The sequence below is a fragment of the Pedobacter hiemivivus genome, from assembly GCF_005144565.1.
Taxonomy (GTDB): Bacteria; Bacteroidota; Bacteroidia; order Sphingobacteriales; family Sphingobacteriaceae; genus Pedobacter; species Pedobacter hiemivivus.
Genome location: NZ_SWDX01000001.1, coordinates 922,745 through 980,415 on the forward strand (window position 1 = coordinate 922,745; position 57,671 = coordinate 980,415).

The window sequence follows — 57,671 nt, forward strand, 5'->3', positions numbered from 1 at the left end:
TTGGTTGATTCAACGCCTTTGGTTACTTTATCGTCCAGCTGGAAAAAGGCAGTCTATTTAATGGATAATTTTCCTAACGGAATACAGATTTATGTAAATACTACCCCAATTAATGCGAAGTCAATTTCTGCTTACGCTGTTATTTTTGATCCGAAGGCTGATTTAGAGTTGAAGCCGGTAATGGCTGCTGCGGAGAAAACAGTAACAGGTTTTTATAATGATGAAGTTGGAACTAAGTATGCTTCTATAAACGGTGGTTTTTTTGGGAGCGCAAATGCTTCTTATAGTTTGGCGATGTATAATAATGTGGTGAGCGCTATTAATATTAAATCTCTGTCGCGATCTTACAATTCAGTTAATACAACTTACTATCCGACCAGAGCCGCATTTGGTATCTCGGCTGCGGGTGTGCCTGATGTAACCTGGATTTATCACGTTGGGACAGGAAATGGAACAATATTTTCTTATCCTTCCCCTGCTTTAAATTTATTAAATACTGCACCTTTACCTGTGCCTACGGCAATATTGCCTGCTGTTGGAAAAGTATGGGATGTTAAATCTGCCATTGGTGGATCTCCAATGCTGATTAAAGATGATAAAATAAATATAACGGATGCTGAAGAGTTGATTGTTATAGATAATACTTCTTCGCGCGCAAGGTCGGCTATAGGTTATACTAAAAATAACAAGATTATTATATTAGCAGTTGAAGGTGGGAATACTGCTGCTGGTATTCCGGGGGTAAACCTGGCAGAACTTGCACAGATGATGAAAGATATGGGATGTGTAGGTGCGATAAACCTTGATGGTGGTGGCTCTACTGCTTTAACTGTAAATGGAAAACAGACCGTTAAACCTTCTGATGGATCGGAAAGAAAAGTTGTGACTGCATTGATCGTTAAAGAAAAAATCTAATTGCTTAAATTTTTATAAAACAAATTACTTACTGTTAAAATGATTGGATCAGGATTTATGAGGGGATTTTTATTTGCTTTTTTATTCTTTTTTGCGACTATTTCCGTTTCGGCTAAAGAATATGAGACGCAGTTACTGGTGATAGGTGGTGGTGCAAGTGGGACTACTGCTGCAGTACAGGCATCAAGAATGGGTGTAAAAACTTTAGTTATTGAAGAAACCGAGTGGTTAGGCGGAATGTTAACTGCTGCAGGGGTAGCTGCTATAGATGGTAATCATCAAATGCCTTCGGGTTTATGGGGAGAGTTTAGGCAGAAGCTATATGACTATTACGGTGGACCAAAGGCTGTAGAGACTGGATGGGTAAGCAACACCTTATTTGAACCCTCAATAGGAAATAAAAAACTCAAAGAATTAGCTGTAAATCCTAATCTAACCATTTGGTATAAAACAGAATGGAAGAATATTACCCGCAAAGGAAATAAATGGACTGTAGAAACCTATGTGAAAGGAAAGCGTACGGTAGTAACTGCTGATTTAATTATTGATGCAACCGAATTGGGGGACGTAATGGGTTTTCTTAAAATCCCTTATCGTGTAGGTATGGATAGTAGGTTTGATACTGGTGAGTCTTTTGCTCCAGAAAAGGCCAACAACATTATTCAGGATTTAACCTATGTAGTGGTGCTTAAGGATTATGGTAAAGATGCTGATAAGACAATCGCTAAGCCCATTGGATATGATCCAAAGGAATTTGACTGTTGCTGCGACGTTACTGATCCTTCGGCTGATGCCAGTCATAAACGATCTATAGATTGTAACCAGATGATCACTTATGGGAAGCTTCCGAATAATAAATACATGATCAACTGGCCTAAATGTGGAAATGATATTTATTTGAATATCATTGAACTGAGTAAAAAGGACAGAGAAGCTGCACTTAGAGAAGCTAAGTTGCATAGTCTGAGGTTTATTTATCACCTGCAAACAAAACTTGGCTTTAAGCATTTGGGGATTGCCAATGATGAATTTCCTACAGCCGACAATTTGCCGATGATCGCTTACCACAGGGAAGCAAGAAGATTAGATGGTAAAGTTACTTTAACTGTTAATGATATTGCTGCACCTTATCAGCAAAAAACTAACCTATACCGCACCGGGATTGCAATTGGTGATTATCCGATAGATCACCATCACTTAAAGAATCCTGAAGCTCCCCAAATTGATTTTATAAATATCAAAGTACCTGCTTATAATATACCACTTGGCTCATTGATTCCTAAAAATGCAGATGGAATTATTGTTGCTGAAAAAAGTGTTAGTGTAACCAATATTGTTGCTGGCGCAAGCAGGTTGCAGCCAGTGGTATTAACTATTGGTCAGGCCGCAGGTGCATTGGCAGCTGTAGCTATTAAGAACAATCTGCAGCCTGCTCAGGTGAATATCCGTGAGGTGCAGGCCGCTTTGTTGGAAAGTAAAGCTTACATCATGCCTTTTATAGATGTGAAACCCGAGGATAAGAATTTTGTAGCGATGCAAAAGATTGGTGCTACGGGGATTTTAAAAGGAACAGGTATTCCTTATAAATGGGCTAACCAAACCTGGTTTTATCCGGAGCAGCCCATTAATGAATATACCTTGGTAGAAGGTGTTAAATCTTTTTACCCAATAATCGCTGATCAGTCTCCTTCGGGGAAACTGGTAAATCCAGCTTTCGCTGCAAAGTTATTGTCGTCGGTTTCTAAAAAGAAAATAGACCTTTCTGAGATTTCGAAAGTAGTAAATGAACGTATTGCTAAACAAGAAGTAAACGGGGAAACTGTTTTATCAAGAAGGATGCTTTCTGTTCTGATAGATCACTTCTTAAATCCATTTGCTCAGGAAATTGATTTTAACGGATTAACGAAACTCAAATAAACTTAACGTATTATAAATCTAACCAATTAACAGTATGCAACAAATTTTTACTAAAAAGAAGGAATGGCTCTTCAGTGGGATAAGCCTAATCCTTTTCATGTGCATTTCTATGACGTCGTTGGCGCAGACCCGAACGGTTACCGGTGTGGTGACCGATTTGAAAGGTGATCCACTTGTTGGAGTGATCATTCAATTAAAAGGAACTAAAACAACGGCCAACAGTTCTGCAACTGGTAGCTTTTCGATAAAAGTACCAGAAGGCAGCCAAACACTTGTATTCAGGTATATTGGTTATGAAGACAAAGAAGCTGTCGTTAACCAGAATACAACGGTTAAAGTCGCACTAAGAGAGTCCGTGTCCCAGTTAAATGACGTGGTGGTGATAGGGTATGGTACAGCCACAAGGAAAGATTTAACAGGATCTGTTGGAACGGTAAGTATTGCCGATTTGCAAAAAGCTCCGGTTAAATCATTCGATGAGGCTTTGGCTGGCCGGGTTGCGGGGGTTCAGGTTACTTCAAGTGAAGGCCAACCAGGATCGCCAATTGAGATTACCATCAGGGGTAATAACTCTATTACACAACTCAATTATCCATTGGTAGTTATAGATGGTTTTCCTATGGAGGATCCAAACAATAGCGTGGTTAATCCTTTGAATACACTTGATCCGAATGAAATTGAGTCAATCGACATCCTTAAAGATGCATCTGCTACTGCGATTTATGGTGCCAGAGGATCTAATGGGGTAGTTATTGTGACTACTAAAAGAGGGAAGTTGGGTGCTCCTGTAATTACTTATAATGGATACTATGGCCTTCAGGAAAATAACAAAAGAATGCCGGTGTTGAGTCCCTACGAGTTTGTTAAATTACAAGATGAGATTGATCCAGTAAAAACAAAAGCGCTTTATTTTAAAGAAGGTAGAAACCTGGATAGCTATAAAGATGTTACGGGTATAAATTGGGAAGATGAAGTGACACGTGTTGCACCTATGCAAAATCATTACCTCTCCTTAGCTGGTGGTACGGCTAAAACAAAATATAGTGTTTCTTTATCACATGTTGGACAAGATGGTATTATTCTGAATTCAGGATTTAAACGCACGCAGGGTAAAGTTAGCTTAGATCAGGAAGTATCTGATAAACTTAAAGTTGGTATCAATGCCACTTACGCGGATATTTTAACCTATGGTAGCCCAACTTCTACGGGTAATTATAGCAATGAGTTGAATATGCTATTTAGTGTATGGGCTTTCAGACCGGTTGCGGTTAATCCTAACGTTGATCTTTTAGACCTTGCAACTGACCCTGAGGTGGAGCAGGCAAGTAATTTTACGTTTAATCCAGTGCTAACAGCAAAAAATGAACTTCGCGAAAATTATGGTACTAATATTACTGCCAATGGTTACCTGGAATATACCATTCTGAAAGAGTTGAAGTTTAAATCAACCGGCTCTTTCAATAGAGGGATAAGAAGGGCAGATGTATTTAACGGACCACAATCCAGAAGTGCTGCAATAGGTAACTACTTTATTAATGGAAGTCAAACTCATTACAATTCACGTACCTGGCAAAATGCGAATACCTTAACTTATGCTAAAAGGCTAAACAAATCTCATTATTTTGATGTAATGGCGGGTTTATCTTTTGAAGCAGGAGAAAATTCGGGTTTCGGAGCTTCGGCAATGCTTGTGCCTAGTGAAAGTTTAGGTTTAAGTGGCCTGGATGAAGGAACCCCATTGGGAATTAGTTCTGTTAGTTCTAAGTATACGATGGCTTCTTTTTTAAGTCGCGCCAACTATAAATTATTAGATCGCTATGTATTTACAGCGACGTTTAGAGCAGATGGATCTTCAAGGTTTATTGGTGATAATAAATGGGGATATTTCCCATCAGCAGGTTTTGCATGGCAAATTAATAATGAATCTTTTGCAAAAAATATTAAATACCTATCTAATGCCAAGTTAAGAACATCATGGGGTAGAACCGGAAATAATCAGGTATCGAATTTTTCTGTTTATCCAGGTTTAACTTATGTAAATACTGATGCTTCTAATCCGCTCAATAACAATTCTGGTTATATGTTTAATAACAATGACGGCAGGGGGGTAGTTTATACAAGTCTTGGGAATCCAATTTTAAAGTGGGAAACAACGGAGCAAACGAACATAGGGTTAGACTTAGGTTTTTTTAACGAACGTTTAACTTTTGTATTTGATTTGTATCGTAAAAGGACTTACGATCTGTTGTTGAATGCTAACTTACCACCGGTAACAGGATATAGTAGAGCCATAAAAAATATCGGTTCTACAGAAAATAAAGGATTAGAAATTACGATTGGCGTTACTCCGGTTCAAAATAAAGATTTTACATGGAACTCTTCATTTAACATCGCCTTTAACAGGAATAAAATACTTGGTTTAAGTGAAAACCAACTTCAGTTAACTACAAGCCAAAGCTGGGGAGATGACTGGAAGAACATTCCTGGTTATGTAGCAAAAATAGGTAGTCCAATTGCGCAGTTCTACGGATTAATTTTTGATGGGGTATATAATTATGATGATTTTATTAAAGTAGGGGAAGCATATACCTTAAAAGAAAATATTACCGCACATGGAGGAGCAAGATCCAGCATAAAACCCGGTGATGTAAAGTATAAAGACTTGGATGGCGATCTTCAGATTACTGAAAAAGATAAAACCGTAATTGGAAGTCCTTATGCTAAGTACACAGGTGGTTTAAGTAATAACTTTACTTATAAAGGCTTTGATTTGAATGTGTTTTTCCAATGGTCATATGGTAATGATATTATCAATGCGAATAGAATATTGTTCGAATCTTCTTATAAATATGGATACAATCAGTATGCAACTTATGCTGATAGGTGGACTCCTGAAAATCCTACTTCTGATATTCCTGGAGTTGCTATGGGACGCGGAGGTTCTTTAAAAGCTTATTCGACAAGAACGATAGAAGATGGATCATTCATTAGGCTAAAGACTGTTGCATTAGGCTATAAAGTGCCGACAGATCTTTTGAAAAAATCAAAAGTATTTAAAACTGCAAGAGTTTATGTATCTGCACAGAATTTGTACACCTGGACAAATTACTCGGGTTACGATCCTGAAGTTTCTGTTCGGAATAGTGCTTTGACCCCAGGGTTTGATTACTCTGCTTATCCTAGAGCACGTACAATTACTTTTGGAATCAATACTACTTTTTAACAACGAAATTATAAGTTATGAAACGTATTTTATATAGCATAATGATAGCGGGATTGGTCTTAACTTCTTCGTCTTGCAAGAAGTTTTTAAGTCCTGCACCAACAGATTTTTTAGCACCAGAGGGCTTTTTTAGAAATGAAACAGATGTTAATGCAGCTGTAACAGGTATTTATGACATTCTTGGTAAATCATCTACATATGGCAGAAACCTCTTTTTTGAGATGGATGTAGCAGATGAAGGTTTTATTGCATTGTCGACCTGGACCCAAGACATAGGTTTATACAATTATAATCCATCTGATACTAAATTAACAGATACATGGACGGCCCTTTATAATGGAATCAATAGGGCAAATATGTTGATTGAAAATATTGACAAGGCTGATATGGATAAGAAGAAAAAAGACGTAGCGCTTGGTGAAGCTATTTTCTTAAGGGCTTACTATTATTTTCTATTGACCAATAATTATGGTAACGTGCCTTTGAAATTAAAATCAACAAAAACTGTGTTTGAAGTTAACTTTGCCAATACGCCTTATAAAACCATTTACCAATACATTGTTAGTGATATGGAAAAAGCAGCGGAGTTGGTAAATCCAATAGGTGCTTATACTTATGGAAGTAGGGTAACAAAATCAGTTGTTTATGGTATGTTGGCCAGGGTAAATCTGAAAATGGCTGGTGCGCCGCTTAATGATGTTTCGCGTTATGCTGAAGTCGTAAAGTGGGCCCAGAAAGTGCAACTAGAAGGACATTCACTTAATCCAGACTACAAACAAGTTTTCATCAATATGTGTCAGGATAAATATGATACTAAAGAAGTGATTTGGGAAGTAGAGTTCGGTAAAAGAAATCGTACACAAGAAGAAGAAGGTTCTGTTGGTTCGATAAATGGTATTGCGGCAAACGCAGAAATTGGCTATAGCTATGGTGCGCGACACACGACAAATAGCTATTTTAAATCATTTGATGCCGATGACTTGAGAAGAGATTGGAGCATTGCGCCTTTTGGGTATAACGCTACTGTTCCAGGTGGAAAGGTGGCTTTTGCACCGACGTTAATCTATAATCGTTGTGATGGTAAATGGAGACGAGAGTACGAAACTGCATTACCAAAATTTGTTGGAACATCTTCGATAAACTTTCCGTTGTTACGTTATTCCGATGTACTCTTAATGCTTGCAGAGGCTGAAAATGAGTTGAATGGCCCGACGCAGATTGCTGTAGATGCAGTAAATGAAGTTAAACGTCGTGCACATGGGAAATCACTTGTTGGTGAGGTGGTTAAATCAGTAACGATAACCAATGGTGGAGCTTATACTGTTGCTCCAGCTGTTGTTTTCACAGGTGGTGGTGGTTCAGGTGCTGCAGCAACAGCAGTTGTTGCAGCTGGAAAGATTTCGGCAATATATATGATTAGCGCTGGTTCAGGTTATACCAGTGCACCAACAATAACCTTAGATGGAGCAGGGACAGGAGCAGTTTTAACCGCTGTTTTGAGTAAAAATGCAATTACTAATTATGATGTAACCACTGCGGAGAAAGCTTCTAAGGATGATTTAAGGCCGGTAATCAGAAAAGAAAGATCATTAGAGTTGGGCTTTGAAGGACTTCGACGTTTTGATTTGGTTCGTTGGGGACAGTTTTACTCGGCTATGAAAGCCAGTGAGAATGACATCAAAACGACAGCGCCGTCTGACTATCTTACTTATGCTGCTAAATCAGCTCAGAATGTTTCGCTGAGGGATACTTTATTCGCTATTCCTGCAGCAGAGATTAGCGTCAACGGCGCGATTATTCAAAATAAAGGATGGTAATTGGACTTATAATTTTAATTTATAAAAGCAAATAAGATGAATAAGCTAAAATATATACTAGGCGTTTTAATATTGCCTATCATGGTAGCCTGTCAAAAAACTGAACCGGTAAAACCAACATTTGATGTAAGCATTGCAAAACAAGATTATAAAGTAGGTGATACGGTCCTATTCTCGATAAGAGGGTATGCCGATCTTATCTCTTTCTACTCTGGAGAGCAGGGAAAGGAATATCGTTTCAAAGATAGAATTGAGGCAGGGGATACAAAGTTGAAACTTAATATAAGTACACAGACACTTTATGCAACTCAAAGAAATAACCTGAGTTTGATGTACTCTACAGATTTTAATAGTTCTTACACAACTGCAGGTGTCAGAGCGGCTACATGGACAGATATCACAAGTCGATTTACCTTAGCTTCGGATGCAGTTCCACTTGCAAATTCTGTAGTTACTGTTTCTGGCGAGGTGGATCTTTCTGATCTTCCTGTTTCAAATACTCCAATCTATTTTGCATTTAGATTTTTAGGGCAGCCAAGTGCAACGCCAGGACTAGGTGCAAGAACATGGCGTATTCCTGTTTTTGATCTTTATAATGTAGATGCAAAAACAAGTGTAAGAAGGGCTACTATTGCAAGTGTTACAACTGCAGGTTGGTTAGGTGTGGATATTGAGAATCCGGTAAATAAATGGACGATACAAAGTGGTACACCATTCTTGTTTTTTGCTCCGGCAAGTACACTTTTGGCTACTGAGGATTGGGCTGTGAGCGCTGCTCTATTCCCAAATGCAGCAGTTCCTGATGTTGGCGTTGGTATTAAGGATTACCTAAAGCCGATGAGTGATTACAAGTATGCATTCACGAAAGAAGGTACATATACGATCACATTTGTCGGTAAAAATGTGAATAACCGTGGTGAAGAGGCTGTAGTTAAAACATTAACTATTGTAGTTTCAAAATAGAATGTACACAAATGAGCGCGCTTTAATAGTATGAAAAAAAGAGAAGAAGCTTTAGATGCGCTTAGGGGCTTGGCGATATTGCTGATGGTTTTATCGAGTAGTATCTCCTTTGGAGTTTTACCTGCCTGGATGTACCATGCGCAGGTGCCACCACCTTATCATGTTTTTAAGCCAGAACTCCCAGGGATAACCTGGGTAGATTTGGTATTTCCGTTTTTCCTGTTTACCATGGGAGCTGCTATCCCACTGGCGCTACAAAAAAAGCTGGGGGAGCAATCTGTTTTTAAAACTGCGGGACAATTGGTTCAGCGTTACCTCTTATTGGTTGTATTTGCTTTGTTCACCTTTTATGCACGTGCCTGGGTAATGAGCGCTACAGCAGGATGGAAGGAATATTTACTGTCTATCGGCTGTTTCTTTGTGCTTTTCCTGATGTACGCCCGTTTTAACAATTTAAACAATAAGGCGATTTCATGGGGTATTAAAATTGTTGGTTTCGCTTTGGCTGCCGCGTTTTTAATGTTTTATCCCTTTAAAAATGGATTTAGCTTAAGCTCCAGCGATATCATCATTGTTGTATTGGCCAATATGGCATTTTTTGGAACATTGATCTGGTGGCTTACCCGCAATCAACCCTTGTTGAGAATTGGTATTCTACCCTTGTTAATGGCGATACTATTAACGGCTAAGGATGCCGGAACATGGAATAGTGCCTTTTTTAACTGGTCGCCCTTACCTTGGATGTATAAAGTGTATTACCTTAAATATTTGTTTATTGTATTGCCAGGTACATTTGCAGGGGAGTGGTTGCTGAATAGAAGTGCTTCGCCAATTCAGGATTTGATGGCAGGCGCTAAAGCAAAGCTATTAAGCGCAGGTGCCTTATGCTGGGTGTTGCTGATCTGTAATGTAGTGTGCTTATATATGCGCTGGTTAGTACCCAATTTATTAATTACGGGAGCTGTATCACTGTTATTGCTGCAACAATTAAAAACGTTAAATGAAGGAAGCGATAAAACCTTGTTCACTAAGTTTGCAAATGTTGGTATTTACCTGCTCATTTTAGGTTTGTTTTTCGAAGCATTTGAAGGTGGGATTAAAAAGGATATCTCCACTTTTAGTTATTATTTTGTGAATACTGGCTTGGCTTTTTTGGTATTGCTGTCATTCACCATTTTTGAAAGACTGGGTTATTTCTCTGCTATCATTACTTTTTTAGGTAATAATGGTAAAAATCCAATGGTTGCTTATACGGCTGGAAACTTATTACTGATCCCTTTATTAAAGCTTACTGGTACTGAGGTATATTTGGATAGCGTAGCTAATTTACCTGCAGGAGGATTCTTGAGAGGCTTAATATTTACCGGAGTGGTATCCTTAGTTACCTTGTATTGCACACGTGCTAAATTATTCTGGAAAACATAATCGACCAAAAACAATCATATAAAACCAACAATATTGTGTCAAAATTGAATAAGAAAACGATAAACCCCATCTTTTGGATACCAACAACCTGGTTTGCCATGGGATTGCCATTTGTTGCATTATCAGGAGCAAGCTCCATCATGTATAAAAACATGGGGATATCTGATACGCAAATTGCCTTCTGGACCTCGCTAATTATGTTTCCATGGACGATAAAACCGCTTTGGGGACCATTTTTAGAGATGTATAAAACAAAGAAGTTTTTCGTTTATACCACTCAAATTTTTACGGGTTTACTGTTTGGCCTTTTGGCGCTAACCTTACAGATGGACCATTTTTTCAGTTTCTCTATTGCTGTTTTAACGATCATTGCCATTAGTGGTTCTACTCATGATACGGCCGCGGATGGGGTGTATTTAAATGAATTGACTCCAAAGCTTCAAGCTAAATTTGTAGGTTGGCAAGGTGCTTTTTACAACATTGCTAAGGTTTTATCTGGTGGTGTTTTGGTGTACATGGCGGGGCAGTTGGAAAAGGAAATCGGTATTCATAATGCCTGGATGGTGGTGATGTTTGCCTACGGGATTATTATGGTGTTGCTCGGTCTATACAATATGAGGGTGCTTCCTTCAGGAAATGAAGCAAAGCAGGTAAGCTCCGTTAAAGAAGGCTTTGCTACTTTGAAAGATGTAATCATTACCTTTTTTCAGAAAAAGAACATATGGTTTAGCTTGTGTTTCATTGTCTTCTATCGTTTCGCCGAAGGACAGGCCATTAAGATTGTTCCTCTATTTTTTAAAGCATCCCGGGAATCCGGTGGATTAGGTTTAACGACCTCAGAAATTGGTTTGCTCTATGGTGTTTTTGGATCAATAGCTTTCGTGTTGGGCTCCATCGTTGCCGGTTACTATGTTTCAAATAAAGGTTTGACTAAAAAAACGCTACTTATTTTATGTGCCTTTTTTAACCTGCCATTTGCAGCATATGCTTTCCTGGCAGTAGCGATGCCTCAGGAATTATACATCATCGCATCTGCGGTGGCGATAGAGTATTTTGGTTACGGTTACGGCTTTGTTGGTTTGATCTTGTTTATGATGCAGAATATTGCCCCTGGTAAATATAAAATGGCGCATTATGCTTTTGGAAGTGGTTTAATGAATTTAGGTTTTATGATCCCTTCGATGATCAGTGGTTTGCTAAGTGATTATTTAGGTTATAAGGAGTTTTTTATCTGGGTATTGATTGCTACAATTCCAGCCTTTCTGGTGACCTGGTTAGTACCACTGATGCCAGCACAAAGTGAATCTGAAGAAGAAGAAAGTAAAATTATAGAAGAAGCTATCACTTAAAATAGCGGCATAATTAATTTAAAGATGTTTATAATGAAGAGACTTTTGATTGGAACATTACTCGCATTGCCCTTTTATGGTACTGCACAAGTGCAAGCTGTAGTAGACAGCAGTTATGCCAATGGCCATTATTTACAAAGACTGGAGTTTTTTAAAAAGATGCCTAATCAAAAAAATGAAATTGTTTTTCTAGGCAACAGCATTACCGAAGGGGGGAAATGGCAGGAGCTTATTCCGAATAAGCATGTGGTGAATAGAGGGATTAGTGGTGATGTTACTTATGGTGTAATCGCCAGGATGGATGAGGTGCTGGCGGCCAAACCTGCCAGGATTTTCATCCTGATCGGTATCAATGATATGAAGCGTGGAACGCCACAGGAGGTTATCTTAAACAATTACAGGAAGATCATCCGTATGGTTAAAACACAATCGCCGGCTACAAAAATTTATGTAGAAAGTATATTGCCAGTAAATAAGGCGATGCTGCCTGCAACTTATGCTAAATTATCTAATCCAGCTATCCTGGAAATGAACAATCAGCTAAAGGCCATCTGTGGAGCGGAAAAACTGAATTATGTAAATCTACATGAGGTATTTGCAGGGCCTGATGGCGAATTGAAAAAGGAACTGAGCTTAGATGGTCTCCATTTAAGGTCGGCCGCCTATATCTTATGGGCTGATTATTTAAAGAAAATTCAAGCATTGTAATATGAATCGTATAAAAATATTTATGGCTACCTGTGTATTATTAGGTACCACAATGGTGGCAAATGCACAAAAAGAAGTTAAGGTTGACAGCAATTATGCCAATCCATATTACTTACAACGCATGGAGTATTTTAAAAAAATGCCTCATGTGAAGAACGAAATTGTATTTCTGGGCAATAGCATCACCGAGCGTGGAGAGTGGCAGGAGATCTTATCGGATAGTAAGTACCCGATTGTGAATCGTGGGATTGGTGGTGATAATTCATTTGGCATTTTAGCCCGTATGGATGAGGTGTTGACGACTAAGCCGAAAGCAATTTTCTTGATGGATGGGATAAACGATCTGTTTAGAAAATTGCCTTACGATGTAAGTATCAATAATTATAAAAGGATCATCAGGATGATCAAGGCTAAATCACCTAAGACAAAGATTTATATCGAAAGTGCTTTGCCTATAAATGAAGAAATGACCAAGGAACCATACACTAAGGGACGTAATGTGATGGTACCAGTACTGAATGCAAAGATTAAACAGCTGGCTAAGGAGGAGAAGGTTACTTATATCGATATAGTTCCTTTGTTTCAGGACGAAAAGGGGAATTTAAAAAAGGAGGTGACCATGGATGGTGTACACCTTAAAGCAAGTGCTTATATTGATTGGGTGGCTTATTTAAAAGAATTAAAATATTTATGAAGATAACAGGAACTTTTATAGACGAAATTTCGCACGATATTCCCCACCAAAACTGGGGTAGAGTAGAATGGGATAGAGATTTTGCGCACATGAAGTCTGTGGGAATTGATACTGTAATTATGATTAGGAGCGGCTACCGTCGCTTTATTACCTATCCTTCTGCTTACTTGCAGGATAGTTTTGGCTGTTATCATCCGCCGGTAGATTCTGTAGAGCTGTTTTTGCAGTTAGCTGATAAGTATAACATGAAGTTTTACTTTGGTTTATACGATAGTGGTAAATATTGGGATACGGGAAACCTTCAGCATGAAATAGATTCCAACCGTTATGTAATTGACGAGGTTTGGAAGCAATATGGACATTACAAGAGCTTTGGAGGTTGGTATTTGAGTATGGAGATCAGCCGTAGGACAAAGGGTGCTACAGAAGCTTTTAGAACGCTGGGTCAGCAATGTAAAGATGTGAGTGGCGGTTTGCCAACACTCATTTCGCCATGGATTGATGGTAAAAAGGCAGTGATGGCGGCTTCGTCTGAATTGACCAAACAGGATGCGGTTTCTTTGCAGGAACATGAAAAGGAGTGGGGGGAGATATTTGAAGGTATAAGTGGTGCTGTAGATGCGGTAGCCTTTCAGGATGGCCATATCGACTACCATGAGCTGGATGATTTTTTTGCCGTTAATAAAAAGATTGCGGATCAGTATGGGTTGCAATGCTGGACCAATGCGGAGAGTTTTGATAGGGATATGCCTATTAAGTTTCTACCGATAAAGTTCGAGAAGCTGCGCTTGAAACTGGAAGCCGCCAAAAGGGCCGGTTATGATAAGGCCATTACATTTGAATTTTCACATTTTATGAGTCCACAATCTGCATACTTGCAGGCGGGCCATTTATTTAACCGATATAAAGAATACCTAGGATTAACAATTTGATTGACGCGATGAAGAACTATAGTGAAATTTACGAGCAGGAATTAATAGATAACGTGATTCCCTTTTGGATGAAACATTCGAAAGATGAAGTGGCTGGGGGGTACTTTAACTGCCTGGACCGCGAAGGAAACGTGTTTGATACAGATAAATTTATGTGGCTTCAGGCCAGAGAAGTGTGGACTTTTGCCACGCTATATAATGAACAGGAAGCCAGACCTGAGTGGTTGGAAATGGCAAAACATGGTGCTGATTTTATAGAAAAGCATGGCCGTGATACTGAAGGAAATTGGTATTTTTCATTAGACCAGTCGGGTAAACCTTTGGTACAACCTTACAATATATTTTCTGACTGTTTTGCCACTATGGCTTTTGCAGCGCTTTACAAGGCTGATCCGCAGGAAAAATATGCGCAGATTGCTAAAGACACTTTTTATAATATTTTAAAGCGTCAGGCTAATCCGAAAGGAGATTACAATAAGGCTTATCCGGGAACACGCAATCTTAAAAACTTTGCCTTGCCGATGATCCTGAGTAATCTAGCACTCGAAATGGAGCATTTGTTAGATAAGAAAACTGTTGATGATTTGCTTAAAACAGTGATCCATGAAGTGATGGATGTTTTTTATCAAAAGGAGAGTGGCTTGATTCTGGAGAATGTAAATGTGGATGGTTCTTTTTCTGATTCTTTTGAGGGAAGATCAATCAATCCCGGACATACGATAGAGGCCATGTGGTTTATGATGGATCTTGGAGTTCGCTTAAATGACAAGCAGCTCATAGAAAAGGCTACTGGAATCGCCCTGCGTACACTTGATTATGGTTGGGATAAGGAGTTTGGTGGTATTTTCTATTTTATGGATATTAAAAATGCACCACAGCAGCAATTGGAATGGGATCAGAAGTTATGGTGGGTACACCTGGAAGCACTGGTTTGTATGGCTAAAGGCTATGAGTTGACAGGCAATGAGCAGTGCATGGAATGGTTTGAAAAGCTACATGATTATTCCTGGGACCGTTTCAGAGACCCAGAGCATGGTGAGTGGTTTGCTTATTTGAACAGAAGAGGTGAGGTGCTATTGCCTTTAAAAGGTGGTAAATGGAAATGTTGTTTTCATGTGCCAAGAGCTTTGTTTCAAGTGGCAAAATCATTTCGCAATATTAAAGTAAAAAATGACCGTTCTCCTCTGAGTCTGGAACCTTTTGCCCTGAAGGAGGGCAAAAATTCCTAGGCCTCTTCGGAGAAGGTAATTTTTCCTTTAAGCAGGGTGGCTAGGCATAATGCTTAGCCATTTTTTTTACACACAAATTTTATAATGATGAAGAATTTATTGTTAGGGTTGATCGTTACGCCGGTTTTTGCGTTATGTTATGTGAATTATCATCCGGCCGTTGAGGTTAGGGATGTTATTGGGGCCAAATCTTTTTTTGAGGATGAGGTAAAGCCAGATGGTGCTAAGCCTTGTTTTAATGGGGCATATTATAGGAAAGTAGTGTCTAGTAAGGATGTCTGGTTGGGGATAGCGGGGACTGTGGTGTTACCTAAGATCACATTCGATAAGGCGAGACGAAATGACCAAAAGCCGGGACAGTTTTTAGATAATCCATCTATTTATATGGGTGGGAGTATGAATGAACAGGAAACAGATGTAGGTATGACCTGGGCGGTGATTAGGGATGAAGAAGGGAAAGTTAGTGCAGAAAGAAAAGCATTTCGTCCGTTCTTTAGAAGAGCAGGATATCCGAAAACAGGGCAAAAGGATAGCTGGCAGGATGCACCAGCCCGAAAAGAATTTTATTGGTATCCGGGTGAAGAGGTGAGTATGTCGCTAAGGATTGTAGCTGCGGGTAAACTGAGGTTTGTGGTTGAAGGGGCCGGAAAACGTTTTGAAGCTGATTTTGAAAGTGATGGCTATCACATGAATGGGCTTGGAGAGTTTAAGCGGGTTAATGCCATTGATCAGGTTAGAAATGAAGGTAAACCAGCACAACCGACCAAGACGCATGTAGAAAATTCAACTTGGAAGGAAACAAAATTGTTTAGACTGGTGGATGGGAAGGTTGTATCGGTTCCGATGCATAAAGGTCGATTTACAGATATGCGTTGTCCGGATGGGAAGTATTTTAAAATCACTTCTAATAAGAAGGAGGAAAAGATAGGTGCTGAAACGATTAGCATCTATGGGGATGTGCGTTAATCTGATCAATATAATTGATACATCGAAGATGAGTACAATTGATTTATCATTATTAACTTTGCGCCAACACTAACTAATATATTATCATATGAAAAGAACAGTTTATCTGCTGTTGTGCGTAATGTTATTGTCTTTCGCCAATACGGTGAAAGCAGACGAAGGGATGTGGATCCCGATGCTAATAGGTAAGAACTATGAGCAAATGAAAAAGCAAGGTTTTAAGCTGACTGCTAAAGATCTATACAATGCAAATGGTTCCAGTTTAAAAGATGCAATTGTTCATTTTGGTGGCTTTTGTACAGGTGAGATTGTATCGGATAAAGGTTTGATCTTTACCAATCACCATTGTGGTTATGATGCGATAGCTTCTAATTCTACGCCTCAGAATAACATTTTAGATAATGGTTTCTATGCAAAGAACTATGGAGAAGAAAAACCTATTAGTGGCTTATTCGTCCGCTTTTTGCAAAGAATGGAAGACGTTACTGCTAAAGTTAACGAAGCAACTAAAGGATTAAGTGGCGCTGAAAAAGATGCTAAAATGACTGCCGTTTTTAATGAAATCGCTAAAGCTGCTACTACAGGTCCTACATTGGAAGCTAACGTAAAAGATTTTTATAAATCAAACCAGTTTATCCTTTTTGTTTATGAACGTTTTGATGATGTTCGTTTGGTAGGTACGCCGCCTCAAAACATCGGTAAATTTGGTGGCGATACTGATAACTGGGAATGGCCTCGTCAAACAGGTGATTTCTCTATATTCCGTGTGTATTCTTCAACAGGGAATCAACCAGCAAAATATAACGTTCAGAATGTTCCCTACAAACCTAAGAAGTTCCTTCCGGTTTCTATTAAGGGCGTGAAAAATGGCGACTTTGCTATGGTTTATGGTTACCCAGGTCGTACAGATAGATACTTAACTTCTTATGGCGTTGATTTGGCTACTGAGAAAGTGAGTCCTACTATCGTTAAACTTCGCGATATCCGCTTAAAAGCATGGAAAGCAGAAATGGATAAAGACGTAAGTCTGCGTTTAAAACTGTCTTCTAAATATGCGCAGATTGCAAATTACTGGAAATACTTTATTGGCCAAACTGAGCAGTTAAAACGCCTAAAAGTTGCTGATGCTAAAAGAACAGAGGAGAAATCCTTTACAGAATGGGCTTCCCAAAAAACTGAATTTGCTGGCTTAATGGAGCAATACGATCAGATTTACAAAGATATCGATCCTATTTCTGTACAACGTACTTACATCAATGAGGGCTTTAACGCTTCACAATGGGTTGCTAATGCCTCTGGTCTTGGAAAAGGGTTAATCAACTTTACGAAAAGTAAATATGATGCCGCAACATATAAACAGATTCAGGAAAACATGAATAATGCGGTAACAGCTTATCAGGAGACCTATAATGAAACTGCTGATAAGAAGATATTCGCGAAGATCCTTGCTTCATTCTATACTGATGTTCCTGTTAAATCGCAGCCTAAATTCTTTGCAGAAATTGCTGAGAAATATTGGACAGGAAATCCGGAAACTACTTTTGAGAAGTACGCAAACTTCCTTTGGGAGAATAGTAACTTCATTAAGCCTGAGAAATTGAAAGCATTTATTGCTTCTAATCCTTCAGCTGAGGCAGTAACTAGTGATCCAGGTTATCAGTATGCTTTAAATGTTATTCCTGCTGAATATGTTAAAACTAATTTCGGTTCATTGGTTGCAGATTTCGAAAAGAAAAAAGCAGAGCTGGATCATTTGTATTTGAAAGCAATTTTAGAAAAGAATTCGGGTAAGTTGATGTATCCGGATGCGAACTCTACCATGCGTCTTTCTTATGGAAATGTTCAGGATTACTCTCCAAAAGATGGTATTGTGTATAAAACCACGACTACAATTGATGGTATTATGCAGAAATATATTCCTGGTGACAGTGAATTTGATTTGCCTGCAAACCTGATTGAAAATTATAATAAAAAGAATTTCGGTCAGTATGGTAATGATGGTACTTTAACTGTTGGTTTTATTACTAATAATGACATTACTGGTGGTAACTCAGGTTCTCCGGTGATCAATGGCAATGGCGAATTGATCGGTCTTGCTTTTGATGGTAACTGGGAAGCAATGAGTGGTGATATTGCTTTTGATAAGAAATTTAAACGTACAATTAATGTTGATGTTCGCTATGTGCTTTGGTGCATTGATGTGTTGGGCGGAGCGAAGAATATTATTAATGAGTTGAAAATTATTAAATAGCTCAGAAAAAATAATTCCCCAAAAATAACCATTCTCTTCAAGAGCTGCATTAATCGCTGAAGGGCGAAGAACGCTGAGGCTCTTTCTGAGAAGGTGATTTTTGGGGAAAGCAGAGTGGCCAGGCAAGATTGTCTGGCCATTTTGTTTTTTGGTTATTTTTAAATGGTGATTATTTTTTAGATATTGGATTATGAAAGCATTTGTATTAACCGCATTATTAGCCATTACATTAACATCCTTTCAAAGCGCTATGGCACAAACAGAAAAGAAGAAGAACACTGTTGTTTTAAATCACATTGCAGTGTATGTTTCGGATTTAAAAACAGCAACAGATTTTTATCAAACAGTATTTGATTTGGAGATCATTCCTGAACCATTTAAGGATGGCAGGCATACTTGGTTTTCTATTGGAGCTGCGGGACATTTGCATTTGATTCAAGGTGCGAAAAGTAATGTGGTACATGAAAAGAATGATCATTTGTGTTTTAGTGTAGCTTCGATAGAAGAGTTTACTGCAAAGCTAAAGGCGGAGAAGATCAGTTATGAGAATTGGGCTGGTGCACAGAACACGGTTACCAATAGGGTAGATGGCATAAAGCAGATTTATTTTAAGGATCCTGATGGACACTGGCTGGAAGTCAATGACGACCATAAGTAATACGAAATAGCTAAGAGACTTGTACCAAAATCGCTGAATTAATAGCCAATTTTGAGGATTCTGAATGTGCTTAAATTGCTAATTTAGGAAGATGAAATCATTCGTTGCACTAAGGGTATTTGTGCTACTGGCCTTTCTGGGTTTAGTAGAGACTTCAAACGCCCAACCATTTTCTGTGGGCACTAAAAAAGTACTTTTTTTAGGTAATAGTATCACTTATAGCGGTCAATACATTACGGACATTGAAGCATATTGTACTATAAATTATCCGGATCAGAAAATAGAGTTTATCAATATGGGATTGCCTAGTGAAACGGTTGCAGGTTTATCCGAGCCAGGACATGCAGACGGTAAATTTCCCCGTCCGGATCTTCATGAGCGTTTGGATCGGGTAATGGCACTTGTTAAGCCAGATCTTGTTTTTGCATGCTACGGGATGAACGATGGGTTGTATATGCCTTTTGATGAGGGACGTTTTGCTAAATATAAAGAAGGGATCAATTGGTTACATGATAAGTATGTAAAGGCTGGGATTAGAATCATTCATGTTACACCGCCAATTTATGATGAGTTGAGAGGTGGAAGTAAAGGTTATGCAGCTGTGTTAGATCGGTATAGTGATTGGTTGCTGGCTCAGCGTAGCGCTGGTTGGGAAGTTGCAGATCTACATTATCCAATGAAGAAGTACCTGGAGGCACATAGGAAGGTGGATGCTGCTTTTAATATTGCTGGGTTTTATTTAGCCGCTGACGGTGTTCATCCTGCTGAAGTGGGACATTGGATCATGGCGAAGGCGTTGTTGCTTTACATGGGCGAAAAACAGGTTGTTTCGGGGATTGATGTGTTGGCCGTAATTAAGCATCCTAAAAAGGAAGAGCTGTTTAAGCTGGTTGCACAAAAGCAGTCGGTGATGAAAGATGCCTGGTTGACAGCTGCGGGGCATAAACGCCCAATGAAGGCGGGTCTACCACTGGAGGAAGCACAAAAAAAAGCTGCTGAAATTGATGAACAAATCAGCAGCTTAATGAAGTAATGTTTTATTAAGGGCGGCTTTTATTTAAAAGTAAGTGTAGTTCCCTTTTTCGCTATTTATAGTAACTTGTTTTTGAGCTGAGCTTTCAACGCGACCGATGATTTGCGCATCGATATTGAAGCTTTTAGAAATGGCAATAATAGCTTCGGCTATTTCGGCAGGAACATATAGCTCCATACGGTGACCCATATTAAACACCTTATACATTTCTTTCCAATCTGTACCAGATTGCTCCTGAATCAATTGAAATAGGGGCGGGACAGGGAATAGGTTATCTTTAATGATATGTACATCATTGTTTACAAAATGAAGCACCTTAGTTTGTGCACCACCACTACAATGTACAATACCGTGAATTTGGCTTCTATAATCTTCTAGCACCTTTTTAATTACCGGGGCATAAGTACGGGTAGGAGATAATACCAGTTTACCAGCAGTGATTTCTGTGTGTTCATCAATCTTAACTTTGTCAGTCAGTTTTTTGCCACCAGAAAATACCAGGTCAAAAGGTACAGCTGGGTCAAAGCTTTCCGGATAAGCATTAGCTACAGATTTATCAAATACATCATGGCGGGCAGATGTTAATCCGTTAGAGCCCATTCCACCATTATATTCTGACTCATAGGTCGCTTGTCCAGAAGAAGATAAACCAACAATTACGTCGCCAGCTTGTATATTGTCATTGCTGATAATTTTATCACGCTCAATACGACAAGTTACAGTAGAATCTACTATGATGGTACGTACTAAATCACCGACATCGGCAGTTTCGCCGCCTGTAGAATAGATAGAAATGCCTTGGGAACGTAGATCGGCAAGAATTTCTTCAGTACCATTGATGATGGCGGCAATTACTTCACCTGGAATCAGGTTTTTATTACGACCAATGGTTGATGACAATAGGATGTTATCCGTAGCACCAACACAAATCAAATCATCGATATTCATGATAATCGCATCCTGAGCAATACCTTTCCATACAGAAATGTCGCCAGTTTCTTTCCAATAAACATAGGCCAATGAAGATTTTGTACCCGCACCATCAGCGTGCATAATGTTGCAAAAAGCATCATCATTACCTAAAATATCGGGGATGATCTTACAGAAGGCCTGTGGAAAAATACCTTTATCTATGTTCTTGATGGCTTGGTGCACATCTTCTTTCGAGGCAGAAACGCCACGTTGGTTGTACCTGTTATCACTCATGTTGCTGCAAAGATAGAAAAAAATAACCCCTGCCAATTAAGACAGAGGTTATAAAACTAAAAAATAGTTAAAGTATTGAGGTTTGGTTTATTTTAAAAACAATAACTCTCTGAATTTAGGTAGAGGCCATACGCTGTCATCCACAATTTGCTCTAATTTATCGCAGTGGTAACGGATGGTGTCAAAGTGTGATTTAACCTTCTCATCGTAAGCAATTGCTTTTTCACGACTTTCTTCGATCGTGTTCACTTGTTTACGTTGCTCAAGCATTTCATCAATACTAGTTTTAACAACATTTAAGTGTGTCGATAACTTTTTGATGATCGCAAGAGGTGTAGCTAAAGCTTCTTCTCCTAAGCCAAGTTCTTTTAATCCTTTTGCGTTATTAATTAACGTGTTTTGGTAAGAAATAGCCGCAGGGATAATCATGCTGTTGGTAACGTCACCCATTACCCTTGCTTCGATTTGAAGTTTTTTGAAATAGCTTTCTAACAAGATTTCATGACGTGCATGTAATTCGCGTGGGTTAAATATATTTAGTTTACCAAATAACTCTGTAGTTTTCTCACTTACGTAAGCATCTAAAGCTTTAGGTGTAGTTTTGATGTTTGATAGACCGCGTTTTTCTGCTTCAGCAGCCCACTCATCGCTATAACCATTACCTTCAAAACGAATATCTTTAGATTCTTTGATATATCTTTTTAATACAGTTAATAAGGCAACATCTTTTTTCTCACCTTTTTTGATCAATTTATCTACTTCAATTTTGAATTTATTCAATTGATCAGCAACGATAGCATTTAAAACTGTCATCGGTGCAGAAGAGTTCTCAGAAGAACCAACCGCTCTTAATTCAAATTTATTTCCAGTGAAGGCAAAAGGAGAAGTACGGTTACGGTCAGTAGAATCGAAAGAAATCTGAGGGATTTTAGGGATACCTAACCATAAAGAATCTTCATTTTTTACTTTCTTGATGATACTTCTAGAAGATTCGATTTCGTCTAATACGTCTGCAAGTTGAGAACCAAGGAAGATAGAGATGATCGCTGGTGGAGCTTCGTTAGCACCTAAACGGTGATCGTTGCTTACCGAAGCAATACTTGCTCTCAATAAATCTGAATGCTCATGCACCGCTTTGATAGTGTTGATGAAGAACGTTAAGAACATCAGGTTGTTTTTAGGCGTTTTACCTGGTGATAATAAGTTCTTACCAGTATCAGTAATTAACGACCAGTTGTTGTGTTTACCTGATCCGTTGATACCAGCATATGGTTTCTCATGTAAAAGCACTTTAAAGTTATGTCTTAAAGCAACTTTTTCCATTAAGTCCATTAACAACTGATTGTGGTCAATTGCAAGGTTGATTTCTTCATAAATCGGCGCACATTCAAACTGAGAAGGGGCAACCTCATTGTGACGGGTTTTCAAAGGAATACCCAATTTTAAAGCTTCGTTTTCAAAGTCAACCATGTAAGTAAATACACGCTCAGGAATAGATCCGAAGTAATGATCTTCTAATTGTTGTCCTTTTGCAGACATGTGTCCGAATAATGTACGGCCAGTTAAAGCTAAATCCGGACGGGCATTGTATAATGCAAGGTCAACCAGGAAATATTCCTGCTCGATACCTAATGATGCACTAACTTTAGTGATGCTTTTATCAAAATACTGACAAACATCAACAGCTGCTTTATCCATAGCAGAAAGTGCTTTTAATAAAGGAGCTTTATAATCTAAGGCTTCGCCTGTGTAAGCAACAAAAACAGTTGGAATACAAAGTGTTTTACCTGCTTTGCTCTCCATGATGAAAGCTGGAGACGAAGGATCCCATGCAGTATAACCACGAGCTTCGAAAGTGTTACGAATACCACCATTAGGGAAACTTGAAGCATCCGGCTCTTGTTGAACTAATGCACTACCAGCAAATACTTCAATTGCACCATCACTACTTGGCTCAAAAAACGAGTCATGTTTCTCAGCAGTTGTGCCAGTTAATGGTTGAAACCAGTGGGTATAATGTGTAGCACCTTTGCTCATTGCCCAGCTTTTCATAGCTGTTGCGATGTGATTGGCATCTTCATGGTTAATTAATTCACCCTGTTCAATTGAGGAAATAAGTTTCTGAAATACTTCTTTTGATAAGTAATCTTTCATCTTTTTCTTATCAAAAACATTCACGCCAAAAAAATCAGAGATTTTAGTCGAAGGAGACTTTACTTCTGGTGAAATTCTTGATTGTGCCTCTTTTAATGCAATTGTTCTTAAGCTTTTCATCTATTTGTTTAAAGTTTGGTCAAAAATAGGTTTTTTATTGATTGTTTTCAATAAATTGTTTGTAAAAATACGAATGTTGGCAATTATTCAAAGATATTATTGTTGATTTTTGTGTTTTGGTGATGAAATAGCGTTGATATTTGCAATTTTTACGAAAATGATAATTTTAGGGGGTTGTTTTAACGCTTTTGTTAATTGCCTTGTTTTTTTGATTGCATTTCTCTGACCATATAGTAAGATAAATAGCCAAGAAATACAATTAACAGCACTATTGCTCCCCACATCCAGCTCTTTTTGACCAAGCCAGACTCCTTATCCAAGGCTTCGTTGGTGTTCTTTTCAAAATTAAGTACAGCTACGGAAGGGATGGTGTTACTGATGCTATCTTTAAAATAGCTCAGGTCGTACTTCGGCGCCTCCATGTTTAACTGCCCTGTTTTAATCACATATTGCTTATCTTTTTCAAGATAGGCAATCAACTCCATATTTTTTTGATAAGCCTCAATATTTTTTATCAACAAAGGTGAACTATCTTCATTTTCTATGATCAGAAACAGTTGTTTGTACCTGTTTTCTCCATAAAGATCAATTGTCGGCTGTTTTTCGGAGGAAATTATAATGTTTGTAAGCTTGTCTTCAGAATAGTGCCTTCTTTTCTGATTTACAAGAGGATTTTTTTCTGATATCCATGTTGTTCTTCTGTAATATTGGAAACCTTCCAGGTTTAATTTTAATTTATCTATTTGGTAGGGTACTTTGAAAGTAATAGAAACGATTGTACGTTTATTTTCTTTATCTTCTGTGGTTGTTACAGATGGTGCAGGTATATTGGTATAATGCTCGAGCTTTAATGCAGAAGTATCCAATAAATAGATATTATCAGGCAATTGCCTAAGCAAGTAGGCGATCTCTTTCTGTTTTTCAAAGATCCTGATGTCAGAGAGATCTTTATTTGCAGTTTTTGAAATGATTTCCGGTGTAAGTGCTATTTTATAAAATCCATTAACACTTACCCGATCCAGGTTACCATTCCATTTAAAAGATTGCGCAGAGGTAACTGTCCAGTTCAGCAAAAATAAAGCACAGACGAAAAACTTAAATTTCATTATGCTCAGTTTCTTTTTTATCACTCGTAAGCAGCAGGTTTTTTAAACGCTGATACATAAATGAAATGACCAGTAATAATATTCCCAGAGAAATGAAGGCTGCGATTTTTCCACCTTCAGATAGTCCTCTTAAATCAAAAATGAATAATTTAAGTAAGGTGACGGCCAATATGGAGATGGATATGATCCGGATGTTTTTAGATTTCCATTTCATACCTATATATATACATAGTAATGCAAAACAGCCCCATAAAATGGCAAATCCGGATTTGTGATTGTTATTTAGAATCATCGCCATAGATTTTTCTTTTGAATATTGAGACATTACCATCAAATGATCCAATTCGGCGCTGGCAACATAAAGCACCATAAAGGCAATAAACCATTGCAGGGCAACCAGGCCGTTGATAGAATTTATACTCTTTTCATTCTTATAAAGTGTATAGAGCGTGGCAGCGATTAAAGCAACCAGCAAATAATGGAAAAGATAAGTGCTCAAACTGATGTTTTGTAAATCCAGGTATCCGTTTCGTAATGAAATGGTTTCTGGATTCAATAAGAACGGGAAGCAAAGTAGTGATACGATTCCGATAGCTGCAACAAGGTATTTGAACTCTTCTGTTTCTGTGCTGCGGATAGAAATGAGTAGGATCGTAATGAACAAGTAACTGAAGCAACCTAATGCAAGTATTCTTAATAGAGGGAAATAAATGTGGGCCTGATAATTCAATTCTAAAGCGATAACTACATAGCTGATGATGATTACAGCGATGGCTAAAATGGTTCTGGAAGTCTTGATTTCCCGGAAAAGTATTGATTTGATTTCGGACTTAAGGAGTTTTGAATACAATATCAGCGCACAAATAACCCCTAAGCCGGTAATAAATCCCTTGTTAGCCAAAGGTGTAAGTCGGTTGTTTGTTGTGTACAAATTGCTTCCGTAAACTTGTTGCCAGTCCATAGCCAGACTGATCCCCAGTAAAACCAAAATGATAAGAGATGCTTGTTTAATGAGGGTAATGCCAGATTTTTGTGATAACCATAGTAGTAATACACTCTCTGCGGCCCAAAATAAGGTGATGTGGTTACCTTTTAATTGCACGGGGGCGGCCAGACTGATAAAAGTAAGCACCAATCCGATGAGCAGGTAAATCAGATTTCTGTCTATTTTATCATTTTTATATAATGCATAAGCAAATGCTAAGTTTACAAGTCCTAATAATGCTGTAAAGAGTCCTTGATAGTCTCCATTTGAAAGGTTGCTCAGGATCAGCATGCCTGCTGAATAATACAGGAAGGTGTTGCTCAGCAGAATTCCAATTTCAAGCGCGTTAAAATCTGTTTTTTCTTTGATGTTGTTAATGATATTCATCAGCAGGAATACCAGGTAAAATAACGATGCGAATAGGAGTGCGCCTAAAAATGGTGCAGCAGGCCTGTGTGGATCCATCAATACTTTGGTGGTTAGCCAGCCGCCAAATAGGATAATTGTAAACGCATAACAGATGATATTGATGATAGCCCATTTTTTGTAATAAGCCAATACCAGCATTCCAATATTTAAGATCAGCAGGTAGGTGAAAAGTACAATGTAATTGCCTTCGCCGGTACTCACCATAAAAGGGGCACCAAAGCCTCCAAGGATGGCAAAAATGGCAAGTTCTTTACGATCGTAACTGAGCGAGAGTAATACCGTAAATACTGTAATCAGTATGGTAAGGATAAAGGCTACCGTTTGGCTAAACAATTGATATTGATGAAAGCCTATGGTTACGGTAAAATATAGAATGGCTACACCACCACCTACCAGTACAGAGCTGAAGGTCGTAAACGATTTGCGGAGCCGATGGGCAAGTCCAACTAAAATACCACCACAAATGAAACCGATACTTACACGGCCAATCTCATTGATCCAATCTTTATCGATCGCATATTTCAGGAAAAAGCCCATGCCTAGCACAAGGATTACAATACCTATTTTGTTAAATAGGTTCTCTCCAATAAACTTTTCAAGATCCGGATTTCGTTCACTGAAAGAAGACGTTTTAATTGGTGGGGGAGAGAGGGGGGTCCGCTGAGGGAGTGGTTCAATCTCTACAACAGCAATCCTTTCGGGTTCAATGATTACAATTGGAGGTACTTCGATTTTCTCTTTTAGTGGTTCAGGAATGAAAGGTTTTATCACTTCTTGCTGAACGACTTGTTCTGCGGGTTTTTCTACAATAGGTTTTTCTCTGACAGGCTTTTCTGCGATAGGCTTTTCGCTAACTGTAGCGTTTTTATCGACCAGCTGAGATGATAGTTGCTCAATTTTAAGGTATAAAAAATCGAGTTTCTCGTTTAAATTCTTTTTTAATTGGAGAATAACAATTAGAAGTATAACAACGGAAATAAATACAATTGTTTCTAAAAACATAGAGGGCAGAAATTGGTTTCAATTTAAAGGTAATAAAAACCTAAACTAATTACCTTTTATTTCTTGCTTACTCCACCACTACCGAGAATTGTTTCTTTAACTTCGGCATCACCAGTATAATAGATATGTCCTGATCCGCTAATAAACGCATTTATTTTTGTGTTGGCCGTAATGTTAATTGTACCCTTTCCACTCATTCTTGCCGAAAGTTCATTTACAGAAAGTGCTTTATTGCCAAAGCTGCCCGGACCACTTAGCGTAACGCTTGCAGTAGCGGCTTTACCACTAATGTTTGCTGTTCCAGACCCACTAACAACTCCTGTAATCTTATCTGCTTGCACGTTGGCCTTAATTGTACCAGATCCACTTAGGGTAGCTGCGAAATCCGTAGTCGTAATTGTCCCGTTAACCGTAAGGTTACCATTACCGCTCATGGTTAAACTGCTAATCTGCTTAGCCGTAACATAGGCAATGATCTTTTTATTCTCGTATTTTCTGGCCCAACTAGTCCAGCTGGTTTGTGGCCTGATGATTAGGATATTACTTTTTACCTCGCCAACTAAAGTAGCAATAGCTTCTTTATCGCCTTCAAATCTTAAACTTTCTTTATCACCAAATTTAACGATCACCTCAATTGGGCCACCAGCCACTATGCCATTAAAATTTTTGACCTCTCGTTCATCAGAAGTCTGTGTAGTTTTATTTATGGCGGAAAGTGGAGCAGCCTGGATATTGTTAACCTGCGAAAATAAGAATGATGCTAAGAGGATAGTGAGTAATGATTTCATGCGCTTAATTGTAATTGTGCTTAAAATTAAAATGATATTAGGTACTTGTAGCTATAAGACGTATGATTTTGCAGAATGTTGCATGGGATTGGCGAAATAGGATCAATTTTTGAAAAAAAATTATTTGACCAGTACGCCATCATGGAGCAGAATACCGTCCCTAATGGCATTTAATAAGAAAAGATCAACCCTACAATCCAAGCTTTGTCTACAATGACTAGGATCCTCGTCATCTATTTCAATGGTGGCAACACGTACATGTTGCTCGTCAAAAATCTGATAGCACTCATTTTTGAGCGGCTTAATTGTGTACGAGTGGCCGAGACCTTGACTATCGGCTGCTTCGATATTAAATTTTTTCATGGCATAAAGATATTTTATATAGCTCTTAACAAATTGAATAACAGAATGTTCTGTTGTGTTTGTTTTTATTAAAAAAAAATATCTAATAAGATGAACGCGTTAGTAACGTAAAATAGATAGGATCAATTAAGGAATATAATTGGCAACATCCTGGGCAACAATCCATGATTTTTCCTTGCCATCGGCGGCTTGAGTAAGGCAGGAAGTGAAAAAGGCAGTAACCTGTGCTTTTTCATTTACATATACAAGAGGGCGCTCCCTTCTTCTAAAAGTTTGCGAACTCCCGTCATCGTAAAGAATCTTTTTAGTATAGACAGGTATTTTTGAAACCAGTTTGTAGCTTATGCCATCTTTTGAGGCATATTGAGCACCGCCTTTGTCAACTCCTGTAGCCTTTCCTCTAAAATCACTTAAAATCACATTATACTGTCCGGATGCCCACCATATTGTAGGATCTTCCAGTTGACAGGAATCAGGAAGTAAATTGTTGCCAGCGTTTAATAAACTATACTTTGCATCAAAGGTCGGAGCAGTATAAGCCTGTGCTACACGGATATTGTTGACTGATTTTCTGCCAAATACATAAATGCTGCCATCATTTTTAACTAGTGGAGCAGGGTTAGAAAAGGGCATAGCTAATTGATCTATTCTTGTCCATGGGCCTTCTATCGCTGGTGACGTTGCATAGCCAGTTTCGTTGGCTGATGAGATGTAGTATAAAACGTATTTATTGCCTGCCTTTACTATTTTAGGGTTGTGGGCTCGGTCGTTATCCCAAAATCCTTCTCTTTTCTGAATCACTACTTCTTGAAAAGTGTAAGGCCCAAGAAGGTCTTTTGAAGTTGCTCGCACAATTTCTGAATGTGTTGTCCAGCCGCCCAGTCCATATTGTTCTGGCCAACGTGAGGCAAACATATGGTACATATCATCGACTTTAATAATAGTAGGACACCAAAGGATATAGCCTTCCATTTTAAACCCAGTGTTTTTACTGGCAGGTTTTATCGCGGCTTCAATGGTTTGAGCATTCGAATTAAAACTAAAAGTGCTGCTTGCAAAGAGCAGGATGGCCATTAGGAATTTATGCATATAAAAAAAATTATTACTCAATTGATACTTTACGTGTTACAGTATCGTAATGCAATTGAGTAATAATTTGTAATTATTTAATGCGTTGTATTGGCTGTCTAATCAGCTTACTTGGCATTTTTCTCCACCCATTTACGGGCGTTTACAAATGCTTCCATCCATGGAGAAACTTCATCTTTACGACCTTGTGGGTAATTTGCCCAATGCCATTGGAATAATGAACGCTCAATATGCGGCATCATTACCAGGTGGCGACCAGACTCATCACACATCATGGCTGTATTGTAGTCAGATCCATTTGGACTAGCTGGATAGCTTTCGTAAGCATATTTAGCTACAATGCGGTATTTATCTTCTGCGTAAGGTAATTGGAAACGACCTTCACCATGTGAAACCCATACACCAAGCGTGCTGCCTGCTAATGTAGAAAGCATTACCGAATTGTTTTCCTGTAGGGTTAATGAGGTAAAGATACTCTCGTGTTTACCACTTTCATTGTGCAACATTTTTGGTTTCTCAGCATGATCTTTATTGATCAGTCCGAGCTCAACAAAAAGCTGGCAACCATTACAAACACCTACAGATAGGGTATCAGGACGGCTAAAGAAATTTTCTAAAGCTATTCTGGCTTTTTCATTGTACATAAATGCACCAGCCCAGCCTTTGGCTGATCCTAAAACATCAGAGTTAGAGAACCCACCTACAGCACCAATAAATTGGATGTCTTCAAGGTTTTCTCTTCCTGTGATTAAGTCAGTCATGTGTACATCTTTTACATCAAATCCCGCAAGGTACATGGCATTAGCTAATTCGCGTTCAGAGTTACTTCCTTTTTCGCGGATGATGGCAGCTTTTGGACGAGGCTTACTTTCGTCAATAGCAGGTTTCTTTCCATCGAATTGAGTCGGGAAGGCGTATTTTAATACATGGTTTTTATAGTTGTCAAAACGCTCTTTGGCTTTAACCGGTCCGCTTTGTTTTTTATCTAATAGATAAGAAGTTTTAAACCATACATCACGTAAGTGATCGATATCGAAGTTTAATGCGGTTGTATCACCATTTTTAATGGTTAAAGTAGCAGTGTTGCTAACTTCTCCAATTTTATGGAAAGTAATTCCATTTGCAGCAAGTGTAGCTTCAACAGCTGCATCCGCCTGGAATACGATACCTATGTTTTCCGCGAAAAGTAATTTAACGTTATCCTGTTCGCCTAAAGCAGACAAATCAATAGTTGCACCTAGCTCACGATCTGCAAAGCAAAGCTCTAGTAGTGTTGTAATTAAACCACCACTACCTACATCATGTCCAGCTTGTATTTGTTCTGCTGAAATTAATTGCTGAATCGTATTGAATGCATTTTTAAATTTGGCTGCATCTTTTACATCAGGAGTTTCGTTGCCAATTTTATTTAAAATCTGAGCGAATGAAGAACCACCTAATTTGTAAGTATCATTAGATAGGTTGATGTAATAGATTGAACCACCATTTTTTTGCAACACTGGTTCAACAACCTGAGTAATGTTATTACAGTTACCAGCAGCAGAGATGATCACTGTACCTGGAGCAATCACATCACCGTCTTTGTATTTCTGTTTCATCGACAGGGAATCTTTTCCTGTTGGGATATTGATTCCAAGACTGATTGCGAAATCAGAACATGCTTTTACAGCTTCGTATAACCTTGCATCTTCACCTTCATTTTTACAAGCCCACATCCAGTTGGCCGAAAGTGATACACTTTTCAATCCATCTTTCAATGGTGCCCAAACGATGTTGGAAAGAGATTCTGCAATCGCAATGCGGCTACCAGCGCCAGCATCGATCAAGGCAGAAAGCGGGGCGTGACCTACAGATGTAGCTACACCTTCTTTACCCTGGAAATCCAATGCCATCACACCACAGTTGTTTAGAGGCAATTGTAACGGTCCTGCACATTGTTGTTTGGCCACACGGCCACCCACACAACGGTCAACCTTATTCGTTAACCAGTCTTTTGAAGCCACTGCTTCCAACTGCAATACCTGTTCAAGGTATTCGTTCAGCAAGTTTGGATCATAAGTAACTGGTTGGTATTTTCTATCTATGGTTTTATCGTCCATAATTACCTTCGGAGAACTGCCGAACATATCTTTCAATTCCAGGTCCATAGGTTTAACACCTGTGGTTGCCGATTCGAAAGTAAAACGATGATCTCCTGTTACTGTACCTACCGTGTACATTGGAGAACGCTCGCGGTCTGCAATTTTTTGAAGGGTATCTATATCTTTTTGACCAATCACCAAGCCCATACGTTCTTGTGATTCGTTGCCAATGATTTCTTTTGAAGATAGGGTAGGGTCTCCTACTGGAAGTTTATCCAGATCTATCTTTCCACCGGTTTCTTCAACCAATTCCGAAAGACAGTTTAAGTGTCCACCTGCACCATGATCATGTATAGATATAATACTGTTGTGTTCACTCTCTACCATACCACGCACTGCGTTGGCAGCTCTTTTTTGCATTTCAGGGTTTGAACGTTGAATTGCATTTAATTCAATTCCAGAACCTAAAGCACCTGTATCGGCAGAGGATACTGCTGCACCACCCATACCAATTCTATAATTTTCTCCACCAAGGATAACGATTTTGTCGCCCGTTGATGGTTTATGTTTTTGTGCCTGACTAGCTTTTCCATAACCTACACCACCTGCAAGCATGATTACTTTATCGAATCCTAACTTACGTGAGCCTTCTTCGTGCTCAAAAGTTAATACTGATCCTGTGATTAGCGGCTGCCCGAATTTATTTCCAAAGTCAGTAGCGCCGTTAGAAGCTTTGATCAGAATGTCCATTGGTGTTTGGTATAACCAGGCTCTTTCTTCAACTCCTTTTTCCCAAGGGCGGTTTTCTTCTAATCTAGATAAGGCAGTCATATATACTGCAGTACCAGCTAGCGGTAATGAACCCTGTCCACCAGCCAACCGGTCTCTGATCTCACCACCAGATCCGGTAGCTGCACCATTAAACGGTTCAACTGTTGTTGGGAAGTTATGTGTTTCAGCTTTAATCGAGATTACAGATTCGAAATCACTTAAAGCATAATAATCAGGTATATCAGCACGTTTAGGAGCAAATTGTTGAACTTTTGGACCTTTAACAAAGGCTACGTTGTCTTTATATGCAGAAACAATATCATTAGGATTTTCTTCAGAAGTCTTACGGATCAGTTTGAACAGCGATGTAGGTTGCTCCACACCGTCGATTACAAATTTACCGTTAAAGATTTTATGACGGCAATGCTCAGAATTAACTTGTGAGAAGCCGAATACTTCTGAGTCAGTTAATGGTCTGCCCAATCTTCCAGCCAGTACATTTAAGTAATCTACTTCCTCATCGCTTAATGAAAGACCTTCCTGCTTGTTGTAAGCAGCAACATCAGTAATTTGAAGGATAGGCTCTGGTTGTATATTTATAGTATATATATCCTGATCAAGCTGATTGTATTTTTGAGAAAGCATTGGGTCGAAACCTGTAAAGTTTTCTTCTACTTTTTGAAATTCCTCAATACGGATAATGTCTTGAATATCCATGTTTTGAGTGATCTCTACGGCATTTGTGCTCCACGGTGTTACCATTGCAGCGCGCGGACCAACAAAAAAATCAGTCAATGTTGTTTCTTGCTGAAGTTTTGCGCCGCCAAACAGCCATTCTAGTTTTGTAATATCAGTTGTGGATAGGTCTCGTTCTATTTGTAAAGCGAAAACCGTATTGGATGGGCTTAAGAAGAAATAAATCATGCTTTTTTTTTGAAGATGCAAATTTAGCGTTAAAATTTTAAAACAGTGTGATCGTGTGTAATATATCATTCATTTTATTGCAGTATCTACCTGTTTTGTTAGATTTCTTTAGCTTTGCGATAATCTTTTAGAGAATACGACCAATTATACGACCGCAGAAATCCATGGGGAATGTTTTTAAGTTTAAACAATTTGAAGTAAACCAGTCTGGCTGTGCTATGAAAATTAATACCGATGGCGTATTGCTTGGCGCCATTGCCGCGCAAGAGGATGCTAAGTATATTTTAGATATTGGAACAGGAACAGGGGTGATTGCGATGATGCTGGCGCAGCGTTTTAAAAATACTCAGGTTGACGCGGTAGAAATTGACGAACAGGCAGCGCTTGCTGCTGAAGGTAATTTTAACAACTCAGACTTTGCTGCCAACTGCAATGCGCATCACAATGATATTTCTGCTTTTCAAACTGACCGAAAATATGATCTTGTGGTTTCAAATCCACCATATTTTGTGAATGACCTCAAAAACCAGGAGCACAGAAAAGGAATTGCCAGACACGCAGGTTCGAACTTGTTTGAGTCTATGGTGGAGCGTGTTGCGGAGTTGATGGATAAATCGGGAAGTTTCTGGTTTATTTTGCCGGTAAAGCAAGCGGAGTATATGGTTAAGATCGCTTCGACTTATGGTTTGTCCCCATCTATAGTGATTCATCTCCATTCAGATGACAGTAAGCCTGAGTTCAGGTGGATCGTTTGTCTTGATTATGCGGGTAAGATAACCTTGCATCAAAATTTAAACATTTATGAAACAGAAGGTGTTTATACAGTTGCTTATAGGCAACTGTTAAAAGACTTTTTTCTTGCTTTTTAATCGATTATGAGGAAAATAGGATTGATGTCGGATACGCACGGCTTTTTAGATGATGCCGTTTTTAAACACTTTGATGATTGTGATGAGATTTGGCACGCGGGTGATTTTGGACCTGATGTAGCGGAGCGACTGGCAGCCTTTAAACCTTTAAGGGGTGTTTATGGAAATATTGACGATAAAGAGATTCGTTCAGTGTACCCGGAGCACCTTCGTTTTAATTGCGAAAATGTAGATGTATGGATGACACATATTGGTGGATATCCGGGTAGGTATGCTCCGCAGGTAAAAAGTGAAATTTACACTAAGCCTCCGATGTTGTTCATCTGCGGACATTCCCATATCTTGAAGGTGATGTATGACAAGAAAATAAATTGTTTGCACATAAATCCCGGTGCAGCTGGTAATTCAGGCTGGCACAGAATAAAAACTTTGATTAGATTTTGTATTTCGGAAGAAAAAATACATACCTTAGCCGCCATAGAAATAGGGAATAGATAACGTATTAAATACACTAAGTATATGGCAGGTATAAAAACACTTGGTCAATTCATAATCGAGAAACAGGCTGATTTCTCTTATGCAAAAGGAGAGCTTTCCAGACTGCTGAGGGACATCGGGATTGCTGCTAAAATAGTGAACCGCGAGGTGAACAAAGCTGGTTTGGTAGACATCTTAGGTTCAGCGGGGACGGTGAATATACAGGGTGAAGGACAGCAAAAATTAGATGTATTTGCCAATACGCAGTTCATCAGTGCACTTACGAGTGGTGGTGAATGCTGTATTGTAGCTACAGAAGAAGAGGATGATTTTGTGCCTATTGATTCTCCGGTCTCAAAAAATGCCAAGTATATTGTTTGTATTGATCCATTGGATGGTTCTTCAAATATCGATGTAAACGTTGCTGTTGGAACGATCTTCTCTATTTATAGAAGAAAATCTACTGAGGGAATGGCAACATTATCCGATGTATTGCAAAAAGGTACTCAGCAGGTTGCTGCGGGCTATGTGATTTACGGATCATCTACTATGATGGTATATACTACAGGAAAAGGAGTTAACGGCTTTACTTTAGATCCTTCTATTGGTGAGTTTTGCTTATCGCACCCGAATTTAAAAATACCTGAGACTGGAAATATCTATTCTATCAATGAAGGTAACTATGTTCACTTTCCAGAGGGGGTGAAGAAATACATTAAATATGCTCAGGTTGAAGATAAAGCTACTAACCGTCCTTATACTTCAAGGTATATTGGTTCTATGGTAGGTGATATTCACAGAAACCTGATCAAAGGTGGGATTTATATTTATCCAACTACTTCTAGTTCTCCAAATGGTAAGTTGAGATTACTTTACGAATGTAATCCAATGGCTTTTATTGTTGAGCAGGCTGGGGGCGTAGCTTCTGATGGATTTAACAGAATATTAGAAATTGAACCTACAGAATTGCACCAGCGTACTTCTATCTTTATTGGATCTTCTCAAATGGTTAAGGTTGCAGAAGATTTGATGGTACAGTACTCTGCGGATAAAAACAATGCGGCAGTTAATGGAAGCGCTGTGAAGGTTAATGTAGAATCGCTGAATGTAAATGGCAGTGCTAAGTAAATAGATTTATAGTAATTAGTTGAAAGGCCTTATCATTTTCAATGATAAGGCCTTTTATATTATCGTGTGCGGAAGAAGGGAACAAACCCTTTATTAAAGCAATGAAGGATTGTTTCTTTCTGCTTCAAATTCTACATCAATAGTTTGTGCTGCTTTGTTTTTGGAGGCTGCTACAGCAAGTTGATCACAGCGTTCATTTTCTGAATGATTGTTATGTCCTTTAACCCAAACAAATTTAACGTCATGTAATTTATATACGTTTAAAAAACGCATCCAAAGGTCTTTGTTCTTTTTTCCTTTGAAGCCCGTCTTTAACCATCCAAATACCCATTTTTTTTCAACAGAATCAATTACATACTTGGAATCTGAAAATACAGTGACTTGCTGTCCTGGCGTTTTTAAAGCTTGTAGTGCTACAATCACAGCTAGTAGTTCCATTCTGTTATTGGTAGTCATCCTAAAGCCTGCACTCAACTCTTTATAGTGTTGCCCTGCTCTTAAAATTACGCCATAACCACCTGGTCCGGGGTTTCCACTTGCTGCTCCGTCTGTATATACTTCAATCATATTTGAAACAAATCTACCTTTTTAAGCCTTAAAAGCAATTTATAGGCGGTAATTAATATTTTTGTAAAAAATAAAATAGCTGAAATATAATTGGTTAAGAAAAATGTTGAGTATAATCTTTAAAAATATTTGAATAAAATGTTTTTAATCGTACTTTTGTGACACTGAAAAAAACATGGTGGTTTTAGCTCAGTTGGTTAGAGCATCGGTTTGTGGTACCGAGGGTCGTGGGTTCGAGCCCCATATTCCACCCCGTGCGGGGCAAAAGATTTTTAACAGTCTTTTGCCCCTTTTTTTTGCTCTCTAATTTCTTGTTTATCAAGAAGAGGATCAAGGATCAATCCCAAAACTTGTGGAGCAGTGGTTAAAAATATAGCTTTGCATTTTTATACCACTTTATACTTATGCCATCAGCTACCGCATCTTTGCTAAGATTATTTCTGCCAGATTTTATACTAGAGAATTTTGAATTCAAAGGTGTTATTGAAGATAGTGAAACCTTCATATCGAACTTGAAGAATTGAATAATCCTGCTTCGGAATGGGATGGTATCAAAGTTTCGTCCAAAGGCTTTTTCACCCAGATCGTGATTCAAGACTTTCCTATCCGCGGGCATAACGTGTTTTTCCATATCCGTAGACGCAGATGGCTTAATGCCGAGAATCAAAATGTGATTTACAGGAGTTGGACTTTAGTATTTAGTAGCCAAAGGAACGCGAATGACAGGAGATTTCGCTGCTTTTTTAAAAGAAGTTCGATAATTCCAGAAATAAAGTGACAAGCTATAGCAGAACGAGACACAGTTATCATTAAACAAATATTTTTCTGTAATATTGGCTAGGATTTAGGCGCAAACAAACAAAATATTTCAAAAAATAGATTTTTTCAAAATTAAAGATGGAATTATACGGTAAACTATCCGATCCTGATCTAATAACCCTAATAAAGGCAGGTGATGATGCTGCGTTTACTGAAATTTATAACAGATATTGGGGCATTTTATATAGCCATGCCCGCAGAATGCTTCATAACGATGAAGAAGCCGAAGATATTATCCAAGAGATATTTGTTTCATTTCTTAAAAAAGTCAATGTCCTAGAATTAAAGAACAATCTTTCAGGATACCTTTACCAATCAGTTCGCAATATGATCTATAATTTCATTGAACGTGATAAAAATAAAGAAAAATACATGGAGTCCCTTGAACAATTTATTGAACAAGGTGAATATCAAGCCGACTACCTGATTCGTGAGAAACAATTCAGAGGGCTTATAGAAAATGAAATTGCCAGTTTACCTGAATCTATGCGGAAAATATTTGAACTAAGTAGGAATTCCCACCTTAGCTATTTGGAAATTGCTGATCAACTCGGTGTTACAGAAGGCGTTGTTAGGAACAACATTAGCAGGGCATTGAAAATATTAAAGAGTAAATTGGGAGCAACTGTCTTATTTTATCTATTTATAAACAGCTTATAGATAGATGTTTGAAAAAAAAATATTCTTTTTTTGAGAGTCGAACCATAGTTAACTGTCTTTACTATATTATACCCATTATATGGATACATCTAGAGCAAAGACCCTTTATCATAAATTTCTTAATGGAACTGCAACGGAGGCAGAAAAAGCAATCGTAGAAAGCTGGTATCTTCATATGGCTTCTAATACTGCTGGCCCAAAGCACGATCGGGACTATGAGGCCATCAGATTGAGAATCTTAACGAAAGTAAGGGTACAATCGCCAGTAAATAAATTGGTTAAATTTTGGAAACCTTTTTTGACTTCTGCAGCTGTTCTTATGGTAGCCTTTATCGGCTATCTTTTATTCAACGACAAGACAAAGGATGCACAGCAATTAGTCAGTGAAATTCACCCAGGCAGAAAGGTGGCAACCCTAACTTTAGCAAATGGAAGAAAAATCGCACTTAATGATGCCATAAAAGGTGAAGTTGCTATCGAGTCGGGTGTAAGCATTACAAAGGATAGCGGTGGGCGTTTGGTCTACACGATTACCGAGCAACATACCTCAGAAGACAATCTCAACACTTTAAGCACTGCAAGAGGGGAAACCTTTCAGGTTCGTCTTCCTGATGGATCCGGAGTATGGTTAAATGCTGCATCAAGTCTTACTTATTCATCTTCACTAACTGATAAATTTGGAAAACGAAGTGTAAAGCTGACCGGTGAGGGCTATTTTGAAATTTCAAAGGATAAAAAGCATCCGTTTGTGGTGGAAAGCCAGGGGAATCGAATAGAAGTACTTGGGACACACTTTAATGTGAATGCTTATCATGATGAACCTGCAATGAAGACCACCTTATTGGAGGGCTCTGTTATAATCAATGACCGTACAACCCTTAGGCCCGATGAACAAGCTATTATTACAAATGGAGAGATTAAGGTAATACCGGTGATAGCCGAGACTTACACTGACTGGAAGGGAGATGCCTTTAATTTCCGCAAAGAAGAATTGGAATCCATTATGCGAAAAGTATCACGCTGGTATGATGTAACCGTTGAATATAAGGGCGTTGTTGACCGAGGAGAAACTTTCACTGGTTACATCTCAAGAGACGCCGATGTCTCAAAGGTTCTCCAAACACTTTCAAAAATTAGCAAATTAAAATTTCATTTGGATAAGAAAAAGATTATAGTGTCCAAATAATCCTGAATCGTCAGGAAGCCTAACCAACTTCTCAAATATAAAAATTAATCAACTTAAACACACCAAACATGATGAAAAGACCTTTTTATAAAGGTGGGCCGTAATCTTAAGCTTAATCTGAGTGCATGGCAGGGACTTGCCTTGTAAAGTAAACCAGGAGTGCTGCAAACACCCCTGGTTGAAAGTTCAGGTTATTACGAACACCAATTCAGAAAAATCAATTTTACAATTCAACCTAAACAGAACTAAAGTATGAAAATTTGTACTAAGAATCCGTATTGGCACTGCCAATACGTTAAAAAACTCCTGCTGGTCATGAAAATTACCGGAATCCTAGTATTTATAGCAATTATGCAAGTTAATGCAAGCAGCTTTGCGCAACGCATTACGCTATCACAAAAAAACATTACCCTTGATGAGTTTTTCAGAGAGGTAAAGAAACAAACGGGGTATAACATTTCTTATTCCGATAAGGTTATATACGATGCCAAAAAAGTCAATGTTGACTTTAAGGCAATTCCGCTTGACCAGGCAATCACAACAGTGCTTGACAACCGATATTTAGCATTCGAGATCAGTGGTAAAGATATTACCATCTTGCCAAGTAAATCTGTGTTCCTTGATCAGATCGCAAGAAATCTTAAAAACATGAATGTTTCTGGAAAGGTTTATAATTTTCAGGGAGAAATGCTTGTAGGCGCGACAATTTCCCTCAAAAATGGAAAAAAATCTACTATGACAAATCAGTATGGCGATTTTACCCTTAATGATGTGGATGAAAATGGAACTCTGGTTATATCCTATCTTGGATATACCACCAAAGAAATTCAAATTAAGTCCAAAGCATATGTTGGGGATATCATGCTTGAACTAAGTGATTCTAAATTGGATGAAGTACAGGTTATCGCTTACGGAAAGACTACTCAACGCTACAACATCGGATCTGTAGCAACGGTGACAGCAAAAGACATTCAACAACAACCTGTTACAAACGTACTCCTAGCGCTTCAAGGCCGGGTACCAGGCCTCGTTGTAACGAATTCAAATGGAGCACCAGGGGCTATGGTAACAACTCAGATCAGGGGTCAGAATTCTCTTGCAAATAGTCAAAACTCAAATATGAGCCTTGCCACTTTTAATCAGCCACTATATATCATTGATGGTGTTCCCATGTCTACTCAGAACAATAGAGTTATTACGCCCCCAGGCCTTGCCTCCAGTTCAGCTGCAAGTTATTGGAGAAATTACACTGGACTTAGTCCTTTAAACAGCATAAACCCCAACGATATTGAAAGCATTTCTGTACTTAAAGATGCAGATGCTACATCTATTTATGGTTCCCAGGGAAGTAATGGTGTTATCCTAATTACTACAAAAAGAGGTCAGTCAGGAAAAACACACTTCAATGTTGCCCTAAATTCTGGACCGACTGCCGCAACCCGTACTCCTCAGATGATGAATACGCAACAGTATATTGAAATGCGCCAGGAGGCACTGAGAAACAGCGGTCTTACTGCTAATCCGGCGTTAGATGCAGATGTGCTACTTTTTGACCAAACAAAGTACAAAAACTGGATGGACGAATTCTATGGTGGAGTTGGTCATCATACCGATTTCCACTCCAGCTTAAGTGGGGGAACCAGCAATACAAACTACTTGGTAAGTGGGGGTTATACACATGAAAGCTATAATTTTCCTGGGGATTTTGCGGATAACCGACTGTCGTTACACAGCTCATTTAACCACAAAACTGCAGATAACCGGTTTACTCTTGATTTTGGTACAGACTACTCCTATGATGCCAACAATTCTACAGGAGCCCCTGACCTATTATCAGCGTTTACACTTCCCCCCAACTATCCTGATATGGTGGATGCGTCAGGCAATTTAGTGTGGTCTTACAAAGGAGTTCCTCTTTCCAATACACAAGGGTATCTGAAACAGATTTCTGACGCTAAGATATACAATCTTAATTCGCATCTAATGGCGACTTATGAGATCATCACTGGTTTAAGACTTGGGGTATCAGCAGGCTACAGTAGGCAAAATGTTGAAGGCTATTCTGCAACACCAATTATTTCTCAAAATCCTGCGTCAGGCATGCTGGGATCAGCGTTATTTAACACAAATTATAGCGAAACGTTAAATTTGGAACCACAGCTTACCTTCGTAAAACAATTAAGTAAGGGCGTACTGAATGTGGTGGCCGGTGGAACCTATCGTAAAAACAAACTATCCAACCTGGATGTATCTGCATTTAATTATTCTAATGATGCTTTACTAGGCTCAATAGGTAGTGCAGGTGCCAGTTATGCTACAAACAGTTCAAGTATTTATAAGTACATTGCTGCTTTTGGTAGAATCAATTATGTATGGGACAATAAATACATTGTTAATTTAACAGGAAACAGGAATGGATCCAGTAATTTTGGTCCCGACCGTCGCTTTGGCAATTTTGGATCCGCAGGCGCAGGATGGATCTTTAGCAACGAATCATTTGCAAAAGCACTATCTCCAGTCTTGAGTTTTGGAAAACTAAGCGCCAATTATGGCACCAGTGGTACCGATGGTGTACAACCCTATATGTATCAGCCAAATTGGGGGCCTTCTAATGTCTATGGAGGATACCAGGGGATTCCTGGTTATGCCCCGATTAACCCGCTTAACCCAATATACGCCTGGGCCACCAATAAAAAGTTGAATTTTCAGCTCGACCTTGGTTTCTTGCAGGACAGACTTGTTTTTAGTGCAACTTCATATAAAAACAAAACGGATAATCAACTGGTATCATACCTTCAACCAATCCAGACTGGTTTTTCAAGTATAACGGCCAATGCCCCTTATACTGTAGAAAACAAAGGTTTGGAGTTTAGTCTAACTTCAAAAAACTTCTCGAGAAAGGATTTCCAGTGGGCCACAGCTTTCAATATTTCGTTCAACAAAAATAAGCTAACAAAATTTGATGACCTAAACAATTCACCATATGCAGATATTTATGTTGTTGGTCAACCAGTAAATATATTTATGCTCATTCCTTATGAAGGTGTGGATCCAAATACAGGTATCTTCCAATATCGCAAGGCAGATGGAACACTAACAAATACGCCATACAACGCAACTGGTGTTAACGGTAGACCAGGCGACAGGACAGTTCTTATGGACCTGAATCCCAAATTTACTGGTGGTTTAAACAATCAGTTTAGTTACAAAGGAATCAGTCTGACACTTTTCTTCCAGTTTGCAAAGCAAAAAGGAGAAAGTTATCTGTATTCTATTTACAATAATGGTGGCCAGATTCCAGGCAAACCGAATACAAATTTGCCGGTACAGTTTTTAGACAGATGGCAAAAGGTAGGCGATAATGCTTCCATTCAGCGTCTAATTTCGAGTGAGGGCAATGCCATTGACCGGAAAACAGCAGTGGCAGCAAGAGCATTTTCATATTCTACGGGTGCCTATACAGATGCTTCGTATATACGACTTAAAACTGTTTCATTATCCTATAACATACCAGCTTCCATGGCTAAGAAGGTATTCCTGGGATCCGCAAATATTTTCGTCAATGCGCAAAATCTGCTTACTATAACGGGCTACAAAGTGGGCGACCCTGAAACACAGAATTTGTACAGTATTCCAGCACAACGGACAATCGTTGCAGGTGTAAACTTAAATTTTTAAATCATCGGACATGAACAAGATATTCTTTTCAATAAGTATTTTTTCACTATGCTTATTAAGCATTCTGAATACAGGATGCAAAAAGCTAATTGAAATCCCGGACAACGCTCCTGGACAAATTGTTACATCCCAAGTTTTTATTGACAGTGCATCTGCTGTAAATAGCGTAGTAGGGATTTACGCAAGTAACTTCTTTTTTTCGGGACCGTTAAACGGTGCAATTACCATTAACAATTCCATGTCAGCAGATGAGTTGGCAACCAATGAATCCTATTATTTGCCAATTTATAACAACGCTCTGAATCCTGGCGATGCCACTCTTGCTGAAGGAACCGTTGGAAGTCTTTGGTCTGCAAGTTATGGCAAAACGGCTATCTACCAGGCAAATGCCTGTATAGAGGGACTAACAGCTAGTGCAACGCTTAGCAATAGCCTGAAAGACCAGCTTATAGGTGAATGCAAGGTATTCCGTGCATTGTCATATTTTCACTTGGTTAATTTATTTGGAGCAGTTCCATTGGCATTGACAACTGACTACCGTGTAAACAACAAACTGCCAAGGGCTTCTGTTGAGGAGGTTTATGTGCAAATAAAAAAGGATCTTTTAGAAGCAAGTGCGGAATTAAAGTCGGGATACCCTTCTCCAGGAAAAGCTAGGCCAAATAAATATACAGCCTTAGCCTTGCTGAGCCGTATATATTTGTATCATCAGGAATGGGATAAGGCAGAAGAAATCGCAACAAATGTCATTACATTGGGAGGTTATCAGTTAGTTCAAAATCCCAATGATGTATTTTTAACAGGAAGCAATGAAGCTATATGGCAAATAGCGCCAATGGGGTTTTTTCCTTATATGTCGACTGAAGGCTCTACTTTGATTCCGTACGCAAACAACATCATACCTACCTATTACATCAATCCTTATCTGCTAAATGCATTTGAGGCAGGAGACAGAAGGAAAACCTCCTGGTTGAATACCAGTACTCCTCCAGGTGGCCCAACTTATTACTATCCGTATAAATATAAAAATACTTACGGCGTACAAACAAATGGGAATAGTGAAACCTATGTCATGTTCCGTCTTGCTGAACAATATCTGATCAGAGCGGAGGCAAGGGCAAAACAAAATAACTACAACGGTGCGGTAGAGGACCTAAATATTTTAAGACAAAGAGCAAGAGCTGCAGCTACCCCACAGGTTCCTAATCCATTGCCAGACTTGCCTTTGGACCTGTCTCCAACAGCAACTATTTCTGCCATCGCTCACGAACGGCAGATAGAGTTATTTTGCGAATGGGGTCATCGCTGGTATGATCTGAAAAGGACCGGCACAATCAATGCGGTGCTAGGAGCAGAAAAACCAGGGATATGGCCCGCCGACGGGCATGCGGCACTATATCCAGTTCCTCAAAATCAAATTCAAGCGAACCCTGGATGGATACAGAATCCGGGATACAATCAATAAAAAAAAGCATTAGTAATCAGTATATCAGTGGGTTTACTAAATGAATAGTTTAGTGAACCCACTAATATACCTGGTTAGGCTATACCTTAATTTCCGAATAATCAATTTAAAAACATGAATGAACCAATTGTTAGAGTAGAAAATCTTTCCCATCGTTATTCCGTGCAGTGGGCCGTGAAGGATATTAATTTCGAGTTATCCAGACAAGGAATATATGGGCTCCTGGGCGCTAATGGGGCTGGAAAATCTACAATCATGAATATTATGTGTGGCGTATTAAAACAAACACATGGAGAAATATTCATCAAAGGTATAAGCCTGAAAGAAAATCCCGTAGCAGCAAAACGACATATCGGCTTTTTACCTCAGCAAGCTCCATTACAGACAGACCTGACTGTTGAAGAATACCTAACATATTGTGCAAGATTACGGCTGATGCAACCTAATAAAATTAGTTCAGCAATCAGTGAAGTGATGTCGAAGGTTGGAATCACTCAGTTTCAAAAACGTCTGATAGGAAATTTATCGGGAGGATACCAGCAAAGGGTTGGAATTGCTCAGGCTATTATTCATAAACCAGATTTTGTGGTACTGGATGAGCCAACAAACGGGCTTGATCCCAACCAGATTTTGGAGGTGCGTAAGCTTATAAAAGAAATTGCCGAGGAAAGGACTGTGGTACTTTCTACACACATCCTTCAGGAAGTACAAGCCTTATGCGACAACATATGGATGATTAATGAGGGTGAGGTAGTTTTTACCGGTGGAATGGGCGATTTTGATAATTACATTCTACCAAGCACACTTATTTTATCATTGAACGCTGCACCGCCAATTGAAGAATTAAAAGCAATTCCAGGTATTCTCGGTATAGAGATACTTAGCCCAACCCAATATCGTATACAATTTTCAGATGCACAAGAAGTGACCGAGCTTATCGTTGCAAAGAGTGTTCAAAACAACTGGCGTTTGTCAGAAATCGGAGTAGAAAAAAGATCATTGGAGGATGTTTTTTCAGAATTGTCAAAAAAAAGAAATACATCAGCTAATTTTCCTATTAAATAAGAAATGAAAACAATTATAAATATAGCAAAAACCGAGTTACAGAAGTTATTCTATTCTCCGGTTGCATGGCTAATCCTCATTATATTTTTCTTCCAAGCCGCACTTGTATTTACCAAGTCTTATGAAGGTATGGTTCAGGCCATGGCGTATGGCCTCAAATGGCCAGGTATGACTAATACTATCTACACTTCTCAATTAGGCAGCTTGTTCGGTTCAATACCAACATACCTGTATCTATATATTCCATTATTAACCATGAACCTGATGAGTAGGGAAATCAGCAGTGGATCAATTAAACTTTTATACTCATCTCCTGTTACCAATACTCAGATTATTCTTGGTAAATATCTTTCTATAGTACTTTTTGGCGGAATAATGGTACTGACCACGGGAGCTTTTGCAGTATACGGCATCGTTACGATTAATCATGTGGATATTCTGCTGATACTATGTGCAATGCTGGGTACATTCCTACTAATTTGTGCATATGGTGCAATTGGATTATTCATGTCTTCGATTACTTCTTATACTGTTGTCGCAGCAATGGGTACACTGGGAATTTTTTCTCTTCTGGCCTATGTCAGAACTATCGGTCAGGATATAGAAATTGTACGTGACATTACCTATTGGTTCGCTATTACAGGAAGAGTAAACACATTTATCTCCGGTATGCTGACCACTGAAGATATATTCTATTTTCTGTTGGTTATTGCGCTCTTCCTTGGACTTACCATAATTAAATTACAATCTGGCCGTCAAAAAACCAGTACGGTAATCAAATGGGGCAAGTATTTTGCCATGATATTTATGGTGATGCTGTTAGGCTTTATTAGCTCGAGGCCCACACTAAAAAAATACGCCGATCTTAGCGCTACAAAAACAAACACGTTAACCAAAAGTAGCCAAGACGTGATATCAAAACTTAGTGGTGGCTTAATGATCACAACCTATGTTAACATGTATGATAATAACTCATTTCGTTTTCCGCCTATAGTGATCAAAAGTGATATGGAGCGCTATGAACAATATGTACGCTTCAAACCTGAAATCAAGTTAAAATACAAATATTACTTTCAGCATATCCCTGGCAGCTTTCTGGAAGGGCAGTTTCCAAAACTCTCCACTCAAAAACGTCTGGATACCTTAAAAAAAATCAACAAATGGAAATTTGATATTTTGCCTTATAGTGAAATTTCAAAAGAAGTAGATCTTAAGTCAGAAGGTTTCAGAGTGGTTACCTTGCTTGAACGCGAAAACGGCAAGCGTGCTTTTCTAAGACTGTTTGACGATAACTCAGTTCTGCCTTCAGAAGCAGAGACAACGGCGGCATTCAAACGTCTGACTACAAATATACCACTTGTTGGTTTTGTAAAAGGGCATGGTGAAAGAGAAAGCAGTAATAATACGGACCGGGGCTTCAGTATGATCGCTCAGGATAAAACGTTCCGTTTTTCTCTTTTAAACCAGGGATTCGATTTTATGGATGTGAATCTCAGCAAGCCGGTAACTTCGAAAGTAAATATCCTGGTAATCGCTGAACTAAATAAAACTATGAGCGATGGGGAAGAAGCAAATCTAAATGATTTTATTTCACGCGGTGGAAACCTGGTTATTCTGGGCGGGGCAGGACATCAGGAATTTATGAATCCTATTGTTAGTAAATTAGGCGTTCAATTCCTACCTGGAAGGTTAGTGAAACCAACAGAAAAAGTGTCACAGGATTTGCTAACCCTGAATCCGACAAAAGAAGCAGAGCAGTTCTCCTTCCATTTGAGAGAGATGTCCAGACAAAAAGCGCCACTGACTATGCCAGCAACTAGTGCATTAGCGTTTACTGAGGATAAGGGATATAAGGTAACGACATTATTTAAGTCTGATGCTAAAGGAGGCTGGAATGAAGTGGAAACCACCAATTTTTCAACTGAAACTGCACATATGAATGTTGCTGCTGGTGAACTAGAGAAAGCCTATCCTACTGTATTGGCTTTGTCACGCAGGATTGGAAATAAAGAACAAAAAATCGTAATCGCAGGAAATGCAGATTTTATAGCCAATGGAGAACTGTCGACAAACAGGAAAAATGTTGGTTCAGGAAATTTCTTTTTTATTAATGCGATATTCTATTGGTTATCGGATGAAATGGTTCCAATCGATATGCGTCGAAAACCCTTGCCAGACGATAGTTTAAACGTAGGTGAAAGCGCATGGGATATTGCAGCAATAATTTTCAAATGGGTACTTCCTATTCTACTGATCATTGTTGCCATAGTTATTTGGGTGCGCCGTAAAGGTAGATAAATCAGATCATGAGCTTCACAATAGATAAACAAACACTAGACGACTTGGCGATTTTCAGCCACCGTGGAAAAAAGTCCATTTATGATTTATTTAACCGTGCTGCAACTATAGGTGGTGCCGCTCAGTTAGATCAAATGTTCCGTTATCCACTATCGGATATGGGACAGATCAACCGCAGGAGTGCCATCCTCAGGGAACTGCATCAATACCATATTAAATTTCCATTCCGAGTAGAGCTCTTTGATATAGCAGAATTGTATCTGAAAAATACGGATACTAGAAGTCAGCTTACAAAAGAACAGAATAATCTCAAGCATAAATTTAACCAGGTAATTGGTGGAGATACCCACTTTCAATCCGTCTCAAACGGTGTAACTGCAATTTTGGAGATACTCATTGCTATTATTGATTTTATCAGTAATAGCAATTTACCAGCGGAATCCAAGGCTCGCGCCTTCTTTCTGGATGACTTCTATGAATCAGTAAAAGAACTGTCAGAAAACGAGATACTGAAAACGAGAAAAATAAAATCATTGTCTTTTGAGATAGTAGTTGATCTCGATAAACAATTCCGTTATCGGCTAAACGATAAATTAAGAAAACTAATAAATCATATATATACCCTGGATGCTTTTCTTGCTGTCGCTGAAACGGCACAAAGAAATAATTTCGCTTTTCCTGTAGCAACAACGGGTGATAAATATGAAATCACGATCAAAGAACTTTACCATCCTTTGTTAAAAAATCCAGTTGCAAACAATATCACAGTTGATCCTGAAGGAAATATCATCTTCTTGACCGGGGCCAACATGGCTGGAAAATCTACCTTTATGAAATCTTTTGGCATTGCTATTTTTCTAGCACATATGGGATTTCCTATTCCAGCCACCCATATGGAATTTTCCGTGTGTGACGGCCTTCTTACCACAATAAATCTTCCTGATAATATTAATATGGGCTATAGCCATTTTTACAGTGAAGTACTAAGGGTAAAACAAATGGCCGAACAGATCCGACTTGGAAAAAAAATTGTGATCATTTTTGATGAACTGTTTAGGGGTACGAACGTTAAAGATGCCTATGAGGCCACAGTAGCAATTGCAAGTGGATTTGCGAAAATCCCCAAAAGCATATTTATCGTTTCAACGCACATCATTGAAGCCGGAGAAAAACTTAGGGGCATGCATGAAAATATCAATTTCATCTATTTACCTACCCACATGCAAGGCGATAAACCTAGTTACACCTACAAAATTGAAAAAGGCATATCGGATGATAGACATGGAATGATCATCATTAGGAATGAAAGAATTCTGGATATTTTAGAAAAGGGACCTACTAAACCACATCATAAATGAGCTTCTCTGTAGATAAACAAACACTGGATGATTTAAATATCCTGGGCAAATACCAAAGCAACTCCATCTTCAGCCTGTTTAATCATGTAAAAACAAGGGGTGGCGAACGAATGTTAGAAGATATGTTTAAACATCCGCTTTCTGACGCACACCAGATTAATCACCGAAGTACTATCTTTCAATATTTCGAAAAAATAAATATCGAATTTTCCTTAGATCCTATCTTAATTGAAGGAACCGAGCACTTTCTTAGCGATTCCAGTGGAAGTAAGAGGGCAGCGTTTACTCAGGGTATCCGTCGGCAGGCTTTACATATGATTGGACTGAATACCGAATTCGATCTTTTCAATTCAGGACTTGAGCTCACAATACAATTCATAAATAAGCTTAATGAATTTCTACACGTAATTCGTCAAAATAATTTTCCTCACCTAAACTTACAAATAGAAAAATTTGATGAGCTTTATAATGATAAACGGCTGAATAAAATTCTATCCAGGAAAAAAGATCAGCAACTAGGCCTCATTCCCGTCATCCAGGCGGATTACCTGATACGCCAAAATTATAATCAACAGATCAGAGAAATTCTGCAATTCGTTTATCAGCTCGATGTTTATATCTGTGTTGCAGTGGTTGCCAAGAAAAAAGGATTTTGTTATTCAAATGTCCCTTACACGGAACAAAATACTTTGTCAATCACAGCATGTAGGCATCCAACAATTCCGAAAGCTGTTGCAAATTCAATTACTATTGATGAGCAAAATAATGTACTATTTCTCACCGGTGCCAATATGGCTGGTAAGTCTACATTAATGAAGGCTTTCGGAATTAACATTTATCTAGCACACATGGGCTTTCCTGTAGCTGCAGAAAGTATGATCTTTTCAATTAAGGATGGCATTTTCTCTTCTATAAATGTACCGGATAATATTAGTATGGGCTATAGCCATTTTTATGCTGAAGTGCTTAGGGTTAAACAAATTGCCATTGAGGTAAGCAGTGGAAAGAACCTGGTGGTAATCTTTGATGAACTTTTCAAAGGCACTAACGTAAAGGATGCCTATGATGCAACTTTGGCAGTGACAAGTGCTTTCTCAAAATACCACAGCTGTTCCTTCATTATCTCGACGCACATCATTGAGGTTGGTCAGATGTTACAGCAAAACAGTCAAAACATACAGTTTAAATATCTACCTACCATTATGGAAGGAACTGTACCAAGGTATACTTATGAGCTACAATCAGGGATAACTGAGGACAGACAGGGAATGATCATTATTGACAATGAGAAAATCATTGATATTCTCGTTGAAACAGCAAAAATTGGAAGTAAATGATCCAACTACAAAATTCAAACGATCAAATACTAAAATTCTCTAAACAATAATTATGAAAAACGTATAAGCTTTTATTTTAATAGCTCTATTGATATCATGCGGAATTAACACATCAGTTTATGCAGATGTGAAATTCAGTACTGATGAGATTAATAAGGAGCGCGGTGTGGTTATGGCAGGAAAAAGACTGGGAAAAGGCGAGCAAGAGAGAATGCAGACAACGTTCTACGTCGTTATTGTCAATAATTTAAGATATGCCCAACGGATCCCCGTTGGGCTAGAAAACATTCTTTTAGAATTTAAGCCTGAAACACTCCGCAATTATTATCATGACTGATATCGCCCTAATGTGCAGGCATTGATTGTGGTAGGTGATATCGATTTCGACCAGATGGAACATTTATTAAGAAACTAGTCAATCCAGATTGAAATTCTTCATATAGCTGTGAATATTTATTTACAGCTATCCCGCTCTTTATCAAAATGGATATTTTTAATTCGCGTACACCAGATTTTTTATAAACTTATAAGTCATGATGAGTGATCAGTTCCGGTAATTACATTTTTCCATGCTTCAATATCATTTGCGAAATTGGCAGTTTTAATTTGGTAACTCTCTAATGCATCTTTACCCAAAGGAAGATGTAAAGGAGGTTTTTGGCTATACACAATTTGTATCAGCGCATCAGCCAGTTTTTTAGGATCACCAGGCTGCATTTTATTAACCATTACCGCTCTTGAACGCATTTTTCCCACGGTATCTTCGTAGTCATCAATAATATTGGAAATGGTATTTAATGAAGATTCGTCCAAAAAGTTCGTACGGAAATAACCCGGTTCAACTGCTGTAACATGAATATTTAAGGGGGTCAGCTCTTTGGAAAGCGCCTCACTAAAACCTTCCACTGCAAATTTCGTCGAATTATATAAACCCCAACCGGCTGACCCGGATAGACCTCCAACAGAAGATATATTGATAATGTGCCCACTGCGCTGATTGCGTAAATGAGGCAGCGTGTGACGGATCACGTTTAAAGTACCAAACACGTTAGTGTCATACATGTGACGGATCTCTTTATCTGATGCTTCTTCCACGGCCGACAATAAACCAAATCCCGCATTGTTCAGCAGTACATCAAATTTACCAAATTTTGATATCGCTTGACCTATAGCTTCTATCACTTGTTCTTCCTGTGTGACATCCAGACTTACTATAAATAGATTTTCATGCTTAAGTTCCTCTAATTCTGGCGCCCGGTTTCGTGCTCCTGCTACTACCTTGTCACCTGACGCCAGTACAGCCTTTGTGATTTCTAATCCCAAGCCCCTAGATGCTCCTGTGATAAACCATGTTTTTTGATCTTTCATTTTTTTTAACTTTAAATTTTGAATGTTACTATTTACGGTCTGGGATTCTTCTCATAATATCGGCAAACTCGATCCCGTCCAAAAAGGCTACTACCCTGACTATCTTTTTGTTTTTAATCTCCATGGTCCACGAATAACTAGCATTGTAAGGTTTTCCATCTGCCGCGGTTGCCTTGCCATCCCATAAAGCAACTACAATGTTGCCATCAGCATAAAGTTCGGTAACCTTAGGTATAATCTTTTTTGAAAGACGGTCATTTAATGGAATGATTACCTCATCCATAAATTGCTTTTTGTTTACATATGTTTTGGATAGTGGGGTGCTGCCTGTGATAGTCCATTGTATATCTTCTGCTAACAGGTCAAAAAAATTACCGGTACCACTTGCCCATTTATTAAAGCCTTCTTGAATTAATACTTTATTTTCCATTGTGGGTGATTTTTTATGTTGGGCGTGAAGAACGCCCATAGTTAAAAAAAAGAAATTTAGCATTGTGATACCCAATACCTTGCCATATCTAAAACTAAAAATACGCTTGATTTCCATAGTTTGTAATTTTATTTGGATAATATTTCAAATTCTCTGTCTGTCAATTTTATCTGTACAGCTTCCATATTTTCCTGAAGGTGAGCTGGGGAGCTAGTGCCAGGAATAAGGAGGATATTTGGCGAACGTTTCAGCAGCCAAGCTAAAGCTATTTGTGAAGTTGAGGCATTATGCTTATCTGCGATATGTGCAAGCTTATCCTTCAGTTTATCGGGACCTGATGCGAGTGGGAACCAGGGAATAAAGGCCATGCCATTTTTCGCGGTATAGTCTACAACGTGCTCCCAGCCGCGTTCGGACAAGTTATAAAGGTTTTGCACCGATACGATCGGCACAACTTTTCTTGCGCGTTCAATAACTTTAATATCAACTTCCGACAGGCCCACGTACTGGATCTTGCCAGCACGTACGGCATCGGCAACGGGTGCCAGCGTTTCTTCGATCGGAATTCTAGGATCAACACGGTGCAATTGCCATAACTGGAGCCGTTGTTTATCCAAGCGCTTCAGGCTTCCCTCAATCGCTTGAGCTATATATTCCGGCTTGCCGTTGACGTGCCATTGACCAGGACCACTGCGTTCCAATCCACCTTTGGTTGCGATAACAATGCTGTCATAATAAACACCTACCGCCTCTTTAACCAGTAATTCATTAGTATGAGGACCGTAGGAGTCAGCAGTGTCAATGAAATTGACGCCAGATTCCACTGCAGAATGGAGCACACGTTTGTCAAGATCGCGATTTGAAGAATCTCCCCACACGCCCGAACCATTTAATTGCATGGTTCCATAACCTAAACGATTAACTTCTAATTCATTGTTAAATTTGAAGGTGTATATAACATCGCTTTTGCTTAATTCTTTTTCTTCTTTTTGATTTTTAGTCTTTTCCATAATCTATCAATTTATATAATATCTAAAGTTATGATAATCAAATAGATAACTAATAGTGATTTGATCAACTGCTAATGTTCAAATATCTCAACATTCGTCAACATTGTAACGCTAATTTTATTAACCTCACCAACCCAATGAACTACATTCAATAAAGTTTCTCTGCATAAAATGTTCAATTGCTTAGATTCTACTTAAGGAGTGAGTTTAAATCATTTGTTGTGTTTTCTGTAATACTTATTCACTCCATGGTGAATGCAATATACAATCACAGAAATTTTTTCGATGGAAATTTGGTATCATAAATGCACATACATCGGCTTTAATATTACCGAAGGTTGTTTCTGTTTTATGCTCAAAACCACTGAAAAAAGTTGGAATAATATTTTTCTTAAAATCATTCCTTGGAAAGGCTTTTATGATATCTTCTCTATGTTCTGCGCTAAGATTCTCGTAACCTTCACCCATGACATCTAATCCTACTCCGGAATACATTAAGGCAACTTCCGCTTCTTTATGCTCGGCAATTCCGATGGTAGTGTGGAGGGCGATTGTATCCCATGCCAATTGGAGCTTGTCTTGCGCTATGCCATGGCCCTTCAAAAAATCACGGGCTGCATTGGCCCCGTCTACTTCAAAGCGCAGATCAGGGCTGCTATAATGTTTAGTTAAGCCCAGGTCATGAAATACGGAACAAACATACAATAGTTCCGGGTCGTACTGCAAACTATTCCGTTTACCGTTAAGAGAAGAGAAAAAGAATACCCGCAATGAATGATTGTAGATAAATTCCGTACCGTGCTCTAGCAATAATTCCGTAGCTTGATTGGCAATGGTACTGTCTGGAATAACGATTCCCGCCAGCGATTTTACTTTGTTTATTGACATGATTATTGTCTTTTTAATATTTGATAATAAATATTGAATTAATTTGTTGCGCCGCCGTTAACCAGTAGATGCTGTCCTGACACGAACGAAGAAAGTCCACTCGCAAAGAATTCTGCTGCATTGGCTACGTCCTCAACTTCTGCCAGACGTCCCATCGGACAGCTATCTAACAATTGTTTCCGCAGTTCTGGATAACTATCTGGGTCAGCGAATATGCCCGAGTGATCTACCGCAAAGGGGATAATAGAATTGACTGTTACCCCTCTATGGCCAATCTCTTTTGAAAGGATGTCTACAAGATAGCGTGGTGTGGTTTTACTGCCGCCATACACTGCCATTCCTGGTACTGGGAATGAGGTGGTGCTGGATGCGATATAGATGATGCGGCCGTTATCGGTTACTGTTTTTGCAGCTTGCTGCATGGTGAAATATGAGCCTTTGGTGTTTATAGAAAACAAGCGGTCAAATTGTTCCTCGGTAAAATCGACTACCGGGGTTTCGACCATTTCAATACCGGCATTGGCTACTATAATATCTATTTTACCAAATTCTTTTTTTGCTTCGGCAAATAACCTTTCAATATCGGCTACCTTGCTTACATCGGCCTGTACAGCTATTACTCTTGAGCCCATGGCTTTGATATTCCTTACGACGTCATCGGCAGATGCTTTGTCGCGGGAATAGTTTATAACGATATCGGCACCTAAAGCTGCGTAACGTTCGGCAATCGCTTTACCTAAACCTCTTGCGGATCCGGTAATTAAGGCTACTTTATTTTTTAATAAGTTCATGGTTTGTTGTATTTAGTCCGGAACTCCACAAGTGAGGAAATCCGGATGATGATTGAATTGATTAATATTTTTTGCATTTTCTTTTTGACTTTCTGTCTTTTGCGGCTTCCTGACTAAATTAAGCCATTCCGCCATTTGCACCAATGTTTTGCGCATTGATCCATTTAGCGTCGTCGCTTGCCAAAAAGGCAACTACTCTGGCAATATCCTCCGGTTCGCCAATTCGGTTAAAGGGATTTAAAGAAGCCAGATGGTCAATAACTTCCTGTGGCTTGCCTTTGGTAAACAGTTCTGTATTGGTTGGTCCGGGAGATACGGTATTTACGTTGATCCCTCTTGCACCTACTTCTTTGGCAAATATCCTGGTAAACTGTTCTACCGCGGCTTTAGATGCAACGTAAGTTCCGTAGGTAGGCATCATTACGCGGGTTGTGGTTGATGAAAAGTTGATGACGCTACCATTATCGGCCAGTTTAGTTGCAGCCTCACGCAGCGTGTTAAAAGTGCCGCGGACGTTGATTTCAAACTGACGGGTAAAGTCTTCGTCCGTAGTGTCTTTAAACAACTTGGTGAGCATGATGCCAGCATTATTCACTAGCACATCGACTTTGTCATAATGGGCAATTACCGTATCGAACATGCTTTTTACCTCCTCTGACTTGCTAACATCAGCCTTCAAGGCTAAGGCATTCCCTCCATTTTTCAAGATCGCATTGACAACCTGGTCAGCTGCTTCCTGATTTCCCGAATAGTTGATGATAACTGTTGCGCCTTCGTTGGCGAGTTTGAAAGCAATCGCCGCACCTATGCCTCTGGAGGCGCCAGTTATTAAAATCACTTTCCCTGATAATGTTTTCATAATTAATTACAGATTAAAAAAAGTTGCTTGAAGTTCAAGTGAGAAGTGGAATATAATAACTATGCCAAAATCTTAAAATATTATTAATCAATGAGTTAAATAAGTATTTAGTCTTGTTTGAAGGGCGATATATCGTCTTTCAAACAAGGTTCGGGACGCTAAAGCGTCCGCTTTTAGCTGAATAATTAAAATTAAAAGTAGAAGTTACAGCATTTGAAAATTATAGAAAGAGAAAGGCGTAGTCATAATTAATGAATAAGGATGCTTTGTTGATTCGAAATATCAACAATATCGTCAATTGCTCTTCTTATTTTCCAATAATAGATAGCTGTGGCTAAACAAGCAATGGCAAGTACAGCGCAAAATTCATCAATTGAATACTTACTATTCGTGGTTTCTTATGTAATGGGAGTAAAATTGTTGTATAAACAAATTATGGCAGCATGAAGTAGTACAGGACGAAAGGGCGCTAATTGGTATAGACAATTTGGAATGGAATGGTATGGCTAATATCCCATCCACGAAATACAAAAATCAGCGTAAATAGCTTCTGAATTATACGATTTTTAGGATTTGCTTTTTTTCATTATTTAAGTTAAATTTAGTTTGATTTAGCCATAAAAAATGAAAATTCAGGACCTCCCATTATCAACCTGCGATGGAAAGGATATATTATTATCCGTCAATATTCTTCTGCTGAGGATACGGTCTAAAATACAGCTCTATACTTTATTTGGCAATGGGCTTAAGGAATTGCTTGGGTACACTTATTCGACTATCTTTTATGCTGAATTCGACAAAGCTTCATACATAAATTATTTTTCAGAACCCCAAATTTCGGAACAGGCACAGCTATTCCGTAGTTCTGTGAGTGCAGATCTGTCTGGCACTGGTGCACAAAACTATCTTAATCCTCTGTATACTGAAGATTGGCAAGTTGTAGAATTCGTTCTTAGCGATGAAGAAGGACCGATGGGTCGGTGGATTATGCTTTATGGTAAAAATGTAAATCTCAGCCAAACTTGCCAGGATATTTTACCTGGACTAGCGTCCAGCATAGCGGAGACTTTGGTAAACATTTTAGACTATGAGGAAATCATGGAACGCGAAATTGAAAATGATGTACTGCAATCGCTGAATCATGATTTCGCAGCGATACGCGACAAGCACATTTTATTAAAGACAATTCATGATAAATTAGATCAACTATTTCGGTTCAGCGATCATTTTGTTGCCCTTATGAACGATGATGGGCTTACTCTAAGTTCTTATTTGGATGATATCAGATCGTCAACAGACCAACATTCTCTGTATAAAAAGGCCGTTGCCACGAGATATCCTTTAAATGATGGCGTATTCAACAAGGTGATCTTGTCAAAAGAACCACAGGTTTTCGATTTGCGGCAACAACATTCAATGGGAAACGTGCCAGAATATTTTCAAATCCTTTATGATAGCGGCATAAAAAAGGCAATTATGATAGGATTGTATGTTCGTGACCGGATAATAGGATTGTGGTGTATCTGCCTTGATGAAAACGGACCAATAACCAACTATCAATTACAGTTGATCAAAAAAACAGCCAGTCAGATTTCTGTCGCGGTAGATAATTTAAGGTCTAATGAAGTAGTCTTAGCGCGGGAAGAAGAAAGTCGACTATTACTCAAACTCAGTGAAGATATTGCAACTATTCGGAATAAAAATGACTTATTTAATGCGATTAATGGAAGCTTGAAAAAGTTATTTCATTTTGAGGATATCGTAATTATGGTATTTAATGAAGATCAAACTTACAATACCTTCCTATTTTCATTGAATCATCAAAGTCTGGGATACACCTATTACCAGAAAAGTTCATTAAAAAAACAAATCGCTGATGACCGTTGCTTAAAACAGGTAATTAATTCCAGTGGGCTTGTAATTTTTGAGTTGGAAAAATTATACAAGGAGGCAAACATACCGGATTATATCAAATTCGAATATGAAAATGGCATCCAAGAAAAGGTCGCAATTAATCTGCTAGACGATAAGAAAGCCATTGGCGCTTTCTTTGTGAACGCCTCCAATTGTGGTGCTTATACAGATCATGAATTAAGACTGATTGAGGGTGTTTCTTACCAAATTTCTATCGCAGTATCAAACATTCTGGCAAATGAAGAAATTGCAAACAGGGAAGAGGAAAAATCGATATTGCTTTCCCTAAGTAATGAGATCGCCTCGCTTAAAAGCAGGAGTGACCTGTTTCGCGTTGTTAACGAACAGATTAAAAAAATATTTTCAATTACTCAATTCGGAATTGTAAAAATCAATGAGGACGGGA

At 38.7% G+C, this 57,671-nt stretch carries 45 protein-coding genes and 1 tRNA gene (2 of these 46 running past the window's edge); 30 read left to right on the forward strand and 16 right to left on the reverse strand.

Annotation, left to right across the window (positions count from 1 at the left end):
* From FBD94_RS03570 to FBD94_RS03640, 15 genes are all read left to right on the forward strand, one after another.
* Nucleotides 1-915, forward strand: partial view of a phosphodiester glycosidase family protein gene (locus FBD94_RS03570; RefSeq protein WP_136879081.1) — the 3' portion only. It extends 102 nt beyond the left edge of the window; 915 of the gene's 1,017 nt are visible here — the last part of the coding sequence; its start codon lies beyond the left edge, outside the window; its stop codon occupies nt 913-915.
* A 39-nt stretch (nt 916-954) separates the two neighbouring features.
* A complete protein-coding gene (locus FBD94_RS03575; protein ID WP_235884360.1) occupies nt 955-2,832 on the forward strand; it encodes an FAD-dependent oxidoreductase in 1,878 nt (625 codons plus the stop codon).
* Nucleotides 2,833-2,866: 34 nt separating this feature from the next.
* Nucleotides 2,867-6,055: a SusC/RagA family TonB-linked outer membrane protein gene (locus FBD94_RS03580; protein WP_131609772.1), complete on the forward strand. Its 3,189-nt coding sequence runs from the start codon at nt 2,867-2,869 to the stop codon at nt 6,053-6,055.
* Nucleotides 6,056-6,072: 17 nt separating this feature from the next.
* Entirely contained in the window at nt 6,073-7,872 is a 1,800-nt protein-coding gene (locus FBD94_RS03585) for a RagB/SusD family nutrient uptake outer membrane protein (RefSeq protein ID WP_131609773.1), read from the forward strand.
* Nucleotides 7,873-7,908: 36 nt separating this feature from the next.
* Entirely contained in the window at nt 7,909-8,835 is a 927-nt protein-coding gene (locus FBD94_RS03590) for a DUF5017 domain-containing protein (protein ID WP_136879083.1), read from the forward strand.
* Between the two features lie 30 nt (nt 8,836-8,865).
* Nucleotides 8,866-10,260 carry a DUF5009 domain-containing protein gene (locus FBD94_RS03595; protein ID WP_136879085.1) on the forward strand — a complete coding sequence of 465 codons (1,395 nt, stop codon included), beginning with the start codon at nt 8,866-8,868 and terminating at the stop codon, nt 10,258-10,260.
* A 35-nt stretch (nt 10,261-10,295) separates the two neighbouring features.
* Nucleotides 10,296-11,609, forward strand: coding sequence for an MFS transporter (locus FBD94_RS03600; protein WP_225874732.1), 1,314 nt, complete (start codon nt 10,296-10,298; stop codon nt 11,607-11,609).
* 33 nt (nt 11,610-11,642) lie between these two features.
* Nucleotides 11,643-12,317: a GDSL-type esterase/lipase family protein gene (locus tag FBD94_RS03605; RefSeq protein ID WP_136879087.1), complete on the forward strand. Its 675-nt coding sequence runs from the start codon at nt 11,643-11,645 to the stop codon at nt 12,315-12,317.
* Between the two features lies 1 nt (nt 12,318).
* On the forward strand, nt 12,319-13,011 hold the full coding sequence (locus FBD94_RS03610) for a GDSL-type esterase/lipase family protein (RefSeq protein ID WP_165503612.1): 693 nt from the start codon (nt 12,319-12,321) through the stop codon (nt 13,009-13,011).
* Nucleotides 13,008-13,943 carry a DUF4434 domain-containing protein gene (locus FBD94_RS03615; protein ID WP_136879089.1) on the forward strand — a complete coding sequence of 312 codons (936 nt, stop codon included), beginning with the start codon at nt 13,008-13,010 and terminating at the stop codon, nt 13,941-13,943. The genes FBD94_RS03610 and FBD94_RS03615 overlap by 4 nt, the downstream gene beginning before the upstream one ends.
* Nucleotides 13,944-13,951: 8 nt before the next feature.
* Nucleotides 13,952-15,172: an AGE family epimerase/isomerase gene (locus FBD94_RS03620; RefSeq protein WP_136879090.1), complete on the forward strand. Its 1,221-nt coding sequence runs from the start codon at nt 13,952-13,954 to the stop codon at nt 15,170-15,172.
* Nucleotides 15,173-15,256: 84 nt separating this feature from the next.
* On the forward strand, nt 15,257-16,138 hold the full coding sequence (locus FBD94_RS03625; RefSeq protein WP_131609778.1) for a hypothetical protein: 882 nt from the start codon (nt 15,257-15,259) through the stop codon (nt 16,136-16,138).
* An 88-nt stretch (nt 16,139-16,226) separates the two neighbouring features.
* A complete protein-coding gene (locus tag FBD94_RS03630; RefSeq protein WP_131609779.1) occupies nt 16,227-18,389 on the forward strand; it encodes a S46 family peptidase in 2,163 nt (720 codons plus the stop codon).
* A gap of 190 nt (nt 18,390-18,579) precedes the next feature.
* Entirely contained in the window at nt 18,580-19,047 is a 468-nt protein-coding gene (locus FBD94_RS03635) for a VOC family protein (RefSeq protein ID WP_235884361.1), read from the forward strand.
* 91 nt (nt 19,048-19,138) lie between these two features.
* Complete coding sequence (locus FBD94_RS03640; protein ID WP_136879092.1) at nt 19,139-20,080, forward strand: SGNH/GDSL hydrolase family protein; 942 nt, start codon at nt 19,139-19,141, stop codon at nt 20,078-20,080.
* Between the two features lie 24 nt (nt 20,081-20,104).
* Here the strand turns inward: FBD94_RS03640 and FBD94_RS03645 are convergent, their stop codons facing one another.
* The 8 genes from FBD94_RS03645 to purL form a co-directional block, all read right to left on the reverse strand.
* Nucleotides 20,105-21,286 (reverse strand): AIR synthase related protein, encoded by a 1,182-nt coding sequence (locus FBD94_RS03645; RefSeq protein WP_136879093.1) that lies wholly within the window; start codon nt 21,284-21,286, stop codon nt 20,105-20,107.
* An 87-nt stretch (nt 21,287-21,373) separates the two neighbouring features.
* The gene (locus FBD94_RS03650) at nt 21,374-23,560 is read right to left on the reverse strand and encodes a glutamine synthetase III family protein (protein ID WP_131609782.1); all 2,187 of its coding nucleotides are present in this window, start codon (nt 23,558-23,560) and stop codon (nt 21,374-21,376) included.
* Nucleotides 23,561-23,751: 191 nt separating this feature from the next.
* Nucleotides 23,752-24,666, reverse strand: coding sequence for a hypothetical protein (locus tag FBD94_RS03655; protein WP_136879095.1), 915 nt, complete (start codon nt 24,664-24,666; stop codon nt 23,752-23,754).
* The gene (locus FBD94_RS03660) at nt 24,656-27,082 is read right to left on the reverse strand and encodes a DUF2339 domain-containing protein (protein WP_136879097.1); all 2,427 of its coding nucleotides are present in this window, start codon (nt 27,080-27,082) and stop codon (nt 24,656-24,658) included. Before FBD94_RS03660 ends, FBD94_RS03655 begins: the two co-directional genes overlap by 11 nt.
* A gap of 56 nt (nt 27,083-27,138) precedes the next feature.
* Nucleotides 27,139-27,870, reverse strand: coding sequence for a head GIN domain-containing protein (locus FBD94_RS03665; protein WP_136879098.1), 732 nt, complete (start codon nt 27,868-27,870; stop codon nt 27,139-27,141).
* Nucleotides 27,871-27,990: 120 nt separating this feature from the next.
* Nucleotides 27,991-28,233, reverse strand: coding sequence for a hypothetical protein (locus FBD94_RS03670; RefSeq protein WP_131609786.1), 243 nt, complete (start codon nt 28,231-28,233; stop codon nt 27,991-27,993).
* 126 nt (nt 28,234-28,359) lie between these two features.
* Nucleotides 28,360-29,322, reverse strand: a complete 963-nt coding sequence (locus tag FBD94_RS03675) for a glycoside hydrolase family protein (protein WP_136879100.1) — start codon at nt 29,320-29,322, stop codon at nt 28,360-28,362.
* A 107-nt stretch (nt 29,323-29,429) separates the two neighbouring features.
* Nucleotides 29,430-33,098 carry a phosphoribosylformylglycinamidine synthase gene (purL, locus tag FBD94_RS03680; RefSeq protein ID WP_136879101.1) on the reverse strand — a complete coding sequence of 1,223 codons (3,669 nt, stop codon included), beginning with the start codon at nt 33,096-33,098 and terminating at the stop codon, nt 29,430-29,432.
* A 218-nt stretch (nt 33,099-33,316) separates the two neighbouring features.
* On the opposite strand from purL, the gene FBD94_RS03685 reads away from it, so the two are divergent.
* The 3 genes from FBD94_RS03685 to fbp are packed head-to-tail and all read left to right on the forward strand — an operon-like array spanning nt 33,317 to nt 35,572.
* Nucleotides 33,317-33,967: a tRNA1(Val) (adenine(37)-N6)-methyltransferase gene (locus FBD94_RS03685; RefSeq protein WP_235884362.1), complete on the forward strand. Its 651-nt coding sequence runs from the start codon at nt 33,317-33,319 to the stop codon at nt 33,965-33,967.
* A 6-nt stretch (nt 33,968-33,973) separates the two neighbouring features.
* A complete protein-coding gene (locus FBD94_RS03690; protein WP_136879104.1) occupies nt 33,974-34,465 on the forward strand; it encodes a metallophosphoesterase family protein in 492 nt (163 codons plus the stop codon).
* A gap of 21 nt (nt 34,466-34,486) precedes the next feature.
* Nucleotides 34,487-35,572: a class 1 fructose-bisphosphatase gene (gene fbp / locus FBD94_RS03695; RefSeq protein ID WP_131609790.1), complete on the forward strand. Its 1,086-nt coding sequence runs from the start codon at nt 34,487-34,489 to the stop codon at nt 35,570-35,572.
* A 93-nt stretch (nt 35,573-35,665) separates the two neighbouring features.
* Here fbp and rnhA read toward each other — a convergent pair whose 3' ends face one another.
* Nucleotides 35,666-36,139: a ribonuclease HI gene (rnhA, locus tag FBD94_RS03700; RefSeq protein ID WP_136879105.1), complete on the reverse strand. Its 474-nt coding sequence runs from the start codon at nt 36,137-36,139 to the stop codon at nt 35,666-35,668.
* Between the two features lie 177 nt (nt 36,140-36,316).
* Here rnhA and FBD94_RS03705 point away from each other — a divergent pair.
* Nucleotides 36,317-36,392, forward strand: a tRNA-His gene (locus tag FBD94_RS03705).
* 111 nt (nt 36,393-36,503) lie between these two features.
* Here the strand turns inward: FBD94_RS03705 and FBD94_RS03710 are convergent.
* Nucleotides 36,504-36,770, reverse strand: a complete 267-nt coding sequence (locus FBD94_RS03710; protein ID WP_136879107.1) for a hypothetical protein — start codon at nt 36,768-36,770, stop codon at nt 36,504-36,506.
* On the opposite strand from FBD94_RS03710, the gene FBD94_RS26620 reads away from it, so the two are divergent.
* The 10 genes from FBD94_RS26620 to FBD94_RS03755 all read left to right on the forward strand — a co-directional run bounded on the left by FBD94_RS26620 (nt 36,660) and on the right by FBD94_RS03755 (nt 50,342).
* On the forward strand, nt 36,660-36,917 hold the full coding sequence (locus FBD94_RS26620; protein ID WP_449415941.1) for an ISAon1 family transposase N-terminal region protein: 258 nt from the start codon (nt 36,660-36,662) through the stop codon (nt 36,915-36,917). The genes FBD94_RS03710 and FBD94_RS26620 overlap by 111 nt on opposite strands.
* Before the next feature lie 119 nt (nt 36,918-37,036).
* Entirely contained in the window at nt 37,037-37,618 is a 582-nt protein-coding gene (locus FBD94_RS03715; protein ID WP_136879109.1) for an RNA polymerase sigma factor, read from the forward strand.
* Between the two features lie 79 nt (nt 37,619-37,697).
* A complete protein-coding gene (locus FBD94_RS03720; protein ID WP_136879111.1) occupies nt 37,698-38,804 on the forward strand; it encodes a FecR family protein in 1,107 nt (368 codons plus the stop codon).
* Between the two features lie 315 nt (nt 38,805-39,119).
* Complete coding sequence (locus FBD94_RS03725; RefSeq protein ID WP_169472202.1) at nt 39,120-42,482, forward strand: SusC/RagA family TonB-linked outer membrane protein; 3,363 nt, start codon at nt 39,120-39,122, stop codon at nt 42,480-42,482.
* 10 nt (nt 42,483-42,492) lie between these two features.
* Complete coding sequence (locus tag FBD94_RS03730) at nt 42,493-43,947, forward strand: RagB/SusD family nutrient uptake outer membrane protein (RefSeq protein WP_136879114.1); 1,455 nt, start codon at nt 42,493-42,495, stop codon at nt 43,945-43,947.
* 114 nt (nt 43,948-44,061) lie between these two features.
* On the forward strand, nt 44,062-45,012 hold the full coding sequence (locus FBD94_RS03735; RefSeq protein ID WP_136879115.1) for an ABC transporter ATP-binding protein: 951 nt from the start codon (nt 44,062-44,064) through the stop codon (nt 45,010-45,012).
* A 3-nt stretch (nt 45,013-45,015) separates the two neighbouring features.
* Nucleotides 45,016-47,310 (forward strand): Gldg family protein, encoded by a 2,295-nt coding sequence (locus FBD94_RS03740; protein ID WP_136879117.1) that lies wholly within the window; start codon nt 45,016-45,018, stop codon nt 47,308-47,310.
* An 8-nt stretch (nt 47,311-47,318) separates the two neighbouring features.
* Entirely contained in the window at nt 47,319-48,668 is a 1,350-nt protein-coding gene (locus tag FBD94_RS03745) for a MutS-related protein (RefSeq protein ID WP_136879118.1), read from the forward strand.
* A complete protein-coding gene (locus tag FBD94_RS03750; RefSeq protein WP_136879120.1) occupies nt 48,665-50,005 on the forward strand; it encodes a MutS-related protein in 1,341 nt (446 codons plus the stop codon). The genes FBD94_RS03745 and FBD94_RS03750 overlap by 4 nt, the downstream gene beginning before the upstream one ends.
* A gap of 88 nt (nt 50,006-50,093) precedes the next feature.
* Nucleotides 50,094-50,342, forward strand: coding sequence for a hypothetical protein (locus FBD94_RS03755; protein WP_136879122.1), 249 nt, complete (start codon nt 50,094-50,096; stop codon nt 50,340-50,342).
* Nucleotides 50,343-50,536: 194 nt separating this feature from the next.
* On the opposite strand, the gene FBD94_RS03760 is transcribed toward FBD94_RS03755, so the two are convergent.
* From FBD94_RS03760 to FBD94_RS03785, 6 genes are all read right to left on the reverse strand, one after another.
* Entirely contained in the window at nt 50,537-51,373 is an 837-nt protein-coding gene (locus tag FBD94_RS03760; RefSeq protein ID WP_136879124.1) for an oxidoreductase, read from the reverse strand.
* Nucleotides 51,374-51,401: 28 nt separating this feature from the next.
* On the reverse strand, nt 51,402-51,803 hold the full coding sequence (locus FBD94_RS03765) for a nuclear transport factor 2 family protein (protein ID WP_136879126.1): 402 nt from the start codon (nt 51,801-51,803) through the stop codon (nt 51,402-51,404).
* A 128-nt stretch (nt 51,804-51,931) separates the two neighbouring features.
* On the reverse strand, nt 51,932-52,813 hold the full coding sequence (locus FBD94_RS03770; RefSeq protein WP_136879127.1) for an aldo/keto reductase: 882 nt from the start codon (nt 52,811-52,813) through the stop codon (nt 51,932-51,934).
* A gap of 237 nt (nt 52,814-53,050) precedes the next feature.
* Complete coding sequence (locus tag FBD94_RS03775) at nt 53,051-53,701, reverse strand: HD domain-containing protein (protein WP_136879129.1); 651 nt, start codon at nt 53,699-53,701, stop codon at nt 53,051-53,053.
* Between the two features lie 38 nt (nt 53,702-53,739).
* The gene (locus FBD94_RS03780) at nt 53,740-54,492 is read right to left on the reverse strand and encodes an SDR family oxidoreductase (RefSeq protein ID WP_136879131.1); all 753 of its coding nucleotides are present in this window, start codon (nt 54,490-54,492) and stop codon (nt 53,740-53,742) included.
* Nucleotides 54,493-54,610: 118 nt separating this feature from the next.
* On the reverse strand, nt 54,611-55,351 hold the full coding sequence (locus tag FBD94_RS03785) for an SDR family oxidoreductase (RefSeq protein WP_136879132.1): 741 nt from the start codon (nt 55,349-55,351) through the stop codon (nt 54,611-54,613).
* A 624-nt stretch (nt 55,352-55,975) separates the two neighbouring features.
* On the opposite strand from FBD94_RS03785, the gene FBD94_RS26215 reads away from it, so the two are divergent.
* Nucleotides 55,976-57,671, forward strand: the start of a protein-coding gene (locus FBD94_RS26215; protein ID WP_235884363.1) for a sigma-54-dependent Fis family transcriptional regulator. 2,483 nt of this gene lie beyond the right edge of the window; the window shows 1,696 of its 4,179 coding nt (coding positions 1-1,696); it begins with the start codon at nt 55,976-55,978; its stop codon lies beyond the right edge, outside the window.

Bases quoted from the DNA above. Each gene is read 5' to 3' on its own strand.
- FBD94_RS03575 (WP_235884360.1), top strand. From the start codon at position 955: ATGATTGGATCAGGATTTATGAGGGGATTTTTATTTGCTTTTTTATTC.
- FBD94_RS03580 (WP_131609772.1), top strand. From the start codon at position 2,867: ATGCAACAAATTTTTACTAAAAAGAAGGAATGGCTCTTCAGTGGGATA.
- FBD94_RS03585 (WP_131609773.1), top strand. From the start codon at position 6,073: ATGAAACGTATTTTATATAGCATAATGATAGCGGGATTGGTCTTAACT.
- FBD94_RS03590 (WP_136879083.1), top strand. From the start codon at position 7,909: ATGAATAAGCTAAAATATATACTAGGCGTTTTAATATTGCCTATCATG.
- FBD94_RS03595 (WP_136879085.1), top strand. From the start codon at position 8,866: ATGAAAAAAAGAGAAGAAGCTTTAGATGCGCTTAGGGGCTTGGCGATA.
- FBD94_RS03605 (WP_136879087.1), top strand. From the start codon at position 11,643: ATGAAGAGACTTTTGATTGGAACATTACTCGCATTGCCCTTTTATGGT.
- FBD94_RS03610 (WP_165503612.1), top strand. From the start codon at position 12,319: ATGAATCGTATAAAAATATTTATGGCTACCTGTGTATTATTAGGTACC.
- FBD94_RS03615 (WP_136879089.1), top strand. From the start codon at position 13,008: ATGAAGATAACAGGAACTTTTATAGACGAAATTTCGCACGATATTCCC.
- FBD94_RS03620 (WP_136879090.1), top strand. From the start codon at position 13,952: ATGAAGAACTATAGTGAAATTTACGAGCAGGAATTAATAGATAACGTG.
- FBD94_RS03625 (WP_131609778.1), top strand. From the start codon at position 15,257: ATGATGAAGAATTTATTGTTAGGGTTGATCGTTACGCCGGTTTTTGCG.
- FBD94_RS03630 (WP_131609779.1), top strand. From the start codon at position 16,227: ATGAAAAGAACAGTTTATCTGCTGTTGTGCGTAATGTTATTGTCTTTC.
- FBD94_RS03635 (WP_235884361.1), top strand. From the start codon at position 18,580: ATGAAAGCATTTGTATTAACCGCATTATTAGCCATTACATTAACATCC.
- FBD94_RS03640 (WP_136879092.1), top strand. From the start codon at position 19,139: ATGAAATCATTCGTTGCACTAAGGGTATTTGTGCTACTGGCCTTTCTG.
- FBD94_RS03645 (WP_136879093.1), bottom strand. From the start codon at position 21,286: ATGAGTGATAACAGGTACAACCAACGTGGCGTTTCTGCCTCGAAAGAA.
- FBD94_RS03650 (WP_131609782.1), bottom strand. From the start codon at position 23,560: ATGAAAAGCTTAAGAACAATTGCATTAAAAGAGGCACAATCAAGAATT.
- FBD94_RS03655 (WP_136879095.1), bottom strand. From the start codon at position 24,666: ATGAAATTTAAGTTTTTCGTCTGTGCTTTATTTTTGCTGAACTGGACA.
- FBD94_RS03660 (WP_136879097.1), bottom strand. From the start codon at position 27,082: ATGTTTTTAGAAACAATTGTATTTATTTCCGTTGTTATACTTCTAATT.
- FBD94_RS03665 (WP_136879098.1), bottom strand. From the start codon at position 27,870: ATGAAATCATTACTCACTATCCTCTTAGCATCATTCTTATTTTCGCAG.
- FBD94_RS03670 (WP_131609786.1), bottom strand. From the start codon at position 28,233: ATGAAAAAATTTAATATCGAAGCAGCCGATAGTCAAGGTCTCGGCCAC.
- FBD94_RS03675 (WP_136879100.1), bottom strand. From the start codon at position 29,322: ATGCATAAATTCCTAATGGCCATCCTGCTCTTTGCAAGCAGCACTTTT.
- purL (WP_136879101.1), bottom strand. From the start codon at position 33,098: ATGATTTATTTCTTCTTAAGCCCATCCAATACGGTTTTCGCTTTACAA.
- FBD94_RS03685 (WP_235884362.1), top strand. From the start codon at position 33,317: ATGAAAATTAATACCGATGGCGTATTGCTTGGCGCCATTGCCGCGCAA.
- FBD94_RS03690 (WP_136879104.1), top strand. From the start codon at position 33,974: ATGAGGAAAATAGGATTGATGTCGGATACGCACGGCTTTTTAGATGAT.
- fbp (WP_131609790.1), top strand. From the start codon at position 34,487: ATGGCAGGTATAAAAACACTTGGTCAATTCATAATCGAGAAACAGGCT.
- rnhA (WP_136879105.1), bottom strand. From the start codon at position 36,139: ATGATTGAAGTATATACAGACGGAGCAGCAAGTGGAAACCCCGGACCA.
- FBD94_RS03710 (WP_136879107.1), bottom strand. From the start codon at position 36,770: ATGGAAAAACACGTTATGCCCGCGGATAGGAAAGTCTTGAATCACGAT.
- FBD94_RS03715 (WP_136879109.1), top strand. From the start codon at position 37,037: ATGGAATTATACGGTAAACTATCCGATCCTGATCTAATAACCCTAATA.
- FBD94_RS03720 (WP_136879111.1), top strand. From the start codon at position 37,698: ATGGATACATCTAGAGCAAAGACCCTTTATCATAAATTTCTTAATGGA.
- FBD94_RS03725 (WP_169472202.1), top strand. From the start codon at position 39,120: ATGAAAATTACCGGAATCCTAGTATTTATAGCAATTATGCAAGTTAAT.
- FBD94_RS03730 (WP_136879114.1), top strand. From the start codon at position 42,493: ATGAACAAGATATTCTTTTCAATAAGTATTTTTTCACTATGCTTATTA.
- FBD94_RS03735 (WP_136879115.1), top strand. From the start codon at position 44,062: ATGAATGAACCAATTGTTAGAGTAGAAAATCTTTCCCATCGTTATTCC.
- FBD94_RS03740 (WP_136879117.1), top strand. From the start codon at position 45,016: ATGAAAACAATTATAAATATAGCAAAAACCGAGTTACAGAAGTTATTC.
- FBD94_RS03745 (WP_136879118.1), top strand. From the start codon at position 47,319: ATGAGCTTCACAATAGATAAACAAACACTAGACGACTTGGCGATTTTC.
- FBD94_RS03750 (WP_136879120.1), top strand. From the start codon at position 48,665: ATGAGCTTCTCTGTAGATAAACAAACACTGGATGATTTAAATATCCTG.
- FBD94_RS03760 (WP_136879124.1), bottom strand. From the start codon at position 51,373: ATGAAAGATCAAAAAACATGGTTTATCACAGGAGCATCTAGGGGCTTG.
- FBD94_RS03765 (WP_136879126.1), bottom strand. From the start codon at position 51,803: ATGGAAAATAAAGTATTAATTCAAGAAGGCTTTAATAAATGGGCAAGT.
- FBD94_RS03770 (WP_136879127.1), bottom strand. From the start codon at position 52,813: ATGGAAAAGACTAAAAATCAAAAAGAAGAAAAAGAATTAAGCAAAAGC.
- FBD94_RS03775 (WP_136879129.1), bottom strand. From the start codon at position 53,701: ATGTCAATAAACAAAGTAAAATCGCTGGCGGGAATCGTTATTCCAGAC.
- FBD94_RS03780 (WP_136879131.1), bottom strand. From the start codon at position 54,492: ATGAACTTATTAAAAAATAAAGTAGCCTTAATTACCGGATCCGCAAGA.
- FBD94_RS03785 (WP_136879132.1), bottom strand. From the start codon at position 55,351: ATGAAAACATTATCAGGGAAAGTGATTTTAATAACTGGCGCCTCCAGA.